Annotated in this window: 58 protein-coding genes and 1 pseudogene (1 of these 59 only partly in view); 31 read left to right on the forward strand and 28 right to left on the reverse strand. The window is 73.4% G+C overall.

Annotation, left to right across the window (positions count from 1 at the left end):
- Both ABD901_RS09340 and dut read right to left on the reverse strand, forming a co-directional pair.
- Positions 1 to 723, reverse strand: the 5' portion of a protein-coding gene (locus ABD901_RS09340) for a DUF3710 domain-containing protein (RefSeq protein WP_380136552.1). The gene continues 45 nt to the left of window position 1, outside the view; only the first 723 of its 768 coding nucleotides appear in the window; the start codon lies at positions 721 to 723; its stop codon lies off the left edge, out of view.
- Complete coding sequence (dut, locus tag ABD901_RS09345) at positions 720 to 1,217, reverse strand: dUTP diphosphatase (RefSeq protein WP_345123605.1); 498 nt, start codon at positions 1,215 to 1,217, stop codon at positions 720 to 722. The genes ABD901_RS09340 and dut overlap by 4 nt, the downstream gene beginning before the upstream one ends.
- Before the next feature lie 52 nt (positions 1,218 to 1,269).
- On the opposite strand from dut, the gene ABD901_RS09350 reads away from it, so the two are divergent.
- On the forward strand, positions 1,270 to 1,734 hold the full coding sequence (locus tag ABD901_RS09350; protein WP_345123363.1) for a DUF3093 domain-containing protein: 465 nt from the start codon (positions 1,270 to 1,272) through the stop codon (positions 1,732 to 1,734).
- Here the strand turns inward: ABD901_RS09350 and ABD901_RS09355 are convergent.
- Both ABD901_RS09355 and ABD901_RS09360 read right to left on the reverse strand, forming a co-directional pair.
- A complete protein-coding gene (locus tag ABD901_RS09355; protein ID WP_345123365.1) occupies positions 1,713 to 2,555 on the reverse strand; it encodes a hypothetical protein in 843 nt (280 codons plus the stop codon). The genes ABD901_RS09350 and ABD901_RS09355 overlap by 22 nt on opposite strands.
- 90 nt (positions 2,556 to 2,645) lie before the next feature.
- A complete protein-coding gene (locus ABD901_RS09360; protein WP_345123367.1) occupies positions 2,646 to 2,942 on the reverse strand; it encodes a DUF4193 domain-containing protein in 297 nt (98 codons plus the stop codon).
- A gap of 379 nt (positions 2,943 to 3,321) precedes the next feature.
- Between ABD901_RS09360 and ABD901_RS09365 the strand changes: the two genes are divergently transcribed.
- Positions 3,322 to 3,867 (forward strand): LytR C-terminal domain-containing protein, encoded by a 546-nt coding sequence (locus ABD901_RS09365; protein WP_345123370.1) that lies wholly within the window; start codon positions 3,322 to 3,324, stop codon positions 3,865 to 3,867.
- Positions 3,868 to 3,903: 36 nt separating this feature from the next.
- On the opposite strand, the gene ABD901_RS09370 is transcribed toward ABD901_RS09365, so the two are convergent.
- On the reverse strand, positions 3,904 to 4,698 hold the full coding sequence (locus tag ABD901_RS09370) for an inositol monophosphatase family protein (protein ID WP_345123373.1): 795 nt from the start codon (positions 4,696 to 4,698) through the stop codon (positions 3,904 to 3,906).
- Positions 4,699 to 4,959: 261 nt separating this feature from the next.
- Between ABD901_RS09370 and ABD901_RS09375 the strand changes: the two genes are divergently transcribed.
- Together ABD901_RS09375 and ABD901_RS09380 are read left to right on the forward strand one after the other, a co-directional pair.
- On the forward strand, positions 4,960 to 6,627 hold the full coding sequence (locus tag ABD901_RS09375; protein WP_345123375.1) for an RNA polymerase sigma factor: 1,668 nt from the start codon (positions 4,960 to 4,962) through the stop codon (positions 6,625 to 6,627).
- Between the two features lie 325 nt (positions 6,628 to 6,952).
- Positions 6,953 to 7,186, forward strand: coding sequence for a DUF7455 domain-containing protein (locus ABD901_RS09380; protein WP_345123378.1), 234 nt, complete (start codon positions 6,953 to 6,955; stop codon positions 7,184 to 7,186).
- Positions 7,187 to 7,252: 66 nt separating this feature from the next.
- Here ABD901_RS09380 and ABD901_RS09385 read toward each other — a convergent pair whose 3' ends face one another.
- Positions 7,253 to 8,971, reverse strand: a complete 1,719-nt coding sequence (locus ABD901_RS09385; protein WP_345123381.1) for a DEAD/DEAH box helicase — start codon at positions 8,969 to 8,971, stop codon at positions 7,253 to 7,255.
- A gap of 165 nt (positions 8,972 to 9,136) precedes the next feature.
- Positions 9,137 to 9,415, reverse strand: a complete 279-nt coding sequence (locus ABD901_RS09390; protein WP_345123383.1) for a DUF3039 domain-containing protein — start codon at positions 9,413 to 9,415, stop codon at positions 9,137 to 9,139.
- Positions 9,416 to 9,477: 62 nt separating this feature from the next.
- On the opposite strand from ABD901_RS09390, the gene ABD901_RS09395 reads away from it, so the two are divergent.
- Complete coding sequence (locus ABD901_RS09395) at positions 9,478 to 10,386, forward strand: pseudouridine-5'-phosphate glycosidase (RefSeq protein WP_345123386.1); 909 nt, start codon at positions 9,478 to 9,480, stop codon at positions 10,384 to 10,386.
- Positions 10,387 to 10,393: 7 nt separating this feature from the next.
- A complete protein-coding gene (locus ABD901_RS09400; RefSeq protein WP_345123388.1) occupies positions 10,394 to 11,281 on the forward strand; it encodes a carbohydrate kinase family protein in 888 nt (295 codons plus the stop codon).
- A 125-nt stretch (positions 11,282 to 11,406) separates the two neighbouring features.
- On the opposite strand, the gene ABD901_RS09405 is transcribed toward ABD901_RS09400, so the two are convergent.
- The gene (locus tag ABD901_RS09405; RefSeq protein ID WP_345123390.1) at positions 11,407 to 11,754 is read right to left on the reverse strand and encodes a DUF3099 domain-containing protein; all 348 of its coding nucleotides are present in this window, start codon (positions 11,752 to 11,754) and stop codon (positions 11,407 to 11,409) included.
- Positions 11,755 to 11,793: 39 nt separating this feature from the next.
- Positions 11,794 to 12,255 carry a large conductance mechanosensitive channel protein MscL gene (gene mscL / locus ABD901_RS09410; protein WP_345123393.1) on the reverse strand — a complete coding sequence of 154 codons (462 nt, stop codon included), beginning with the start codon at positions 12,253 to 12,255 and terminating at the stop codon, positions 11,794 to 11,796.
- A 76-nt stretch (positions 12,256 to 12,331) separates the two neighbouring features.
- Between mscL and ABD901_RS09415 the strand changes: the two genes are divergently transcribed.
- The gene (locus ABD901_RS09415; RefSeq protein ID WP_345123394.1) at positions 12,332 to 12,499 is read left to right on the forward strand and encodes a hypothetical protein; all 168 of its coding nucleotides are present in this window, start codon (positions 12,332 to 12,334) and stop codon (positions 12,497 to 12,499) included.
- Positions 12,500 to 12,507: 8 nt separating this feature from the next.
- Here ABD901_RS09415 and ABD901_RS09420 read toward each other — a convergent pair whose 3' ends face one another.
- Genes ABD901_RS09420 through ABD901_RS09440 form a run of 5 tightly spaced genes read right to left on the reverse strand, consistent with a single transcriptional unit; the run spans position 12,508 to position 16,616 of the window.
- A complete protein-coding gene (locus ABD901_RS09420; protein ID WP_345123396.1) occupies positions 12,508 to 13,200 on the reverse strand; it encodes a Type 1 glutamine amidotransferase-like domain-containing protein in 693 nt (230 codons plus the stop codon).
- Positions 13,197 to 13,772: an HhH-GPD-type base excision DNA repair protein gene (locus ABD901_RS09425; RefSeq protein WP_345123399.1), complete on the reverse strand. Its 576-nt coding sequence runs from the start codon at positions 13,770 to 13,772 to the stop codon at positions 13,197 to 13,199. Before ABD901_RS09425 ends, ABD901_RS09420 begins: the two co-directional genes overlap by 4 nt.
- Before the next feature lie 40 nt (positions 13,773 to 13,812).
- Positions 13,813 to 14,565 (reverse strand): ABC transporter permease, encoded by a 753-nt coding sequence (locus tag ABD901_RS09430; RefSeq protein WP_345123401.1) that lies wholly within the window; start codon positions 14,563 to 14,565, stop codon positions 13,813 to 13,815.
- Positions 14,562 to 15,512: an ATP-binding cassette domain-containing protein gene (locus ABD901_RS09435; RefSeq protein WP_345123403.1), complete on the reverse strand. Its 951-nt coding sequence runs from the start codon at positions 15,510 to 15,512 to the stop codon at positions 14,562 to 14,564. The genes ABD901_RS09430 and ABD901_RS09435 overlap by 4 nt, the downstream gene beginning before the upstream one ends.
- 51 nt (positions 15,513 to 15,563) lie before the next feature.
- Complete coding sequence (locus ABD901_RS09440; RefSeq protein ID WP_345123405.1) at positions 15,564 to 16,616, reverse strand: thiamine pyrophosphate-dependent dehydrogenase E1 component subunit alpha; 1,053 nt, start codon at positions 16,614 to 16,616, stop codon at positions 15,564 to 15,566.
- Between the two features lie 92 nt (positions 16,617 to 16,708).
- Here ABD901_RS09440 and ABD901_RS09445 point away from each other — a divergent pair, with 92 nt between their 5' ends.
- Both ABD901_RS09445 and ABD901_RS09450 read left to right on the forward strand, forming a co-directional pair.
- Entirely contained in the window at positions 16,709 to 17,194 is a 486-nt protein-coding gene (locus ABD901_RS09445) for a toxin-antitoxin system HicB family antitoxin (protein ID WP_345123407.1), read from the forward strand.
- Between the two features lie 53 nt (positions 17,195 to 17,247).
- A complete protein-coding gene (locus tag ABD901_RS09450; RefSeq protein WP_345123410.1) occupies positions 17,248 to 18,804 on the forward strand; it encodes a glycosyltransferase 87 family protein in 1,557 nt (518 codons plus the stop codon).
- On the opposite strand, the gene ABD901_RS09455 is transcribed toward ABD901_RS09450, so the two are convergent.
- Complete coding sequence (locus ABD901_RS09455) at positions 18,801 to 21,842, reverse strand: VWD domain-containing protein (protein WP_345123413.1); 3,042 nt, start codon at positions 21,840 to 21,842, stop codon at positions 18,801 to 18,803. The genes ABD901_RS09450 and ABD901_RS09455 overlap by 4 nt on opposite strands.
- Before the next feature lie 495 nt (positions 21,843 to 22,337).
- Complete coding sequence (locus tag ABD901_RS09460) at positions 22,338 to 22,766, reverse strand: SRPBCC domain-containing protein (protein ID WP_345123415.1); 429 nt, start codon at positions 22,764 to 22,766, stop codon at positions 22,338 to 22,340.
- A gap of 101 nt (positions 22,767 to 22,867) precedes the next feature.
- Between ABD901_RS09460 and ABD901_RS09465 the strand changes: the two genes are divergently transcribed.
- The 8 genes from ABD901_RS09465 to ABD901_RS09500 all read left to right on the forward strand — a co-directional run bounded on the left by ABD901_RS09465 (position 22,868) and on the right by ABD901_RS09500 (position 28,269).
- Positions 22,868 to 23,335, forward strand: a complete 468-nt coding sequence (locus ABD901_RS09465; RefSeq protein ID WP_345123417.1) for a heme-degrading domain-containing protein — start codon at positions 22,868 to 22,870, stop codon at positions 23,333 to 23,335.
- Positions 23,336 to 23,378: 43 nt separating this feature from the next.
- Complete coding sequence (locus ABD901_RS09470) at positions 23,379 to 23,843, forward strand: hypothetical protein (protein ID WP_345123419.1); 465 nt, start codon at positions 23,379 to 23,381, stop codon at positions 23,841 to 23,843.
- A 26-nt stretch (positions 23,844 to 23,869) separates the two neighbouring features.
- The gene (locus ABD901_RS09475; RefSeq protein ID WP_345123422.1) at positions 23,870 to 24,289 is read left to right on the forward strand and encodes a hypothetical protein; all 420 of its coding nucleotides are present in this window, start codon (positions 23,870 to 23,872) and stop codon (positions 24,287 to 24,289) included.
- 38 nt (positions 24,290 to 24,327) lie between these two features.
- The gene (locus ABD901_RS09480) at positions 24,328 to 24,669 is read left to right on the forward strand and encodes a hypothetical protein (protein ID WP_345123425.1); all 342 of its coding nucleotides are present in this window, start codon (positions 24,328 to 24,330) and stop codon (positions 24,667 to 24,669) included.
- Positions 24,670 to 24,678: 9 nt separating this feature from the next.
- The gene (locus ABD901_RS09485) at positions 24,679 to 26,154 is read left to right on the forward strand and encodes a DUF7782 domain-containing protein (RefSeq protein WP_425556670.1); all 1,476 of its coding nucleotides are present in this window, start codon (positions 24,679 to 24,681) and stop codon (positions 26,152 to 26,154) included.
- The gene (dtd, locus tag ABD901_RS09490; protein ID WP_345123430.1) at positions 26,154 to 26,576 is read left to right on the forward strand and encodes a D-aminoacyl-tRNA deacylase; all 423 of its coding nucleotides are present in this window, start codon (positions 26,154 to 26,156) and stop codon (positions 26,574 to 26,576) included. The genes ABD901_RS09485 and dtd overlap by 1 nt, the downstream gene beginning before the upstream one ends.
- 117 nt (positions 26,577 to 26,693) lie before the next feature.
- Positions 26,694 to 27,701: an RNA polymerase sigma factor SigB gene (gene sigB / locus ABD901_RS09495; RefSeq protein ID WP_345123431.1), complete on the forward strand. Its 1,008-nt coding sequence runs from the start codon at positions 26,694 to 26,696 to the stop codon at positions 27,699 to 27,701.
- A gap of 61 nt (positions 27,702 to 27,762) precedes the next feature.
- A complete protein-coding gene (locus ABD901_RS09500; RefSeq protein ID WP_345123433.1) occupies positions 27,763 to 28,269 on the forward strand; it encodes a DUF2004 domain-containing protein in 507 nt (168 codons plus the stop codon).
- A gap of 510 nt (positions 28,270 to 28,779) precedes the next feature.
- Here ABD901_RS09500 and ABD901_RS09505 read toward each other — a convergent pair.
- A complete protein-coding gene (locus ABD901_RS09505; RefSeq protein ID WP_345123435.1) occupies positions 28,780 to 30,096 on the reverse strand; it encodes a hypothetical protein in 1,317 nt (438 codons plus the stop codon).
- A 208-nt stretch (positions 30,097 to 30,304) separates the two neighbouring features.
- Positions 30,305 to 30,562 (reverse strand): annotated as a pseudogene (locus ABD901_RS58990) (RNA polymerase sigma factor); the annotation flags it as partial.
- Between the two features lie 31 nt (positions 30,563 to 30,593).
- Here ABD901_RS58990 and ABD901_RS09510 point away from each other — a divergent pair.
- Both ABD901_RS09510 and ABD901_RS09515 read left to right on the forward strand, forming a co-directional pair.
- Entirely contained in the window at positions 30,594 to 31,403 is an 810-nt protein-coding gene (locus tag ABD901_RS09510; RefSeq protein WP_345123437.1) for a sulfurtransferase, read from the forward strand.
- A gap of 41 nt (positions 31,404 to 31,444) precedes the next feature.
- Entirely contained in the window at positions 31,445 to 32,575 is a 1,131-nt protein-coding gene (locus tag ABD901_RS09515) for an acetoin utilization protein AcuC (protein WP_345123607.1), read from the forward strand.
- 7 nt (positions 32,576 to 32,582) lie between these two features.
- Here ABD901_RS09515 and ABD901_RS09520 read toward each other — a convergent pair whose 3' ends face one another.
- The gene (locus ABD901_RS09520) at positions 32,583 to 32,981 is read right to left on the reverse strand and encodes a hypothetical protein (RefSeq protein WP_345123439.1); all 399 of its coding nucleotides are present in this window, start codon (positions 32,979 to 32,981) and stop codon (positions 32,583 to 32,585) included.
- A gap of 83 nt (positions 32,982 to 33,064) precedes the next feature.
- On the opposite strand from ABD901_RS09520, the gene ABD901_RS09525 reads away from it, so the two are divergent.
- A complete protein-coding gene (locus tag ABD901_RS09525; protein WP_345123441.1) occupies positions 33,065 to 33,532 on the forward strand; it encodes a MarR family winged helix-turn-helix transcriptional regulator in 468 nt (155 codons plus the stop codon).
- A gap of 18 nt (positions 33,533 to 33,550) precedes the next feature.
- On the opposite strand, the gene ABD901_RS09530 is transcribed toward ABD901_RS09525, so the two are convergent.
- Positions 33,551 to 33,823: a DivIVA domain-containing protein gene (locus ABD901_RS09530; RefSeq protein WP_345123443.1), complete on the reverse strand. Its 273-nt coding sequence runs from the start codon at positions 33,821 to 33,823 to the stop codon at positions 33,551 to 33,553.
- A 39-nt stretch (positions 33,824 to 33,862) separates the two neighbouring features.
- Between ABD901_RS09530 and ABD901_RS09535 the strand changes: the two genes are divergently transcribed.
- Both ABD901_RS09535 and ABD901_RS09540 read left to right on the forward strand, forming a co-directional pair.
- Positions 33,863 to 36,472, forward strand: a complete 2,610-nt coding sequence (locus tag ABD901_RS09535) for a bifunctional acetate--CoA ligase family protein/GNAT family N-acetyltransferase (protein WP_345123445.1) — start codon at positions 33,863 to 33,865, stop codon at positions 36,470 to 36,472.
- Between the two features lie 69 nt (positions 36,473 to 36,541).
- Positions 36,542 to 37,108: a dihydrofolate reductase family protein gene (locus ABD901_RS09540; RefSeq protein WP_345123447.1), complete on the forward strand. Its 567-nt coding sequence runs from the start codon at positions 36,542 to 36,544 to the stop codon at positions 37,106 to 37,108.
- Here the strand turns inward: ABD901_RS09540 and ABD901_RS09545 are convergent.
- Positions 37,083 to 39,347, reverse strand: coding sequence for a translocation/assembly module TamB domain-containing protein (locus ABD901_RS09545; RefSeq protein WP_345123449.1), 2,265 nt, complete (start codon positions 39,345 to 39,347; stop codon positions 37,083 to 37,085). The genes ABD901_RS09540 and ABD901_RS09545 overlap by 26 nt on opposite strands.
- A 329-nt stretch (positions 39,348 to 39,676) precedes the next feature.
- On the opposite strand from ABD901_RS09545, the gene ABD901_RS09550 reads away from it, so the two are divergent.
- The 3 genes from ABD901_RS09550 to ABD901_RS09560 are packed head-to-tail and all read left to right on the forward strand — an operon-like array spanning position 39,677 to position 41,721.
- Complete coding sequence (locus tag ABD901_RS09550; RefSeq protein ID WP_345123609.1) at positions 39,677 to 40,354, forward strand: iron-dependent transcriptional repressor DtxR; 678 nt, start codon at positions 39,677 to 39,679, stop codon at positions 40,352 to 40,354.
- Positions 40,355 to 40,364: 10 nt separating this feature from the next.
- Positions 40,365 to 40,745 (forward strand): winged helix-turn-helix transcriptional regulator, encoded by a 381-nt coding sequence (locus tag ABD901_RS09555; protein WP_345123451.1) that lies wholly within the window; start codon positions 40,365 to 40,367, stop codon positions 40,743 to 40,745.
- Between the two features lie 19 nt (positions 40,746 to 40,764).
- Positions 40,765 to 41,721: a hypothetical protein gene (locus tag ABD901_RS09560; protein WP_345123454.1), complete on the forward strand. Its 957-nt coding sequence runs from the start codon at positions 40,765 to 40,767 to the stop codon at positions 41,719 to 41,721.
- Here the strand turns inward: ABD901_RS09560 and ABD901_RS09565 are convergent.
- Both ABD901_RS09565 and lhgO read right to left on the reverse strand, forming a co-directional pair.
- A complete protein-coding gene (locus ABD901_RS09565) occupies positions 41,708 to 42,244 on the reverse strand; it encodes a hypothetical protein (protein WP_345123456.1) in 537 nt (178 codons plus the stop codon). The two genes, ABD901_RS09560 and ABD901_RS09565, sit on opposite strands and share 14 nt — an antisense overlap.
- Before the next feature lie 10 nt (positions 42,245 to 42,254).
- Positions 42,255 to 43,436 carry an L-2-hydroxyglutarate oxidase gene (lhgO, locus tag ABD901_RS09570; protein WP_345123458.1) on the reverse strand — a complete coding sequence of 394 codons (1,182 nt, stop codon included), beginning with the start codon at positions 43,434 to 43,436 and terminating at the stop codon, positions 42,255 to 42,257.
- Between the two features lie 135 nt (positions 43,437 to 43,571).
- Here lhgO and ABD901_RS09575 point away from each other — a divergent pair, with 135 nt between their 5' ends.
- A complete protein-coding gene (locus ABD901_RS09575) occupies positions 43,572 to 44,636 on the forward strand; it encodes a lysylphosphatidylglycerol synthase transmembrane domain-containing protein (RefSeq protein ID WP_345123459.1) in 1,065 nt (354 codons plus the stop codon).
- 368 nt (positions 44,637 to 45,004) lie between these two features.
- Here the strand turns inward: ABD901_RS09575 and ABD901_RS09580 are convergent, their stop codons facing one another.
- Positions 45,005 to 45,742 (reverse strand): SDR family oxidoreductase, encoded by a 738-nt coding sequence (locus ABD901_RS09580; RefSeq protein ID WP_345123461.1) that lies wholly within the window; start codon positions 45,740 to 45,742, stop codon positions 45,005 to 45,007.
- Entirely contained in the window at positions 45,739 to 46,671 is a 933-nt protein-coding gene (locus ABD901_RS09585; protein ID WP_345123463.1) for a LysR family transcriptional regulator, read from the reverse strand. The genes ABD901_RS09580 and ABD901_RS09585 overlap by 4 nt, the downstream gene beginning before the upstream one ends.
- A gap of 72 nt (positions 46,672 to 46,743) precedes the next feature.
- Between ABD901_RS09585 and ABD901_RS09590 the strand changes: the two genes are divergently transcribed.
- The 4 genes from ABD901_RS09590 to ABD901_RS09605 are packed head-to-tail and all read left to right on the forward strand — an operon-like array spanning position 46,744 to position 48,832.
- Entirely contained in the window at positions 46,744 to 47,529 is a 786-nt protein-coding gene (locus ABD901_RS09590; RefSeq protein ID WP_345123465.1) for an NAD(P)-dependent oxidoreductase, read from the forward strand.
- The gene (locus tag ABD901_RS09595; protein WP_345123467.1) at positions 47,526 to 47,930 is read left to right on the forward strand and encodes a RidA family protein; all 405 of its coding nucleotides are present in this window, start codon (positions 47,526 to 47,528) and stop codon (positions 47,928 to 47,930) included. Before ABD901_RS09590 ends, ABD901_RS09595 begins: the two co-directional genes overlap by 4 nt.
- A 58-nt stretch (positions 47,931 to 47,988) precedes the next feature.
- On the forward strand, positions 47,989 to 48,228 hold the full coding sequence (locus tag ABD901_RS09600; RefSeq protein ID WP_345123469.1) for a hypothetical protein: 240 nt from the start codon (positions 47,989 to 47,991) through the stop codon (positions 48,226 to 48,228).
- A gap of 1 nt (position 48,229) precedes the next feature.
- Positions 48,230 to 48,832 carry a hypothetical protein gene (locus ABD901_RS09605; RefSeq protein ID WP_345123471.1) on the forward strand — a complete coding sequence of 201 codons (603 nt, stop codon included), beginning with the start codon at positions 48,230 to 48,232 and terminating at the stop codon, positions 48,830 to 48,832.
- 4 nt (positions 48,833 to 48,836) lie between these two features.
- Here ABD901_RS09605 and ABD901_RS09610 read toward each other — a convergent pair whose 3' ends face one another.
- Positions 48,837 to 49,835: an ADP-ribosylglycohydrolase family protein gene (locus ABD901_RS09610; protein ID WP_345123473.1), complete on the reverse strand. Its 999-nt coding sequence runs from the start codon at positions 49,833 to 49,835 to the stop codon at positions 48,837 to 48,839.
- A 96-nt stretch (positions 49,836 to 49,931) separates the two neighbouring features.
- On the opposite strand from ABD901_RS09610, the gene ABD901_RS09615 reads away from it, so the two are divergent.
- The gene (locus ABD901_RS09615; RefSeq protein WP_345123475.1) at positions 49,932 to 50,309 is read left to right on the forward strand and encodes a GNAT family N-acetyltransferase; all 378 of its coding nucleotides are present in this window, start codon (positions 49,932 to 49,934) and stop codon (positions 50,307 to 50,309) included.
- A 10-nt stretch (positions 50,310 to 50,319) separates the two neighbouring features.
- Here the strand turns inward: ABD901_RS09615 and ABD901_RS09620 are convergent, their stop codons facing one another.
- Both ABD901_RS09620 and ABD901_RS09625 read right to left on the reverse strand, forming a co-directional pair.
- A complete protein-coding gene (locus ABD901_RS09620) occupies positions 50,320 to 51,240 on the reverse strand; it encodes an ROK family protein (protein ID WP_345123477.1) in 921 nt (306 codons plus the stop codon).
- On the reverse strand, positions 51,237 to 53,633 hold the full coding sequence (locus ABD901_RS09625) for a glycoside hydrolase family 2 protein (protein WP_345123479.1): 2,397 nt from the start codon (positions 53,631 to 53,633) through the stop codon (positions 51,237 to 51,239). The genes ABD901_RS09620 and ABD901_RS09625 overlap by 4 nt, the downstream gene beginning before the upstream one ends.
- Between the last annotated feature and the right edge of the window lie 242 nt (positions 53,634 to 53,875).

Consider the following 53,875-nt stretch of genomic DNA (forward strand, 5'->3'; position numbering starts at 1 on the left):
GCCGCCGTCGGCGCCGTTCGCGCCGTTGGTGTCCTCGGCGTCCGCGGCCTGCTGCGCGCCGGCCTCGGCGACCTCCTTGGGCAGGTGCAGCGGCAGCGGCTCGCGCACCGGCATGGCCTCGTGGCCGCGCTCGACGACGAGGTTGCGCAGGCACTCCTGCAGCGGCGGGGCGGCCGCCGGGTCGATCGCGGCCGGGCCCTGGAACACGGCGCGGACCAGCCAGCGGGGCCCGTCGACGCCGACGAAGCGGATGTCGGTCAGCCCGTCGGGGGTCCGCACCCGGGCGCGCAGCTCGGTGCCCCAGTCGCCGTCGACCTCCTCGGCCGCGACGCCGTCGTTGAACAGCTGCTTGCGGATCTCGCCGCGGACCTCGTCCCAGATGCCCTCGCTGCGCGGGGCGGCGAACACGCCCAGCTGCAGCGCGCTCTCCTGGAACACCAGCACGACCTGCTGGATCTTGCCGTCGTTGTCGGCCTGGACCCGCACCTCGACGCCGTCGACCGCGGGCACCTTGAGCGCGCCGAGGTCGAGCTGGGCGATGCCGTCCGGGGCCTCGCTGATGTCGTAGGGACCGTCGGCCCGCGGCGACTTGCCGGCGCGCGGCTCGCCGTCCTCGTCGAGCGCCTCGGCGCCCGCCAGCTCCTCGTCGACGGAGTCCCGGCCGGCGGCGCGCGCGTCGGACTTGGCCTGCCGCCCGCTCCCGCGATTGCGCGAGAAGATCACTGCTCTGCCTCCAAGTTCGCTGCCGGTGCGAGCCCGGCATGCCCGCCGGTGGACCCATGGCCACCGGCTCCGCGCACAGTATCGGGAAGGTCCTCGACGACGTGGAAGTGTGCCCGCTCCACGCGCTGGATCACAAGCTGGGCGATTCGGTCACCACGGCATATTTTTGCCGATATCGCACCGTCGTGATTGATGAGGTTCACCAGGATTTCGCCCCGGTACCCCGCGTCGACGGTGCCCGGGGCATTGAGCACCGTCACACCCATCCGCGCCGCGAGGCCGCTGCGCGGGTGCACCAGGCCGACGTAGCCGTCCGGCAGTGCGATCGCCACGCCGGTGCGCACCAGCGCCCGCTCACCCGGCGCGATCTCCACGTCCTGCGCCGAGTACAGGTCGGCGCCGGCGTCGCCCGGGTGCGCATAGGCCGGAACCGGCAGGCCGGGGTCGAGCTGCCGTACGAGTACCTGCATCCCCGGTTGCCTCCATCCCGTCATGCCCTCCATCCTGCCGGGTCCGCCCGCCGCGCGAACACGTACCCTCGCCTACGTGGCACAGCCGAACCCCTACCGTGAGCGACTCAGCCTGTCGTGGTGGCTCTGGCTGCCCGCGGTGGCCGTCGCCGGGGCCCTGGCCGCCGAGGTCAAGCTCGGCGCACCCGGCGCCGCCACCTGGGTGGCCTACCTGGTGCTGCTCCCCCTGACCATCGTCGGCCTCTGGCGGCTCGGGCGCATCCGCATCGAGGTGTCCGACGGCGAGCTGCGGGTCGACGACGCGCACATCCCGCTGCGGTACATCGGCGAGGTGACCGCGCTCACGGCCGACGAGAAGCGCGACCTGCTCGGGCCCTACGCCGACCCGGAGGCGTTCGTGGTCCAGCGGCCCTGGATCGGGACCGCGGTGCGGGTGGAGGTCCGCGACGAGGCCGACCCGACGCCGTACTGGCTGATCAGCACCCGCCGCCCCGACGCGCTGGTGGCGGCGCTGCGCGATCAGGCCTCGATGACCCGCTGACCCTCTGGCGGGGCCGCCAGGTCCTTGCGGATGTCCTTGCCCAGGGCCAGGGTGGCGCGGCGGTTGAGGAAGCCGCCGACCGCGGCGCCGGTCAGGAAGGGCCCCAGGGTGCTCAGGTTGCGCCCGAAGCGCTGCAGCAGCCGGTCGCGCAGCTCCTTGCGCAGCGCGGTGCCCATCGCGGCGGCCACGCTGCCGCCGACCCGCAGCGGGTTGACGCCGCGGCGCTCGGCCCACGCCTGGATCAGCGCGAAGGCGCGCTGGGTGCCGCTGCCGGGGATCGGGCGGCCGTAGACGGCGTGCAGCTCGCCGATGAGCTTCATCTCCACCGCCACCACCGCCACCGTCTCGGCGGCCAGCAGCACCGGCGCCGACAGCAGGCTCGGCGTGGCGACCCACTCCACCGCGGCCACACCGCCGCCGGCCGCGCCGATGCCGGCGGTGACCCTGGCGGCGTTGCGGACCAGGCGCTCGGCGAGCTCGTCGCGGTCCAGGCCGGGAAAGTGCGCCTGCAGGGTCTCCAGGTCGCGCACCGGGATGTGCGGCGCGACCCGGGTCACCGAGTCCGTGACCCAGCCGATCGCCTTCTTCGGCCGGAACAGGTCCCGCACGCCGCGCTCGCCGATCTCGATGCGCACGAGCCGGCCCAGCAGCCGGCCGCGGTCCTTGGCGGTGACCTCGTCGTCGGTCAGCGCGACGACGGCCTGCGACAGCTCCGCCTCGTCAGCCGGGCCGGCCACGGCGTCGTCGCCGGGCCCGGCCTGCCCTTCCGGCTGCACGGGCGCGTTCTCGGCCGCCTCGTCGGCGGGCACCGGCTCGACCATCGAAACCTCCGGGGGTACGGAAAATCGGTCGCCGCTTCAAACTGAAGCACGCCGGCACCAGTTCCGCGTGATCAACTCACGCGGAACCCGTTACGCGCACTCGCGGCAGATCAGCTCCCCGTTGCGCTCGACCGCGAGCTGGCTGCGGTGGTGCACCAGGAAGCAGCGCGAGCAGCGGAACTCGTCGGCCTGCATCGGCAGCACCCTGACCGTCATGTCCTCGTCGGCAAGGTCGGCGCCCGGCAGCTCGAAGTTCTCGGCGAGCTCGGAGTCGTCGACGTCGACGGTCGCGGACTGCGCGTCGGTGCGGCGTGACTTGAGCTCCTCGAGGCTGTCCTCTCCGAGGTCAACCTCGTCGCGACGTGGCGCGTCGTAGTCGGTGGCCATCGGTGTTCACACTCCCATTTCGTGTCGCCGGGTAGGTTGGGCGCCCGAAGCATCGTCGTCTTGAACGTCCAAAGGCGGCGTACCTTACCGCCTCCGTGCGTTTGTTGTACGCCCACTCGCGGAAACTTGTTCCCACTGTGACCGAGGCGACACAACTCTCTTGCTCCAAAGGTCCGGAAGGACCCGCTCAGCGGCGATGCGACGATACCGCCCGGCCGCCGTTTCCGTGGGGAGTCGTCCTGCAACGGCGAGTAGGAACTTTGTGGTATGTCCGGTGGGGACTTCAGCGACACCTCAACTCAGGCGCTAACCTCTCCGGCAGCCAGAGCGTCTTCTCTGGTGACGGACCAACGTACAAGGCAGGCGCGGGGAGCGAGCCATGAGTTTTGCGCGGGTGAGAGCACTCGCGGTGGTCGGCATCCTCATTGTCGCCGCGGCGGTGTTCGTGATCGTCGCCGTCGTGAAGGACCGCCAGGGCGGCGGGTCACCGGAGGCGAAGAAGTGCGCCGAGGGATCGGTGATGGCCAACGCCAAGCTGCCCCGGCAGGAGGACGTCAAGGTCACCGTCTTCAACGCCACCAACCGCTCCGGCGTGGCCTCCGACGTCGCCAACGACTTCCTCAGCCGCCGGTTCAAGGAGGCCAAGGTCGTCACCGCCGCACCCAACCCGCCGGTGACCAAGCCGGGCGACGAGGTGGCAGTCATCCGCTACGGCCCGCAGACGGTCGGCGCGGCCTGGCTGGTGCGGGCCTACTTCCTCAACGAGGCCGACGCCCAGTTCGACAAGGCCCGGCAGGACGACAAGGTGGAGATCATCCTGGGCGGCCGGTTCCGCCAGCTGCCGACCACGACCGAGGTCAACCAGGCCATCGCGGCACTGGGCAACCCGGAGCTGCCCGCGGGCACCTGCGCCCAGGACGGCTGAGCCCGTCCGGGCCGGCCCCTCGGGGCCGGCCCGGTCTCACGGGCCGCCGGCGGCGCCCAGGGCGCTGAGGCGGTCGTGGAGCTGGGTGTGCAGCGCCGGCGGGGCGGCCACCACCATGTCCGGCCCGGGCGGCGCGCCGTCCAGGCCGGTCACCAGGGCGCCCGCCTCCGCCGCGACGAGGCCGCCGGCCGCGTGGTCCCAGGCGTTGAGGCCCTTCTCGTAGTACGCGTCGAGGCTCCCCTCGGCGACCAGGCACAGGTCGATCGAGGCCGCGCCGAAGCGGCGGATGTCGCGGATGTGCCCGATCAGCCCGGCCAGCACCCTGGCCTGGTGCAGCCGGCGCTCGGCGGCGTAGCCGAAGCCGGTGCCGACCAGCGCCTGGCCCAGGTCGGTCTCCCCGGACACCGCCAGGCGCCGCTGCCCGGCGAACGCCCCGCCGCCCCGCACCGCCGTCCACTCCCGGCCGGTGGCGGCGTTGCGGACCACCCCGGCGACCACCACGCCGCCCACCTCGGCGGCCAGGGACACCGCGTACTGCGGCAGGTCGTACAGGTAGTTCACGGTCCCGTCGATCGGGTCGAGGATCCAGCGCACCGGCGCATCGCGGTCCGCGCCGTACTCCTCGCCGAGCACCGCGTCGCCCGGCCTGGCTCGAGCAAGTTCCTCACGCACGTGGCGCTCCACCGCCCGGTCGGCGGCGGTGACCACATCGGTCGCCGTTGACTTGGTCGTCACACCCGACACACCCTCGGCCCGCATGCGGTTGGCCAGGTCGCTCGCGGAGCGGGCGACGGAGACGGCGAGGGCCAGCAGTTCCACCGGTTGGGCCATGGTCACTATCCTTACAAAGCCGCCTCCGGGCCCTCGCAGGCCATCCGTTCGGTCACAAGAGCGCGTCCAGCCCCCTCAAGAGGGGATGTTGGGGCGAGAGAGCGTTACAATTCACGCGCTGCCCGCTGTCGCTAGTGAATCCGCCCGGAGTCACGGCGCACGGAAGCCACCAAAAGCAACCCGGCCCACTCAGCACGGCCGCGCCGTGCGCGAACCCGGCCGCACCGGCCGTCGCTCGCTCATCGCACCGGAAGGTCGTTCGTGACAGCAGCTCACCAGCCCAGCGTTGACGTACGCTCCCTCGCCGACACGCTGATCGCGCGTGCCGCCGCCAACGGCGGCCATCTCACGTCGGCGGAGGTCGCTCAGGCGGTTGACACCGCAGACGTAACCCCCGCGCACGCCAAGAAGCTGCTGAGGAGCCTGGCGGAGGCGGGTGTGACCGTCGTCGTCGACGACTCCGCCCACAGCCGACGCCGGGTCGCCGCGGCCCGCTCGGCCACCCCCGCGTCCAAGGCGGCGACGGCCAAGGCCGCCCCCGCCCGCAAGGCACCCGCTGCCAAGCCGCTGACAGCCGTCGAGTCCGCATCGCCGGAGCCGGCGGCGGCGAAGAAGGTTCCTGTGAAGAAGGCCGCGCCAACGGCGCCCACCGCATCCGCCGCGGCTGCCGCCGCGCCCGCCGCCGCCCCGGCCGCGGCGCCGGCGAAGAAGGCCGCGCCCGTCAAGAAGGCGGCGAAGAAGGCCGCGCCCGTCGCCAAGAAGGCCACCCCGGGGGAGGCCGGTGAGCCCGCGGCCCCGACCGCCGGCGCCGGCGACGAGCCGGGGATCGAGGACCTCGACGACGCGGCCCTGGCCGCCGAGATCGAGGACGTCGTCGTCGACGAGCCGGTCGAGGCGACCAAGGCCGCCGAGGCCGACGCCGAGGCGACCGCGACCGACGACGACTTCGCGTGGGACGACGACGAGTCCGAGGCCCTCAAGCAGGCCCGGCGCGACGCCGAGCTCACCGCGTCGGCCGACTCGGTGCGCGCCTACCTCAAGCAGATCGGCAAGGTCCCGCTGCTCAACGCCGAGCAGGAGGTGGAGCTCGCCAAGCGCATCGAGGCCGGGCTCTACGCCTCCGAGCGGCTGCGGGCCGCCGAGGAGGCCGGCGAGCCGATGGTCATGCCGGCCAGCCGCGACTTCATGTGGATCTCGCGCGACGGCGAGCGGGCCAAGAACCACCTGCTCGAGGCGAACCTGCGCCTGGTCGTGTCGCTCGCCAAGCGGTACACCGGCCGCGGCATGGCCTTCCTGGACCTCATCCAGGAGGGCAACCTCGGCCTCATCCGCGCCGTCGAGAAGTTCGACTACACCAAGGGCTACAAGTTCTCCACCTACGCCACCTGGTGGATCCGCCAGGCCATCACCCGCGCCATGGCCGACCAGGCCCGCACCATCCGCATCCCGGTGCACATGGTCGAGGTCATCAATAAGCTCGGCCGCATCCAGCGCGAGCTGCTCCAGGACCTGGGCCGCGAGCCCACCCCGGAGGAGCTGGCCAAGGAGATGGACATCACGCCGGAGAAGGTGCTGGAGATCCAGCAGTACGCGCGCGAGCCGATCTCCCTGGACCAGACCATCGGCGACGAGGGCGACAGCCAGCTGGGCGACTTCATCGAGGACTCCGAGGCGGTCGTGGCCGTCGACGCGGTCTCCTTCTCGCTGCTGCAGGACCAGCTCCAGCAGGTGCTGCAGACCCTGTCGGAGCGCGAGGCCGGCGTCGTGCGGCTGCGGTTCGGGCTCACCGACGGCCAGCCGCGCACCCTGGACGAGATCGGCCAGGTGTACGGCGTGACCCGGGAGCGCATCCGCCAGATCGAGTCGAAGACGATGTCGAAGCTGCGCCACCCGTCGCGTTCCCAGGTGCTGCGCGACTACCTCGACTAGGCGTCGCCACCTGGCCGGCTGAACGACCGTTTTCGCTGTGCGCGAACCCGGGCCGTCCCTTTTGGGATGGCCCGGGTGTGTTTCCGGTCACCGAGGGCATTACAGAGCCGTGGCGGCGCGCCAACGCACTTGTGATCGCAAGCGCGGCGCGATAGGAAGCACGTAGCGGGTATTCAGTCCTCACCGGGACCGCCCCCGCGAGCACGACGGAAATGTGACATCGGTCCCGCACACCGGGTGGGAACGATGTCGGGCAACACGGTGTTGAACCATCTGTGAACGACGCAAGGAAGCGTTCGTCGGTGACGATCAGAGGAGGAAGGCGATGACCCCGACCCTCACGCCGCCGCCGGAGACGGCGGCGCCCCCCGCCGCCGAGGAACGGTGCGACCGCTGCAACGCGGCAGGGAAACTTCGAGTTCGGCTCGCCGAAGGCGGCGACCTGATCTTCTGTGGACATCACGCCAACAAGTACGCGGACCAGCTAGTGAAGATCGCTGTTGAGTACGCCGTGGCCCCGGACTTCTCGTGGCGCGGCTCGGAGCTTTCGACCAGCTGAGACCTATATCGGTTACCGCAGGGCGTCCGGTCGGGATGCCCTGCGGTCTTTTTCGTCCGCCGGCCTTCAGAGTGTCTGGATGGTGGCGATGCGCTCTTCGAGCTGCTCGATCGTCGCCTGAGCGCTCGGCGGGCCGCCGCACAGCCGGCGCAGCTCCGCGTGGATCTTGCCGTGCGGCAGGCCGGTGCGGTGGTGGTGGGCCGCCACCAGGGTGTTGAGCTGCCGGCGCAGCACGATGCGCCGCTCGCCGGCCGTGCGCGGCTGCGGCGGGATCTCCGGCGCGGCCTGCGCCGTCGCCGGGGCGCGCCGCTGCTGGGCCGCCGCCTGCTCCGCCTGCCGCTTCGTCAGCAGCACCGAGACCTGGTCCGGGGTCAGCAGGCCCGGCAGGCCGAGGTACTCCTCCTCCTCCGCCGTCCCCGTCTGCGCGGGCAGGCCGAAGGTGGCCCCGTCGAAGATGACCTGGTCGAGCTCGGCCGTGGCCGACAGGGCCTCGAAGCTCTTCTCCAGCTCGCCGGAGGCCTTCTCCTCCCGGTTGGCCCGCTCGACCTCGTCGTCGTCGAAGCCCTCCTTGGTCTTGCGCTCGCCGAGGACGTGGTTGCGCTGCGCCTCCAGCTCGCTGGCCAGCTCCAGCAGGTGCGGCACGCTCGGCACGAACACCGTCGCCGTCTCCCCCGGCTTGCGGGCCCGCACGAAGCGGCCGATCGCCTGCGCGAAGAACAGCGGGGTGGAGGCGCTGGTGGCGTACACGCCGACGGCCAGCCGCGGGATGTCCACGCCCTCCGACACCATGCGCACCGCGACCATCCAGCGCTCGCTCGACGCCGAGAACGCGGCGATGCGGCCGGAGGCACCCACGTCGTCGGAGAGGACCACGACGGGCTTCTCGCCGGTGAGCTCGCCCAGCACCTTCGCGTAGGCGCGGGCCGACTGCTGGTCGCTGGCGATGACCAGGCCGCCGGCGTCGGGCATGCCGTCGGCGCGCAGCTTCTGCAGCCGGGCGTCGGCGGCGCGCAGCACCTGCTGCATCCAGTCGCCGGTCGGGTCGAGGGCGGTGCGCCAGGCCTGCGCGATGAGGTCCTGGGTCATCGGCTCGCCCAGGCGGGCGGCCAGCTCGTCGCCGGCGGAGGTGCGCCAGCGGGTCTCGCCGGAGTACGCCAGGAAGATCACGGGGCGCACGACGCCGTCGCGCAGTGCCTCGGAGTAGCCGTACACGGTGTCGGAGCGCGACCGGGCGATGCCGTCGGACCCGCGCTCGTACTCCACGAACGGGATCGGGTTGTCGTCGGAGCGAAACGGGGTGCCCGTGAGCATCAGGCGCCGCACCGCCGGCTCGAACGCCGCCTTCACCCCGTCGCCCCAGGACTTCGAGTCCCCGGCGTGGTGGATCTCGTCCAGGACCACCAGGGTTCTTCTGGTGACGGTTCTGCGCTTGTGTACCGCGGGAGCTATCCCGACCTGCGCATAGGTCACGACGGTGCCGTGGAAGTCCGCGGCGGCGTGCACGTCGGAGTTGCGGAACCCGGCGTCGAGGTCGATGCCGACCCGGGCCGCGGCCTGCGCCCACTGGTTCTTGAGGTGCTCGGTCGGCGTCACGACGGTGAGGTTGTCGATGGTGCCGTCGCCGAACAGCTCCAATGCCACCCGCAGCGCGAACGTGGTCTTGCCGGCGCCGGGCGTCGCGACGGCCAGGAAGTCCTCGCGCTTGCCCCGCAGGTACTCCATCAGGGCCTTGCGCTGCCACACCCGGAGCGTCTGACCTTGCTGCACCACCGGACGCGGCGGCATGCGGCACCCCTCCCCGTCGATACGTCCACAAACGCGGCCCTGTGCGGTTACGGCCCGTTTCGCCCGGCCATGGGCACATGAAAACGCCCTCGCGTCAGCGCGACCGCGAAGGCGCTCAACAGCCTACCGGGCTCCGGCCCGGCGCGCGCCGAACCGAGCCGAACGTCACGAACTCGGGTCGTCGTTGTGGACCACGTTCTCGTACAGGTCCTTGCACACCGGGCACACCGGGAAACGGCTCGGGTCGCGGGAGGGCACCCAGAGCTTGCCGCACAGCGCACGCACCGGCGTTCCCTCGATCATGGCCTGCATGATCTTGTCCTTCGGCGCGTAGTGCGAGAACTTCTCGTGGTCACCGGCGTCGTATCGGTAGTCGGTGCTGGTCTGCTCGTCGACGCGCTCGTCGGTGAGAGTCCCGCCACCGTTCTCTGGAGTGGTCGTCACGGGTCCCAGTCTGCCAGGCTCGGCCAAAATTGGCCCGCACCGGCGGGGGCTATCGTGGGCTGGTGATCAACCACGTCATCCGCTTCGGCCCCGATGTCGAGGCCGCCCGGGCTGAGGGCGCGCCGATCGTCGCGCTGGAGAGCACCATCATCTCGCACGGCCTGCCCCGCCCGGCCAACCTCACCGTGGCCAAGGAGATCGAGGCGACCGTCCGCGCGGCCGGTGCCGTGCCGGCCACCATCGGCATGATCGGCGGCGAGATCGTGGTCGGCCTCCGTGACGACGAGATCGCCCACCTGGCGGCCAGCGACGACGTGGTCAAGCTCTCCGTGCGCGACCTCGCGCCGGCCGCCGCGGCCGGCGCCGACGGCGCCACCACCGTCGCGGCCACCTCGGCCATCGCCGCCCGCGCCGGCATCGCCGTCTTCGCCACCGGCGGCCTCGGCGGCGTGCACCGCGGCGCGTCGAGCACCTTCGACGAGTCCGCCGACCTCACGGCGCTGTCCCGGCTGCCGATCGCGATCGTGTGCGCCGGCGTGAAGTCGATCCTCGACGTCGGCGCGACCCTCGAGCGCCTCGAGACCCTCGGCGTGAGCGTCGTCGGCTACGGCACGCGCCGCTTCCCCGGCTTCTACCTCACCGACGCCGGCTTCGACCTGGACTGGTCGGCCGCCACCCCCGACGAGGTCGCCGCGATCGTCCGCGCCGCCCGCGCGCACGACGTGCACCAGGGCGCCCTCGTCGTGGCCAACCCGCTGCCGCCGGACGAGCAGCTCGACCCGGCGCTGCACGACCGGGTCCTCGCCGAGGGCCTCGCCAGCCTTTCGCGCGAGGGCATCACCGGCAAGGACGTCACGCCGTACCTGCTGTCGTACTTCCACCACGCCACCGAGGGCAAGAGCCTCGACGTGAACGTGCGGATCATCCTGCGCAACGCCGATCTGGCCGCGCGCATCGCCGCGGCGCTGTGACGCCCCGGTGAGCGTCGTCGTCATCGGGGACGTCGTCACCGACATCCTCACCGTCCACGAAGGCCCGCTCGCCATCGGCTCCGACACGATCGCGCGGGTGCGCATCAGTGGCGGCGGCTCGGCGGCCAACACCGCCGCCTGGCTCGCCACGACCGGCTGCCCGGTCCTCTTCGCCGGCGTCGCGGGCGACGACGGCCCCGGCGACGCCCGGCTCGCCGAGCTGCGCTCCGACGGCGTGCGCACCAGCGTCCGCCGCGTCCCCGGCGCCGCGACCGGCACGGTCGTCGTGCTCACCTCGGACGCCGAGCGCACGATGTTCACCGACCGGGGCGCGAACCGCCTCCTGGACCGCTCCGACGCCGACCGGGCCCTCGACGAGGGCGGGGCGGCGCATCTGCACCTGTCCGCGTACGTGCTCTTCGACCCCGACTGCGCCCCCGCGGGCCGGCACGCCCTGTCCGAGGCCCGCCGCCGCGGCCTCACCACGAGCCTGGACGCGGCGTCGGCCGCGCCGCTGTCGCACCGGGGCGGCGGGGCGTTCCTGTCATCGGTACCCCGCCCCGACATCCTCTTCGCCAACCTCGACGAGGCAAGGGTCCTGGCGCCGGGCGTCGACGCGCCGGCCGACCTGGCCCGCGCGCTGCTGCGGTATGCCCGTGCGGTCGTGGTCAAGTCCGGCGCCGGCGGCGCCACCTGGGCGGACTCGAACGGCGTCGTCCACGCGCCCGGGGTGGCCGTCGACGAGGTGGTGGACCCGACCGGCGCGGGCGACGCCTTCGCCGCCGGGTTCCTGTCCGCGTGGCTGTCCGGATCCGGCCCGCAAGAGGCATTGCGCCGGGGCAACGAGCTGGGCGCACGCGCGGTCTCCAGGCTCGGCGGACGTCCGGCCGACTAGGATCGCGCAAAAATACGAAATATCCGATAAGTCTGGCGCGCCAGCGCCGGACTTATCGGATCAGAAACACTGAACGGATCAGAAGCACTTATCGGATCAGAACCACCGGAACAGGCCGTCGGGGGCTATTCCGCGTCGATGACCTTGTGCTCGCGTTCGGCGACGGCGTGTGCCGGGTCGGGGTGGGACGTCTCGCGGCGGTGCAGGCGGTTGCGCAGGAGCTTCTCCGGGCGCGGCGGCGCGTCGTTGGCCAGCAGCACGGCGACCATCGGCAGGCCCACGCCGCCGATCAGGCAGAGCGTCAGCCACAGCCACAGCAGGGGCGGGCGGGTCGCGACCAGGATCGCCGCGACCACGACGCACGCGGCGCGCAGCAGCATCATGAAGACATACCGCAGCTCGCGGGCGCGGAGCTCCTGTTCGGGGCTGCGCGCCGCGTCGGTGATCAGCTGCGGTCGTACCCTGCGCGCCATAACTTTCGAGTCTAGTCCCGCCCCTCGGCGGATGGTGTCTCAGGTGTCGGTGGGCCTGACGGGCGGCTGCGGATCGGCGGCGTGCGCACCGGCCGCGGTGCCGCGCTCGCGGGCCGTGGTGCCGGTGGCCAGCAGGTCGCGGATCTCGGTGAGCAGGCGGATCTCGTCGCTCGGGGCCGTGGGTTCGGGCTCGATGCCCCGCCGGCGCCGCTCGGCGAGCTTGTTCATGGGGAGCACGACCAGGAAGTAGACGGTCGCGGCGGTCAGCAGGAACGTGATCACGGCGTTGACGAAGCCCGGCCAGTTCAGCACCTGGGAGCCGACCTTCAGGCCCTGGCGCGTGTCGCCGACGCCGATGCCGCCCGTCAGCTTGATCAGCGGCTGCAGGAACCCATCGGTGAACGAGGTGACGACGCCGTTGAAGGCGGCGCCGATGACGACGGCGACGGCAAGCTCGATGACGTTGCCGCGCGAAATGAAATCCCGGAAACCCTTCAGCACGTAGGAACCCTACGGCCGCATCCGGCGGCGCGCATCCGTTGTCGTCCTACAGCACCGCATCGGAAAGACTGGTGGCGTGGAGGGCATGGCGGAGGCGATCGCGGCGCGGCACGGGGTGCCCGCCGAGAAGATGCAGGCCGGCCCGGCGGGCGGGGTCGACCACGTGTTCCCTCGCCTGATCGGTGATGAAACCCCGACCGGCGCCGTGGCGAAACGAACATGCTCGCGGCGGGACCTCACCTGATCGGGTGACTACGGCAGCGGCCTCGCGGCGAGGGGCACCGTGGTGACCACGCCGCCGTCGCCGGCCGGCTCGACGCGGCGCAGCTGCGCGCCCGGCGCCCGGGACACCACCTCGGTGAGCTCGCCGCCGGTGAACAGCGCGGCGACGCCGTCGTCGATCCCCCACCCGCCCGGCAGCGCGCCGGAGCCGACCGCCGCCTCGTACGCGGGCCGCCGCAGCGCCTCGCCGTCGTAGTGCGGGCACGCGGAGCCGGCGAGCAGGCCGAGCCCATCGCGCAGCACGTCGGCGCCGCCGAACGAGTCGGTCAGTGCGGCCTCGAACCAGCAGATGGCGCCGGCGCTGATGCCGCACAGCAGTACCCCCGCGGCATATGCCTCGGCGAGCGCCTCGTCCACGCCGTGCAGCCGCCACAGCGCCAGGGCATTGGCCGTGTTGCCGCCGCCGGCGTAGATGACGTCCTGCGCGAGCAGCACCTCGCGCAGATCGCCGGGCTCGCGGCTGAACAGCGGCAGGTGCGTGGCTTCGGCCCGATCGCCGAACGCGGCGTGGAAGCGCTCGACGTAGGCGGCCGAGTCCCCCGACGCGGTCGGCAGGAAGCACACCCGGGCCCGGTCACGCCCGGCGAGCCCGAGCGCGTAGTCGTCCAGCAGCGCGTCCGGGTCGGTGGAGAACCCACCGCCCAGCAACACGATGCGCCTCACGCCTTGGCGGCCTTGGCCTCGGCCTTCATCTGCTTCTTGTACGTGCGCACCTTGACCAGCGAGTCCTCGTCGACGATGTCGGCGACCGAGCGGTGCGACCCTTCCTCGCCGTAGCCCCCGGCCGCCTCGCGCCACCCTTCGGGCCGCACCCCGAACTGCTTGCCCAGCAGCGCCACGAAGATCTGCGCCTTCTGCCGGCCGAAGCCCGGCAGCCCTTGCACCCGCCGCAGCAGCTCCTGCCCGTCGCTCACGCCGGCCCAGATCGCGGCCGGGTCGCCGTCGTACTGCGCGACGAGCACCCGGCACACCTCCTGCACCCGCGCGGCCATCGCCTTCGGAAACCGGTGCAGCGCCGGCGGCGTCGCGAAGATCTCGACGAGCGCCTCGGGATCGAACTCCGCAATCTCCTGCGCCGTCGGCTCGTGCCCCAGCCTCTGCCCGAGCACCCAGGGCGAGCTGAACGCCTTCTCGAGCGGAATCTGCTGGTCGAGCGTCATACCGACCAGCACCGCGAGCGGGCTGCGCGTGAGGTAGTCGTTCGCGGCATCGTCGATCGGCAACGTCATGGCCATGAGGGTCAGCCTACGCGGAGCGCCTGCGGTCGTTGCCCGATCAGCGCGGGGTCGGTGGGCGGGCGAAGCGGGAGCGCGACCACAGGTAGCCGGCCAGCGCGGCGGCCACGCACCAGGCCGCGGCGATCCAGGGTGTGTGGCCGGCCGGGGTGCCGGTCAGGGCCGCCCGGAGGGTTTCGATGATCGAGGTGTACGGCTGGTGCTCCGTGAAGGCCCGCACCGCGCCCGGCATCGTGGCCGTCGGGGAGAAGGCGCTGCTCACGATGGGCAGGAACGTGACCGGGAAGGCGGCGTAGCTCGCGGCCACCACCGTCCTGGACGACAGGCCCAGCGCGGTGGTCAGCCAGGCCGCGGCGAACGCGGTCAGGGCGACGAACGCGGCGGCGGTGAGCCAGCCGACGGCGGTGGCGTGCGGGCGGAAGCCCATGAGGACCGTCAGGGCGACGATGATCGCGACGCAGACGAGGGTGCGCAGGACCGTGCCGATGACGCGGCCCGTCAACACGGCCGCGCGGGAGATGCCCATCGTGCGGAAGCGGGTGATGACGCCCTCGGTCATGTCGACGGTGACCGCCAGGGCGGTCTGGCCGACGCTGTAGCCGATGCTCATCACCACGATGCCGGGGACCACGTACGTGAGGTACTGCTGGGTGCCCACGCCCGCGGAGCCGCCGAAGACGTACACGAACAGCAGCAGCATGATGATCGGGAAGATCAGGGCGCCGAACAGGGTCGACGGGTTGCGGCGGGTGTGCAGCAGGTCGCGGCGCAGCATCGTCAGGGCGTCTCTCATCGCGCGAGCTCCTTGTCGTCGGCGGTGACATGACCGGTCAGGGCGAAGAACACGTCGTCGAGGTCGGGGGTGTGCACGGTCACCGTCTCGGGCTCCACGCCCGCGGCGCTCAGGCGGTTGAGCAGGGCGCGCAGGTCGGCGGCGGTGCCGTCGCCCGGCACGCGCAGGGCGAGCGACTCCTCGTCGCGGGTGGCGGCCGGCAGGACGGTGGCCGCGGCGGACAGGGGTGCGGTGGCGGCGAACTGCAGGCGCACGTGGCCGCCGGGGATGCGGCGCTTGAGCTCGTCGGGGGTGCCCTCGGCGACGATGCGGCCGCGGTCGAGCACGGCGACGCGGCCGGCGAGCTGGTCGGCCTCGTCGAGGTACTGCGTGGTCAGGAAGATGGTGACGCCGTCGGCGGCGAGGCCGCGCACGATCTGCCAGACGCTGCGGCGGCTGCGCGGGTCGAGGCCGGTCGTGGGCTCGTCGAGGAAGATGACCCGCGGGTCGCCGACGAGGGTCATCGCGAGGTCGAGGCGGCGCTTCATGCCGCCGGAGTACGTGGCGGGGGTGCGCCGGGCGGCGCCGGTCAGCTCGAAGCGCTCCAGCAGCTGCGCGGCGCGGCGGCGGCCCTCGCGGCGGGACAGGTGGTGCAGGTCGGCCATGAGCAGCAGGTTCTCCTCGCCGGTGAGGAGGTTGTCGACGGCGGAGAACTGGCCGGTGACGCCGATCGCGGCGCGGACCGCGGCGGGGCGCTGGACCACGTCGTGGCCGGCGACCAGGGCGCGGCCGCCGTCGGGCGGCAGCAGGGTGGCGAGGATGTGCACCATCGTGGTCTTGCCGGCGCCGTTGGGGCCGAGCAGGGAGAAGATCGCGCCGGCCGGGACGTCGAGGTCGATGCCGTCGAGGACGACCTTGTCGCCGTAACGCTTGCGCAGCCCGAAGACGTGGATGCCCGCATCAGTCATGGCTCCACTATGGCGCAATGGATGGCGCCAAACAAGACCTCTATGGCGCCATCATTGCGCCGCGAACGACGAGTGGTACGCCTCCAGCCATTTCCGCTGCTCGCGCAGCAGGTCGGTCTCCTCGTGCAGGGCGTATTGGAAGATCGCCTCGGCCGGCGGGTCCGGCAGGGACGAGCAGGCCGCCCGCGTGTCCGCCGCCACGTCTTCGGCCTCGGCCTTCAGCGAGTCGAAGAAGGCAGCGTCGGCCCAGTCGCGCGCCCGCACGAGCCGCTCCAGCCGGGCGATCGGGTCGCGCTCGCGCCAGGCCTCGACCTCGTCGTCGGAGCGGTACCGGCGCGGGTCGTCGGAGGTGCTGTGCCCGGCCATGCGGTACGTCGTCGCCTCCACGAAGACCGGGGGCCCTCCCCGGCGTACCGAATCCGCGGCTTTTGCGGTTATCGCATGCACGGCGAGCACGTCGTTGCCGTCGACGAGGTGCGCCTGCAGGCCGAAGCCCTCGGCCCGCCGGTGCAGCGGCGCGGCCATCTGCCGGCTCGCGCCCGTCGAGATCGCCCACTGGTTGTTCTGGCAGAAGAAGATGACCGGCGCGCCGGCCACCGCGGCCCAGTTCAGGGCCTCGCTGACGTCGCCCTGGCTGCTGGCGCCGTCGCCGAAGTAGGCGAGCACGACCTCGTCGGCGCCGTCGAGCTTGACGCCGACCGCATACCCGGTCGCGTGCAGCGCCTGCGTGCCCAGGACCAGGCTGTAGATGTGGAAGCGGTACCGCGCCGGGTCCCATCCGCCGTGCATCACGCCCCGCCACTGCGCGAGCAGCTCCGCGGCCCCGACGCCCCGGCAGCGCGCGGCGGCGTGCTCGCGGTAGCTGGGGAAGACGTAGTCGCCCGGCGCCAGGGCGCGCACCGAGCCGACCTGCGCCGCCTCCTGCCCCAGCGACATCAGCCACAGGCCGAGCTCGCCCTGCCGCTGCAGCGCGAGGGCCTCCTCGTCGAAGCGCCGCGCGAGCACCATGTCGCGCAGCAGGTCGAGGCACAGCTTCGGCGTCACGTCGAGCGGCGCCCGCTCGTCCTCGCGCAGCGTGCCATCCGGCGCCACGAGCTGGATCATGAGCCCTCCCCGTCCGTCCTTCATCATCATCTTCCCGTGGCCGGAGCCATCGATGGCGCCGCTGGCGCCATCAATTTGCGATACTTGGTCACATGGACCTCACCCGGTACGTCGAGGGCCTGCGCGCGGAGCTGCTCGCCGCGGCCGGCCCCGACGAGGCGGCGCTGGCCGAGCGGCTCGCCGCCGCGGTGGCGTCGGCGACCCGCCTGGCGATGTTCGACGTGCTCTCCGACGCCGCCGACGAGATCACCCGCGACCTGGCCCCGGGCTCGGTCGAGGTCCGCGTCCGCGACCGCAACCCCTACTTCGTGGTCACCACCGCCGACGGCGACCTCGACGCGCCGGCCGAGCCGCAGCCCGAGCCCGGCGCGCCCGAGCCCGCCGCCGAGGGCCCGGTCGGGCGGATCAACTTCCGCCCGCCGGAGCAGCTCAAGCAGCGCATCGAAGAGGCCGCGGCCCGCGAGGGGCTGTCCGTCAACGCCTGGCTGACCCGCGCGCTCACCACCGTGCTGTCCGGCGGCGGCGGCGCCGCACCCCCGCCGAAGCGCACCGGCACGTTTGTCGGATGGGTGGGCTGACGGCTTTCCGGCCGATCTCTGGCGCGCTGCCGAGGGGCACCTACCCTGGGCCGATGTCGCAGCGCAGAGTGTACGCCGCATGGTCCGTGTTCGGGGTGGCCGCCGTCGTGTCGGCCGTCCTCGTCTGGCTGCGCCCGCCCGCCCAGCGCCTGTCCGACCTGCACATCTACTACGGCGCGGCGGAGGCGGTGAACGACGGCCGGCCGCTCTACGACTACGTGGCCGAGAACGGCGGCCCGTTCACCTACCCTCCGTTCGCGGTGCTGCTGTTCCGGCCGCTCGCCCTGCTGCCCGAGGGCGCGCTGCAGGTCGCGTGGCTCGCCCTGACCTGCGCCGCCGTCGTCGCGCTGGCCGTCGCCGTCGGGCGGGGCCTGTCCGCCTCCCGCCTGGCCGTGGCCGCCTTGGCGTGCGCGCTGCTGGTGTCGGCGCCCGTGCAGAGCAACCTTCGCTTCGGGCAGGTCAGCATCTTCATCGTCCTGCTCGCCCTGGTCGACGCCATGGGTCTGGTTCCGCAGCGGTACCGCGGGATCCTCGTCGGCATCGCCGCCGCCATCAAGCTGACCCCGCTGCTCTTCGTCGTCTACTTCCTCGTCGCCCGCCGCTACCGCGACGCCGCCCGGGCCGCCGCCGCCTTCGCCGCGTGCGCCGTCCTCGGCCTGGCGCTGCTGCCCGGCGACAGCGTGCGGTACTGGACCGGCACCATGCTGCAGACCTCGCGCATCGGCAACCTCGCGTCGCTGGGCAACCAGTCGGTGCAGGGCATGCTCATGCGCGCCGGCCTCTCCCCCGCCACGCTGCCGCTGGTGTGGGCCGCCCTCATCGCCGCGATCTGCGCCGCCGCCCTGTGGCGCGCCGCCTCGCTGGAACGCACCGGCCGCACCGCCGACCGCGTCCGCGCCGCCGTCCTCGTCGGCTGCGCCACCGTCGCCGCGTCGCCGGTGTCGTGGACCCACCACCAGGTGTGGACGGTCCTGGCCGCGATGCTGCTCGTGGCCACCGAGGGCGCCTGGCACCGGGTCGCCGGCGTCATCCTGCTGGTCGTCATGACGCTGTCGCTCGGGGTGGTGCTGCGAGGGCTGTCGACGTACCCCGGCTGGCAGTTCCTCCTCGAGAACGCCCGCTCGCTCGGTGCCGTCGCCGTCTGCGCGGCCGGCCTCGGCGGCGCGGTCGCCACCGCCCGCCGACACCGCGCGTGGCTGCGCCCGGTCGCCGTGGCCGCCGCGGCCCTGGCGGTGCTCGCCCTGACCCCGCTGCCGGCCGGCGCCGACCCGACGTTCAAGGCCTACACCGCCGCCGACCTGACCAACCCGCGCTACTTCTACTACGACACCGCCCGCCGCCCGGCGCCCGGCGAGCCAGTCGCGTTCGAGGTACGCCGGGAGAAGACGAAGGTCCGCGTCAACGGCGTCGTCGACCTCGGCGTCGCCCGGCTGTCTTACCAGTCGGCACCGGGCGGCGCCGCCCGGGAGATCCCGCTCATCGAGGCGAGCGAGGGCGGCGTGCGGACGTTCTCCTTCCGCAGCGCCACCCTCACCCACGGCCGCCTCGACGCATTGAGCCCGGACGGCACCGTCGTGGCCACGTTCACCGCCCTGGACGAGCTCGTCTAGCTCGTCTTGGGCGTCAGGGACCAGGTGCCGTTCTGAGGCGCGCCGAACGATGGGTGGGTCACGTACGAGCCGCTCATCGTCCCGTCCGCGGCGATGGTGCCGGTGAAGTCGATCCACGCACAGGCGCACGGGTTGCCGGGGTCGGCGTTGATCCGGAGCGTGACCGTCGTGGCGGTCACCTTGCCGGTGAACGGGCCGCTGCCGTACAGCGGCGGCACGATGACCGCCTGGCCGGAGATCGTGCCGTCGGCCGTCTCGGTGACCCCGGTCAGCTGCCACGTCGAGTTGATGTTGTACGTGGTGTTGTGCATCGGGCCGGTGTAGTCGGCCTTGACCTGCGCGGGGGCGCCGCCGCCACCGGTGAACGCCTGCGCGCCGGCCGCATCGGTGACCGTCTTGACGTCGCCGGTCAGGGAGACGTCGAGGATGCAGGCGTCCAGGAACGGCTGGGTCGAGGCGCCGGCCGCGATGCACAACGCGGCCGCCTGGTCGTGGGTCGTCGCCGGCAGGCTGCCGGCGCCGAGCACCGCGTACGGGAACTTGAGGTCGGTGAACGTGTTGGTGTCGGTGCCGGCGGCGTAGTCGAACAGCGACTCGGCCTGCGCGACCCGCCAGCTGCCGGCGAACGGGCCGTAGAGGTCGGCGGTCTTGGGCGGGTACGCGATCGCGGTCCCGTCCCGGGTGGCGAAGTCGTTGCCGGCCACGCCGTCGGCGTTGCCGAACAGCCCGTGCACGTGCCCGGCGCGGGCGGCGGCCAGGCCGACGGAGACGCGGAAGTAGCTGGATGCGTAGACGGTCACGAACGAGCCGTCCGGCCACTGCACGGTCACCGCGCCCTGCCCCGCGGTGATCGAGCCGCCGCCCGGCAGGGCGTAGGGCGACGCGCCCGGGGTGACCGCCGCGCCGTCGACGAGGATCTGCGGATCGCCCGCGGTCCGGTAGATGCCGACGCGGTGACCGGCGACCTTCATCGCGACCGCGGAGTTCTCCGCGACCGTGCGCGAGGTCTGGAACCACGGCCGCTGCCGCACCTGGACCTCCAGGTCGTCGGTGTCCGAGCGCAGCGCCACGAACTCGCCGACCTGCTGGAAGTCGTAGTACGCCCCGTCGGGCGTCACCAGGTGCGGGTCGCCGTAGGAGGTGCCGCAGTGCGCGGTGGCGATGCAGGCGACCGGCTGGCCCGGCGGCGCCGGTGCGGGCGTGGTCGGCACCGCCGGCAGGGCCGGCCCGACGACCAGGGGCAGGTCGACGATGGCGGTGGCGCCGTTGGCGTCGGCGACGCCCAGGGTCACCTTGTAGGTGCCCGCCGTGGTCGGCGTGCCGGAGATGAGGCCGTCGGCGGAGATGCCCAGCCCCGGTGGCAGGCCCGTGGCGGCCCACACGTAGTCGGGCTTGCCGCCGTGCGCCGCGGCCGCCAGCTCGTAGTGCAGCCCGACGGTGCCGTCGGGCAGGCCGGTGGTGTCGATGGCGATGTCGCTGCAGCCGGGCGCCTTCTTGGAGTCGAGCAGGCTCTTGAGCGAGATGTCGCCCTTGTACTCGAGCTTCTCGAAGATGTCGTCGATCGTGGGGAACGGCGAGGCGCCGCGGATGCCCGGCTCCACGATCACGTCCGCCTTCGCCGAGCCCGGGCACGGGTACTTGACCTCGTACTTCAGGCCGACGCCGACTGAGATCTCCGGGCCCAGGGCGAAGTCGATGAGCAGGGCGCCGCGCGGCACGATCGTCGCCGACACGCTCGCCGTGCCGTTGGTGACCACCTTGCCGAGCGGGGTCGCGCTGCCGCTGCCGCCGGAGGAGCTGGTGTTGTGCCAGCCGGTGTCGTCGTACTGGGCGGAGACGGTCGCGTTGATCGTGCCCTGGGCGTTGAACTCGGCCTCGATCTCGGTCTCGGCGCCGAACTCGGTGTCGAGCGACACGACCGGCGTCAGCACCACCGGGATCGGGGTGAGCAGCTCGAAGGGGCCCAGGATCCACGGGCCGAGGCCGAAGATGTTCTCCTTGGTGTAGGAGATGCTGCCCTTCCCGCCGAGCTTCGCCGAGCCGCTCGCGGACAGCGAACCGGTCAGCCCGACGTTGGCGCGCACGAGCGTGGGCACCGGCAGGATGCCGAACTTCCAGGTGGTCCGGATGTCGATGTCGACGATCGGGTACAGCAGCCCGGTGGCCGAGAGGCTCGCGTCCGCGGCGATGCTGCCCTTGACGTCGATCTTCTCGGTGATGTCGGCGGCGCCGCCGGAGCGCAGGTGGTACTCCACCGCGCACCCGACCGCGACCGCGAACGGCGCGCCCGCGACCGTCGCCGCGGCGCTCGCGCAGCCGCCCGCCCCGACCGAGGCGAACGCGCCGATGCCGGCGCCGGCGGCCAGGGCCTTGGGCGCCCCGGCGGCGGTGACCGTGCCGGCGCCCGGCTGGGCCGTCTTCGCCGAGGCCGGCACGGTGGGAGTCGGCAGCTTGATCGAGGCCTGCAGGAAGACGTCGGTGAGCGAGGCCTGCACGGTCTTGTAGCGGTTGCCGGACGCGGACACGATGCGCCGCATCAGGCCGTAGGGCGTCTTGGGGCTCACCCCGGCGACGAGGACCGTGCCCGGCTGCAGCCGCGAGTCGGGCTTGCTGGTGGTGATCGCATCCGCGGTCACGTCGGTGATCCGGCCCAGCAGCGTCTTGTCGGCGACGAGCACGTCCGGGTCGACGACGGTGGCGGTGGGCGCGGGCGCCTTCACGTTGATGCGCAGCGACGCCGCCGCCACCACGGTGCCGCGGGCGGTGCGCGCGCAGGCCACGAGGGTGTGCGCGCCGGCCGAGGACGACGTCGTGACGCCCCACTCGGCGTCGCGCCACCAGAAGTCGTCCTTCCACCACCGGTGCCGGTCGTGGCGCTGCGGGTCGGCGGAGCCGATGAGCCGGCCGTCGCCGTAGACGTCGACGGCGACCACGGAGCGGCGCTTGTCGCCGGACAGCCGGCCCTGGACGTCGAACTCCGGCGTCTTGGCCAGGTCGATGGTCCGCCGCTCGTCGGGGCTGGTGATGTCGAGCTTCACGCCTTCGTTGTGGCGTGGTTGGGAGCACGGCGCGGCCGATGCCGCCGCCGAGCTCGCGGTGCCGACCAATGCGGCTGCCGCCAGAACGAGCACTACCGGAATGCGCAACCAGCGGTTGACGCCACGCGTCTGGGCGATCACGGCGGCAAGCTATAACAGCGAATTGAACGCCTATCAATCCCGATCTCCACCTGGCCGAGGGCCATCCGGATATGCGCAGGCAGAGGCCGTCGCGGGTCGCTTTCCCCGCCTATCCCGCATCGCGCGCAGGACCGCCCGCACCGCCGCTGACCTGCCCAATCGCCGTGAAATCCGCCCAATGCGCGCCGATTGCCGAGAAATACCTCGCGGGATTGAAAAATCGCAGGCCGAACGGCCTTTTGCCGCGACAGCCAGCCGTCGCGGCAAACGGAACGCCGCATTCTGTCGGCCGTTTCCACCAACTCGCCGTATTGGCCGCGGCCGCCGTTCGGCCAGATTCGCACCGCCCGGCGGTCACATTCGGGCGGCGCCGGCCTCCACGACGGTTTTGAGGCCGCTGACGACCCGCGACCAGGCCTCGTCGCGCTCGGGGTCCGCCCGGCCGTCCAGGTCGTCGCAGCTGAGGCAGACCCGGGTGAGTGCGCCCTCGTCGACGGCGGTCAGGTCCCAGGTGAGCCAGCAGTGCGCCTCCTGCTCGGCGCCGACGCCGGTGAAGATGTTGTGTATCAGGCAGCTGCCGGGTATGGCGTGGATGATCTCGCCGTGGAGGGCGTCGGGCACCGGGCCCTGCGCGGTGCGGAACACGATCGGGGCGCCGGGGGTCCACGTCGAGTCGACGGCGAGGCCCAGGTAGTACCGCCGGGTCTCGGCGGGGTCGGTCAGCGCGCGCCACACGCGGTCGGGGGTGGCGGCGATGTAGAGCGTGAAGGTCCGGGTTCTCATGCTGCAGAATCCTCCGGGCCGGACTTGCCGAAGACTTGAGCGCGACTTGGTCCTGACGCGAATCCGGGAGAACACGTCGACCATCTGAGGGAGTCATCGTCATGCAGGAGCTGATCGCAGAGCTCGAGGCGCAGGAGCAGCGGCTGGTGCTCGACCGGTTCGACAACGACGACGCGTGGACGCTGGGCTGCCTGCTGGTCGAGGTGGCGCGGGAGCGCGGGCTGTCGATCACGGTGGACGTGCGCCGGGGCGGGCAGCAGCTGTTCCACGCGGCGCTGCCCGGCACCGCGCCGGACAACGACCGGTGGATCGAGCGCAAGATCCGCGTCGTGGAGCGGCTGCACGCCTCGTCGTACCTGGTGGGGCGGCGCCTGGCGGCCAAGGGCGCCACGTTCGACGCCGGCTACGGTGTCGACCCGGCCGACTACGCCACGCACGGCGGCGCGTTCCCCATCCGGGTCCGCAATGTGGGCGTCGTCGGTGTCGTAACCGTGTCAGGGCTGCCGCAGGCGGACGATCATGCGCTGGTGGTGGAGGTGCTCGGCCGCTTCCTCGAAGGCGTGTCGTGATACCGACAAGCGTGCCGATCGGCCAGGCCTCACGATGCCGCATGTGAATACACGCATCGCGTTACCGGTCGCCCTGCCGAGCCTGCTCCTGGCGACCCTTCTGGCCGGCTGCTCCGACGACGAGCCGGTCGACAGCGCCGCCCCGGCGGCGAGCGCGGCCCCCGCGTCGAGCGCACCGGCGGCCGCGCCCAGCAGCGCGGCGCCCTCGGCCAAGTCGTCGGCGGCCGGGGGCTGCCCGGCGACCGTGGCCACCCTGGAGAAGGCCTTCAAGGCCAACCCCAAGGTCGCCGCGGCGATCGTGCTGGGCAAGGGCCTCAAGGACGTCAGCTGCTACGAGGGCTGGGCCACCGCGGTCGCGCAGCCGACCAACCTCGAGCCGGCGACGGTGCTGTTCAAGTACGACAGCGCCAAGAAGGCATGGGCCGCGGTCTCCGGCGGCACCGACGGCGTCTGCCGGGACACCGTGCCCGAGGACGTCGCGACACACCTCAAGGGCTGCCAGAACTAGCCCATAGAGTGTCGTAGATTGCTGGGGTGAAATACACACTCCTCGCTGTCTTCGCCGGGGCGGCCGCCACCCTTGCGGCCTGCTCCGGCGGATCACCCCGGCCCGCCGCCCCGGTCGTGCCCACTCCCGACCAGACGTCCCTGCTGCCGCAGACCGGGCCGGCGCCGCTCAAGCCCGGCGCGTCCCCGCCCAGCGGGTGCCCGGTCGACGCGGCCGCCCTCGAGAAGGCCCTCACCGCGAACGGCGAGGCGGCGGCCGCCGTCCAGCTGGGCAAGGGGCTCACCGACGTCAGCTGCGCGCAGGGCTGGGCCACCGCGCGCACCGAGGGCGACCGGGCGGTGATCCTGTTCCAGTTCGTCACCGCGCAGCAGCGCTGGGCGTTCGTCGGCCTCAAGTGCGAGCAGGCGCCGGCGGAGGTCCGCAAGCAGCTGCAGAACTGCGGCTGAGCATTGGCAGAACGTCCTGCTTTATGGTCATATTGAGCATGGAGCGTGAAGCACTGCTCCGGCTCCTCGCCGAGGAGCCCGGAGCGGCCTTCGAGGCGTGCCGCGCGGCGATCCGCGCCGGCGCCGAATACGTGGTGTGGGACCACACGCTGCCCGCCGACCAGCTCGCCCGCAGCTACGCGCGCCGCGCGCAGCACATGGCGAAGATCGGCAACCCGATGCTCGGCAGTGCCGAGGCGATCGCCGAGCTCGAGACCTCCGGCGACCGGCCCCTGCGGGTCGGCGAGGCCAAGATCGAAAATCCGCCGACGCACTTCCAGCTCTTCCTGACCGAGGACGCGTCCCGGGTCGTGGCCTGCATAGGCATCGACCAACGCTGAAGTACCAGGATGTTCGGTGTGGACGCACTGCTGGACACCACCGCACTGGCCCGGCTCCGCGAGGCGCTCGCCTCGGCGGGGTACACCTCGGACGGCATCAAGAACCACCTCGGCGAGGACGCCGCGGCGGCGTGCGCGCGCAACGACTTCCGCGCCGCGCTGCGCGTCACCGAGGCGCAGGGCGGCCCCCTCGCGACCCTGATCCGGCTGTTCGTCTGCGGGCAGACCGAGCCGGTCGACCGGGTCGCCGCCGCGCTCGCCCCGCTGCCGCTGCAGGACGCCGCTGCGCTGCTGGAGGCCGACGGCGACGGGCTGCGGGCCGCAATCGAGCTGGAGCCGTACGGCGACTGGTGGGTCGTCGCCGACCTCTCCGCCGGCATGCGCCCCGGCCGCCCGCTGCCCGGCGACCACGTCCTGGGCATCGGCGGCGCCTCCACCACCCTCGCCGCCGCCACGCTGCGCCGCCCGGTCGGCACCGCGCTCGACCTCGGCACCGGCTGCGGCGTGCAGGCCCTGCACCTGTCCACCCACGCGCAGCGGGTGACCGCCACCGACGTGCTGCCGCGGGCCCTGCGCTTCGCGGCCACCACCGCCGCACTCAACGGCCTGGACTGGGAGCTGCTGCGCGGCGACCTCACCGAGCCCGTCGCCGGACGCCGCTTCGACCTGGTCGTGAGCAACCCGCCGTTCGTGGCCGGGCCCGGCACCACCGCGCACACCTATCGCGACTCGGGCCGCCCGGGCGATGCCGTCTGCGCCGAGCTCGTCGCCGCCGCGCCCGGGCTGCTCGCCGACGGCGGGCACATGCAGTTCCTGGCCAACTGGCTGCACGTGGGCGGCGAGGACTGGCGGGACCGCGTCAACGACTGGCTCGCCGGCACGGGCCTGGACGCCTGGGTGATCCAGCGCGAGGTGTCCGACCCCCTCGCGTACGTCAACCTGTGGCTCGCCGACGCCTCCGAGGACCCGGCGAGCCAGCCGGCCCTGGCCGCGGCATGGCTGGACTGGTTCGACGCGCAGAAGGTCGACGCGGTCGGCTTCGGCCTGATCACCCTGCGCGCCGCCGGGCACGAGGACCCCACCGTGCGCATCGAGGACCTGCGCCAGGGCGTCGACGGCGCGCTCGGCCCGCTCATCGGCGACTGGTTCGACCGGCAGGACTTCCTGCGCCGCGCCGACCTGCTGTCCAGTCGCCTGGCCGCCGCGCCCGGGCTGCGGCTGCGCCAGGAGGCCGGGCTCGGCGCGGAGGGCTGGGAGGTGGAGCGGCAGCTGCTGGTCCTGCCCGACGGGCTGCGGTGGATCGAGGAGGTCGACCCGGTCGCCCTGACGCTCATCGGCGCGTGCGACGGCTCGGTCACCCTGCAGGCACAGGTGGATCTTCTGGCGGCCGCGCATGGTGTACCCCCTGAGGTGCTCGCCGACGTCGCGGTCCCGCTGGTCTCGCACCTCGTCGAGCGCGGCATCCTGCTGCCGGCACCCGCCTGATGCGGGCGCTGGTGCAGACCGTCAGCCGCGCCAGCGTGACGGTCGACGGCGAGGTGGTCGGCGCGATCGAGGACGGCCTGCTGGTCCTCGTCGGCGTCACCCACTCGGACACTCCGGAAATTTCCGGAACACTGGCCCGGAAGGTGCACGAGCTGCGCATCCTCGACGACGAACAATCGGCCGCCGACACCGGCGCGCCACTGCTCGTTGTCTCGCAGTTCACCTTGTACGGCGACGCACGCAAGGGCCGGCGACCGACGTGGATCGCCGCGGCCCGTCCGGAGGCCGCCGAACCCCTCATCGAGGACTTCTGCACCGCCCTGCGAAGCCGGGGCGCAACGGTCGAAACCGGGCGATTTCGCACCCACATGCTCGTCGAGAGCGTGAACGTGGGACCGCGGACGGTGTTGCTGGAGATCTGAGACTCACGGTTTCGTGCCACGGCGACGTCGCCTCACCGCCACTTCACGCCCGCTCAGCGAAGCTACTTCTCGCAGGAATGATCGCGCCACTTGTCAAACCACGGGAGGCGAGCGAAAGTGGCCCAGCCGCTGAGCGACACCACGGAGTTCAACGCCGTCGACGTTGAGGCCGACGACCAGCACGAGCAGGAGCACGGCGCACTCGACAACACGGGCGTCTCAGCGGATCTGGTTCGCGCATACCTCAACACCATCGGCCGCACCAAGCTGCTGACCGCCGAGCAGGAGGTCGACCTCTCCAAGAAGATCGAGGCCGGCCTGTACGCCGAGGAGAAGCTCTCCACCGGCATGGTCCACCCGGCCTGGATGAACACGTACGAGATCGTGGTCCGCGAGGGGCGCGCCGCCAAGGCCCACCTGCTCGAGGCGAACCTTCGCCTGGTCGTGAGCATCGCCAAGCGGTACACCGGCCGCGGCATGGCCTTCCTGGACCTCATCCAGGAGGGCAACCTCGGCCTCATCCGCGCCGTCGAGAAGTTCGACTACACCAAGGGCTACAAGTTCTCCACCTACGCCACCTGGTGGATCCGCCAGGCCATCACCCGCGCCATGGCCGACCAGGCCCGCACCATCCGCATCCCGGTGCACATGGTCGAGCAGGTCAACCGCATGGTCCGCGTTCGCCGCGACCTCGCCGCCACCCTGGGCCGCGAGCCCGTCGTCGCCGAGATTGCCGCGGCACTGGGCATCGAGGAGTACCAGGTCATCGAGCTGATCTCCTACGACCGCGAGCCCGTCAGCCTCGACCAGGCCGTCGGCGAGGACGGCGAGAGCGCCCTCGGCGACTTCGTGGCCCGCATCGACCCGCGCGAGGAGCCGGGCGACAGCGTCTCCCAGGGCATGCTGCGCTCCGAGGTGGAGATCGTCCTGTCCACCCTCTCCCAGCGCGAGCAGGCCGTGATCCGCCTGCGCTTCGGCCTCGACGACGGCCGCCAGCGCACCCTCGACGAGGTCGGCCGCGAGTTCGGCCTGTCGCGCGAGCGCATCCGCCAGATCGAGAAGGTCACGCTGCTCAAGCTGCGCCACCCGTCGCGCGCCAAGCGCCTCGAGGCCTACGCCAGCTGAGCTCCTCATAGCGATACGGCCGCCCTCCGGGGCGGCCTTTCGCGTCTCTACGATCGTCCCCATGCCCCAGACGGTGACAAACGAGACGATCGGCACCATCACGTACGAGCCCGCCGACCCGGAGTGCTCCTGGGAGACCACGCTCCCCTTCGCCGCCCGCGAGGTCGTCCTCAACGTCTGGTTCGACGGCGCCACGATGACACCGACCCGCCTGGCTTCCGTCTCCCGCTTCCCCGCGCAGCTCCCGTTCTTCGACACCACGGCCCGCGCCGCGATGCACGACGACTGGCCGGCCTCGGACTCGACGGTCCGCGACTACCTGGCCCACCACGTGGACGACCTGGACGACGATGCCTGCTCCGCCGCCCTCGGCACCTCCGACCCGTCGTCACTGGACGCGGCGTCGTTCATCGCCCGCCTGCACCTGGTGCGCATCGGCCTGTACCCGGACGCCCCCGCCCACAACGCGGTCTTCGACTACACGACGGGCCGCGAGCTGACGGACAACCTGATCGCCGTCAAGTTCGACACCACCGGCACCCTGATGGAGATCGCCATGGAGAGCTGACCAGCTCGAACCCGTGCAGCCCGCCCGAGCCGCCGGCACAGGCAACGGCAACCCTCGTGCCGGAGCGCGGGTCCCAGACGCGCAAGGTTCCACCCTCATCGGTGCTGGCGAGCCAGGACCCGTCCGGCGCCGCGGCACCGCTCGGCCGCGCTGCTGCGGGTCGTCGAGGTCGAGGCCCGCCGGGCCCCCCACCGCGAGGCGCTCGGCGACCTGGGTGAGGGCCCAGGCGGCCGTGGCGCCATAGTCCTCGACCTGGGCGCCGGTGGTGTGCTCGCCGATCGTGCCCCACAGCAGGCCGCCCGGGAAGCGGGCGCGGACGCGCGGCTTTTGGCCGAGCCAGGCGGCCAGGCTCGACTTGCCGAAGCCGTTGGTGCCGTGCAAACCAGCGATCGCGACCGGGCCACCGCCGTCGGCGGCGCAGACCAGGTCCAGCAGCGCGGCGGCCGGCTCGGGCCCGGTCACGCCCCGGCGGCGGCGGGGCGCGGAACGCCGCCCGCCGAACCGGTGACGTCAGATGGCCAGGGCGCCCGGAGTGCTGGGCTCGGCGAGGCCGCAAGGGGTCAGCGCGAGCACGGCCCGGCCCGCGACGGTGGTGTGCGGGCCGAGCGCCGACGGGTCGACCGACAAGCGCGCCGCGAGCGTCGTGGCGTGGGCCTGGGCGGGCAGGGTGCGCTGAATCTCGCGGAACCGCTCCGCGATCCCCTCGCGCGGTACCCCCTCGAAGGCCTCCATCGGAAAGGCGCTGATGTGCGGCAGGCGCAGGCCCGCCTCGGCCGGGTGAGGTTCGCCGGTCTGGTCGCCGGGCTCGAAGGCGTCGTAGAACCGGATGACCTCGCCGTCCTCGGCGAGGCACCAGGCGGTCCAGCCGTCGCCGCAGCTGGCGCCGTAGCAGTGCGCCGCGCCGAAGCGGGCGCTCAGCGCGGCGCAGCGGGCGCGGACCTCGTCGCGCCAGACCGTCTCGCTGTCGGCCGGGGCGGCGTGCGCGACGGCGGGGATCTTGCCGAAGACCAGCGTCCAGCCGTCCAGGGCCGGCGTGACGTACGTGCGCCGGCACTCGGCGTGCGGGACGGACGACCAGCCGTGGTGGTCGCGGGTCCAGGCCGACCCGCCGAGGCGCATCGTCACCGCCCGCGGCTCGGCGAGCCCGAACGCGTCGAGCACGGCGGGCTGGTCGGCGGTCGGCACGGCGAACCAGGAGCCGCACAGGTGCATCGGCGCGGGCGCCTCGCGCGCGGCCTTGATCTCGATGAGCCGCGCGACTGCGCGCCGGTCGGCCTCGTCCAACGCGTCCCACCCGCCGACGTCGGCGAGGGTGGTGAGCGCCGCAGTCCGCCGCCGCCCCGTTCCCCGCCGGATTTCCCGCAGCATCGGTACCGCGAGCCACCCCGCCGCCTCGATCGCCAGCCGGGCCCGTCGCCGCACGGCCTCGTCCGGGTCGTCGAGAACCCCGGCGAGCGCCGGCAGGTACGGCTCGACGTCCGCCCGCAGATCCTGCAGCGCGGAGGCGGCGCTCTCGCGCACCCGCGGCGCGGGGTGGCTCAGCAGCGCCGCGAACCGCCCGCCGTCGGCGACCCGGAGCCCGCCGAGCGTCGACGAGCACCGCCGCGCCACCTCGGTCGTCGCGGCGGCGGCCAGCGCACCGACGAGGGGCTCGAGCGCCGGTTCACCGATGCGTTGCAGCACCAGCGCCGCCGTGCTCCACTCGACCGGGGAGCGCTCGTCGCACAGCACCGCGAGCACCGGGCCGACCGCCGCCTCCCCCATTGCGACGAGCCGGTCCGAGGCGCGCTGCCGGTCCTCGCCGGCGAGGTCCTCCACCAGCTCCATCCGTGTATCTCCTTACGCGGCCACGAACTCGTACGTGGTGAGTCGCTGCTCCTGGATGCGGCCCGCGCCACGGTAGTCCACCTGCAGCGAGCCGCCGGCCCATCACGGCCGCGTCGGCCCGGTCCACCGCCCATTCGGCGACATCGGCCACGAGCGGGTCCCGCCCGGTTCGCGCCAGGACGCGCAGCGCCCGCACGTCGGTGCGCCGGTGCCGGTGCAGCAGGTTGGTCGCGATGCCGTACAGCCAGGCCCGCACCGGCCCGTCGCCGAGCCGATCCCGCCGCTCGTACACGATGAGGAACGTCTCGGCGACGATGTCCTCCGCGAGGCTCACCCCGACGCGGCCCGCACAGTAGCGGCGCAGCTCGGCCCGTACCGGTCGAACAGGTCCCCGACGTCCGCGGGCCCCCGTCCGGATCGGCCATGATGTGCAACATACCGATGACTGCCCGCAGCCCCGCCTCATGTTCCGCCGGCGCGTGCGACAAGATTGGGGCGTGACAGGCAATCGGGCGATCCTGGGTGTCGCCGCGCTCGCTGAGCTGATCAAGGGTGATGAGCCGCCGACGCTGCTCGATGTCCGTTGGAGTCTCGCCAAGGACGGGCGGGTCGCATACGCGGCCGGGCATCTGCCCGGTGCGGTGTTCGCGGACCTCGATGAGGACCTCTGCGGTGCGCCGGGAGACGGTGGGCGGCATCCGCTGCCCGAGCCCGCGGCGCTCGAGGCGGCGCTGCGGCGGCTCGGGGTGAGCGGCGGGCGGCCGGTCGTGGTGTACGACGGCGGCGGGCCCAACCCCTCCGGCGCGGCCGCCCGGGCCTGGTGGACGCTGCGATGGGCCGGCGTCGAGGACGTCCGCGTGCTCGACGGCGGATTCGCCGCCTGGGTCGCCGCGGGCCTGGCCACGACCGCCGACGTTCCCGAGCCGGTGCCGGGGGACGTCGACGTGCGGCCCGGCGGGATGCCGGTGTGGACCGCGGACGAGGCCGCCGATCCGGGCAATGTGCTCCTCGATGCCAGGATTGCGCAGCGGTACCGCGGGGAGATCGAACCCGTCGATCCCGTCGCGGGGCATATCCCGGGTGCGCTGAACCTGCCCGCGGCCCAGACGGTCGACGAGCACGGGTTCCTGCGGGCCGTCGAGGTCGGAGGGGAGCGCATCGGGGCCTACTGCGGGTCCGGCGTCACCGCCGCTCAGCTGGTGCTCGCGCTCTACGAACAGGGCACACCGGCGGCGCTGTACGTGGGGTCCTGGAGCCACTGGATCACCGATCCCGGTCGTACCGTCGCGAAGGGCGACGGCTCGTGAGCACGCTGGTGGTGTGGGACGAACGGCTCCTGGGGTACGACATGGGGGATCATCCGCTCGATCCCGTGCGCGTGGAGCTGACCATGGCGCTCGCGCGGCAGCTGGGGGTGCTCGACCGGCCGGGCGTGGCGGTGGAGCGGGCCGAGGCGGCGACCGACGAGATGCTCGCCACCGTGCACGATCCGGACTACATCGCGGTGGTGAAGGCGGCCTCCACCGGGCGGCGCGTCGCGCTCATGGGGCTCGGGACGACCGACAATCCGACGTTCGCGGGGATGCACGAGGCGAGCGCGCTGATCGCGGGTGCGACGCGGCGGGCCGCCGAGGCGGTGTGGCGCGGCGAGGCCGGGCGGGCGGTCAGCATCTCCGGCGGGCTGCACCACGCCATGCCGGGGCGGGCGTCCGGGTTCTGCGTGTACAACGACCCCGCCGTGGCGATCAAGCGGGTGCTCGATCTCGGCGCGGAGCGGGTCGCCTACGTGGACATCGACGTGCACCACGGCGACGGGGTGCAGGAGATCTTCTACGACGACCCGCGGGTGCTCACGATCAGCCTGCACGAGTCGCCGCGCACGCTGTTCCCGGGGACCGGGTTTCCGGACGAGACCGGCGGGCCGGGCGCGCCCGGGTCGGCGGTCAACGTGGCGCTGCCGCCCGGGACGGACGACGCGCTGTGGCTTCGAGCCTTCCACGCCGTGGTACCAGGGGTGCTGCGGGCCTTTTCGCCCCAGCTGCTCTTCACGCAGTGCGGCGCCGACACGTACCGCCACGACCCCCTCGCCAACCTCTGGCTCACCGTCGACGGGCAGCGCGCGGCGTACCTCGCCCTGCGCGACCTCGCCGAGGAGGTCGCGGGCGGCCGGTGGGTGGCCAGCGGCGGGGGCGGGTACGCGCTGGTCGAGTGCGTGCCGCGGGCCTGGACCCACCTGCTGGCGGTGCTGACCGGCGAGCCGCTCGACCCGGCGCTGCCGATACCGCAGGACTGGCTGGACCTGGCCACGGCGCGCCGGCCGGACCATCCGCTGCCCGAGACCATGACCGACGGCGGCTCGACCGACTGGACGCCGTGGATACCGGGCGACACGCCCTCGCAGGTCGACCGGGCGATCATGGCGACCCGCAACGCCGTGTTCCCGTTCTTCGGCCTCGACCCGCACGACCCGCGCGACTGACCCGCGGCTACAGGCGGTCGGCCGCGGCGGTCAGGGCGGCGGCGTCGAAGCTGCCCGTCGGCAGGGTGGCGGCCAGCCGGTACCGCTCCTCGCCCTGCGCGTCGATGAGCACCGTCCCGCTGTGCTGGACAAGCAGCGTCCGGTCCAGCCCGGCGGAGCGGTGCGCGGCCGCGCCCGCCGACGACACGACCGGCAGCGCGCCCGCGACGCGCCGCACCCGCTCGGCCTCGGCCGGCCCGCCGGGGACCACCACGGCCACGGCCACGCCGCGGCCGGGCAGGTCCAGCCCGGCCAGCGCCCGCACGTGACGCAGGCAGATCGCGCAGTTGCCAGCGCGCATGAAGAACAGCGCCAGGCCCTTGGCGTCGCCGCGCAGCGCGGCCACGTCCACCCCCTGGATGTCCATGTGCACCCCCAAAACTAGGTAACTCGATTACGCAAATTAGATACGTAATCGAGTTACCTAGTCAAGGTCTGTAGGGTCATCGCATGAGTGCGCGGACCGAGGCCGATCTGGGGATGCTGCTCGCCGTGTGCTGCGAGCGCATGGTGCGCGAGGTCCTCGGTGAGCTCGCCGGCGCCGGGTACGGGCACCTCACCCCGTCGCAGTCGCTCGCAGTGCTGTTCATCGGCGACGGGCTGGACACCGTCACGCAGCTCGCCGACCGGCTGGGGATGACCACGCAGGCGATCAGCAAGATCTGCGCGACGCTGGTGGCGGAGGGGCTGCTCGAGCGGCAGCCGAACGAGGGCGACGCGCGCAGCCGGCGGCTCACCCTCACCGCCGAGGGGGTGCGCGCCGTCGAGGCCATGCGGGCGGCGGGGGCCGCGGCCGAGCGGCAGTGGCTGGACCTGGTCGGCGCCGAGACCCTGAGCGTCGTGCGCGGGGCCCTGACGGCCTTCGCGTTCGCGCCGCAGCCCGCCGCGACGAGCCCGGTCCGGATCAGGTTCTCGTGAGGAGCATGTCCGGAGGGCCTAGCCGCGGACGACGGCCGCTTCGAGGCGGGTCAGGCGCTGCTTGATGCGGTCCAGTTCCGCGAGCATCTCGGTCTCCGCCGCCTTGGACGTGCCGAAGGAGGCGGGCTGCAGCGCCGCGTCGCGCAGCGAGGCGATCTCGTCCTGCAGGGCGGCCAGTGTCCGGGCGACCACGTCGAGGAACTGGTCGACCTCGTCCTCGTCGTACCCGCGCTTGCCGAAGGGCGCCTTGGCAAACCGGAGGGCCTTGACATCCGCCGGGGTCAGCATCATGCGAGACACCGTAACGCAATCGAGTGGGAAACTATGCGGGTGAACGACGTTTCGGCCAGGGCGGCCGACGTGCTGCTGTCGGACGGGACCACCGTCCACTTGCGACCGATCCGGCCCGACGACGCGGAGCGCATCGTCGCGCTGCACTCCCGGTTCTCCGAGCGCACGCGCTACCTGCGCTACTTCGCGGCGTACCCGCGGATCCCGCAGCGCGACCTGGACCGTTTCGTCAACGTCGACCACCACGACCGCGAGGCGTTCGTGGTGGAGCACGCCGGCGAGCTGATCGCGGTCGGCCGCTACGAGCGGCTCGGCGCGGGCTCCCACCAGGCCGAGGTCGCGTTCGTCGTCGAGGACGCGCACCAGGGCCGGGGCATCGGCTCGGTGCTGATCGAGCACCTCGTCGCCGCGGCGGACGCCGAGGGCATCACCGAGTTCGAGGCCGACGTGCTGCCGGTGAACCAAGCGATGCTGCGCGTGTTCATGGCCGCCGGCTTCCACATCGAGCGCCAGTTCGCCGACGGCGTCGTGCACCTGTGGTTCCCGATCGCCGCCACCCCCGACTCGCTGCGCGTGCAGCAGGCCCGCGAGCAGCACGCCGAGGCCCGCTCGATCGCCCGGCTGCTCAACCCGCGCGGCGTGGCCGTCTACGGCGCCCGCTCGGGCGGCTCCGGCATCGGCGCCGCGCTCCTGGCGCACCTCAAGGCGGCCGGCTTCGCCGGCAACCTGGTCCCGGTCCACCCGTCCGCCCCGGTGGTCGGTGGCCTGCCCGCCGTCACGTCTCTGCGCGGTACCGCGGGAATCGACCTCGCCGTCGTCGCCGTGCCCGCCGACGCGGTGCCCGCCGTCGTCGCCGACTGCGCCGCGGCCGGCGTCCACGGCCTGGTGGTCGTCTCGGCCGGCTTCGCCGAGTCCGGGCCGGCCGGCGCCGAGGCGCAGGCGGCGCTGCTGCGGGCCGTGCGCGAGCACGGCATGCGCCTCGTCGGCCCCAACTGCCTCGGCGTCGCGAACACCGACCCGGGCGTGCGGCTCAACGCCACCCTCGCGCCGCTGCTGCCGCGCGCCGGGCGGGTCGGGTTCTTCAGCCAGTCCGCGGCCCTGGGCACCGCCCTGCTCGCCGAGGCCGACCGGCGCGGCCTCGGGCTGTCGACGTTCGTGTCCGCCGGCAACCGCGCCGACGTGTCCGGCAACGACGCGCTGCAGTACTGGCGCGAGGACCCGCAGACCGACGCCGTGCTGCTGTACCTGGAGACCTTCGGCAACCCGCGCAAGTTCGCCCGGATCGCCCGCGAGCTGGCCCGCCGCAAGCCGGTCGCCGCGGTGGCGAGCCCGGTGCGCCCGCCGGCCCTGGACGCCGTCACGGTCGGCCCCGACGCCCGCGGCGTGGCGGCGCTCTTCGCCAGCTCCGGCGTGATCCGGGTGGACACCGTCGGCGAGCTGTTCGACGTGGGCCTGCTCATCGCCGGCCGCCCCCTGCCCGCCGGTGACCGCGTCGCCGTGGTCACCAACGCCGCCGCCCTCGGCGTGCTCACCGTCGCCAAGGCGCCCGCCGCCGGGCTGCGCGTCGCGGACGGGTACCCCCTCGATCTCGGCCCCGCCGTGTCCGACGTCGACTTCGTCCGGGCCGTGCACGCCGCCCTCGACGACGAGCGGGCCGACGTCGTGCTCGCCGCGTACGCGCCCGCGCTCGCCGAGGACGACAAGCTCGGCGTCGCCGAGCTGCTGCGCGTGTCCACGGCTGGCGCGCCGCGCCCGATCGCCGTCGTCATGCCCGCCGACCCGTCGTTCACGGTCGCGCCCACCTACGGCGACGCCGACCCGCCCGCCCTGCCGCTGTTCCCGGCCATCGAGGAGGCGGTCCGCGCGCTCGGCCGCGTCGCCCGCTACGCCGCCTGGCGCCGCGAGCCCGTCGGCGCGCTGCCCGCCCTGACCGGCGTCGACACCGCCCGCGGGACCGAGATCGCCGCCCGGCTCGCCGAGGCCGGCGCCGGCGAGCACGGCGAGGCCGACGAGCTGCTCGCCGCCTACGGCATCCCGGTCGTGCCGTCGCGCTGGGCCGCCGGCGAGCGGGTCGCCGAGGTCGCCGCGCAGGTCGGCTACCCGGTCGCCCTCAAGGTCGCCACGAAGCCCTGGCGGCACCGCATCGACCTGGGCGCGGTCCGCCTCAGCCTCACCTCGGCGGCGGCGGTCGAGGAGGCGTACCGCGAGCTCGAGCGCCTGTTCGGCCTGGGTGTCGAGGTCGTCGTCCAGCCGATGGTCGCGCCCGGCGTCGCGTGCGTGGTCGAGGTCGTCGACGACCCCGCGTTCGGCCCGGTCGTCGGCTTCGGCCTCGGCGGCGAGGCGGCCGACCTGCTCGGCGACCGCGCCTGGCGCCCGGTCCCGCTCACCGACCGCGACGCCGCCTCGCTGGTCCGCGCGCCGCGCGCCGCGCCGCTGCTGACCGGCTACCGCGGCGCCGCCCCCGTCGACCTCGACGCCCTCGCCGACCTGCTGCTGCGCGTCGGCCGGCTGGTCGACGAGCAGCCGGCGCTGTCGGCGCTGACGCTCAACCCGGTGCTGGCCCGCCCGTCGGGCCTGGCGGTGCTGCACGCCAGCGCGGAGCTGGCACCGCACCAGCCACGCCCCGACAGCGGGCCGCGCCGCCTCTGACGGGCGGGCGCCCCCTTTGCCCGCCGGCCGGTGTCTGCACTGCGCAGAACCGACACGGAGGGGTACCGCATGCGAAAGCTCATCGTCTCGACCTACGCCACGCTCGACGGGCGCGTTGACGACCTGCAGGACTGGACCGTCCCGTACAACACCGAGGAGTCGGCGCAGTACCACGGCAAGCTGCTCGAGAACAGCGACGGCCTGGTGCTGGGCCGGCGCACCTACGAGGCGTTCGCCCACCTCTGGCCCGCGCGGGCCGGCGAGCTGCCCTACATCGACAAGATCAACGCCATGGCCAAGCACGTCGCGTCGACGACGCTCACCGACTTCGCCTGGGAGAACTCGCACCCGATCGCGGGCGACGCGGCCGAGGGCGTCGCCGCGCTCAAGCGGGCCGGGGGCCAGGACCTGGTCGTGTACGGCGGGCGTGACCTCATCGCGACGCTCGCCGGGCAGGGGCTCGTCGACGAGTGGCGCGTCCTGGTGCATCCGGTCCTGTTCGGCCGGGGCCGGGCGCTGCTGCCCGACGGCGGCGCGCGCACCGACGTCGAGCTGACCGGCTGCGAGCCGATGGCCTCGGGGGTCGTCGTGCTCACCTACCGCGCGGCGCCTACACGGACCGGGCGAATCTCGTGAACGACAACACGTACATCGTGCTCAGCACCCAGCCGGCGAGCGTGGCCAGGTTGAGCCACCACTCGGCGAGGCGGCCCAGGGGCGCGTGCGGGCTCGCGTACCAGGTGGAGCGCTGGCCCAGCGAGATCAGCGGCACGACGGTGTCGACGGCGTACAGGACCGGGTTGAAGCAGCGCACCTGACCGTCGCCGCACGCGTCGGCCCGCGGCGCCTGCGCGGACGGGGCGGCGTCGGCCCCCGCCGGGCCGGCGCCGGCCCCGTCTACGGTCACCACCCGCCCGTCGACGGCGTAGGCGTTGCCGCGCGGGTCGGTGGCCCGCAGCGTGTCCCGCACGCCCGGCACGTACAGCGACGCCGACACGGCGATGAGCAGCGCCAGCAGCAGCCACGCCGTGCGACCCGGCCGGTAGCCGTACCCGACGGCCCAGCCGTAGAGCGCGTCCAGCGCCGTGCGCGGGCGCAGCGGGTGGCGGCGGGCGGCGCGGCGCTCCCGGTGGCGGCGCTCGATCAGGATCGCCTCGGCGTCCGAGGTGTACCCGTGCTGGCGGAACACCCGCGCCAGCTGCTCGTAGGGCCCGGCGTCGTACTCCGCCTGCCGGGCCAGCCACCGCAGCCGGGCGGCCCGGTCCCAGCGCAGGTCCCCGAAGCGCTCGTACGTCATCCCGGACACGACGAACCGCTCCGGCCACTCGTCCGGCTCGTCGTCGAGCACGCTGACGGTCACGTTGCGGAAGTCCACGCTCGGCTCGATGCGCGCGCCGCGCAGATGCAGCCCGCCGCGCACGGTGACCCCGACGGCCTGCACGGCGTGCCCGCCGGGGTTCTCCGCCGACGGCCCCGGGCAGGCGAACCGCCCGCCCCGCAGGTTGAGCCGCCCTTCGACCACGCACCGGTTCAGCGCGATGAACCCGGTCGAGGAGAACCCGTCCACCAGCCGCACGGAGTTGCGCACGACGGCCTGCTGCAGGTTGATCGTGCGCTCGCCCGGGTTGTGCAGCGTCGCGCCGGTCGCGTCCAGGGTGCCGCCGATCGTCGCGCCCCGGAAGCTGAGGTACCCGCCCTCGGTCGTCAGGCGCCGCAGCTGTACCTCGCCCTCGATCGCCACCGCCCGCGCCGAGACCAGGCCCTGCTCCGGTACCGGCGACCGCAGCGTCACGCCCGACATGACCAGGTTGCCGTGGATGCGCGCGCCGGCCAGCCGCATCGAGCCTGCGACCGTCAGGCCGGGCTCCAGCGTCACGTGCGAGCGGACCTCGGCGCCGAGGAGCCCGAGCGCGAGCCGCCCGGGCGCGTCGATCGCGCAGTCGCCGCCGATCGTCACCGTGGTCAGGTCGCCGTACGACAGGTCGAGGCCGCCGTGCACCCGGCTCCCGCCCTCGACGCTCACAGCGCCGCTGACCGCCAGCCGCTGCGCGGACACGGCGGCCTGCCCGTCCGGCCCGCGCAGCACGGCGCCGCGGATCACGACCCGCCCGGCGACGCCGAGGTTGGCGGCCGCGACCTGCCCGTCGATGCGCGCGCGACCGGCGTCGCCGCGGTCGGCGTAGGAGGTCAGCAGCACGCTACCGCCGATCGACGCCTCCCCGAGGTCCAGCGCCACCTCGCCCGGGTCGTTCGGCCCGTCGTGGCGCGCGGCGGCGATGCGGGCCCCGGTCAGCTCCAGCGAGCCGCCGATGCCGGCACCCATCAGCCGGACGCATCCGGTCGCGACGAACCCGCCGGCGAGCCGGGCGTTGCCCGACACGCGGATCCGGTCGGCGACCAGCGCCCGGCCGCCGCCGGCGTCGATGGTCGTGGCGACGCAGAGCAGGCGGCGGCCCACCTCGGCGTCGCGCAGCCACACCGCCGCGGGCACCCGGCTGCCGCCGCCCGGGTGCGCGCCGGCGATCCGCGAGCCGGACAGGTCGAGGTCGCCGCGCACCCGCAGCCCGTCGGCGATCAGGCCCGGCAGCCGCGGCGAGCCGACGATCGCCAGGCCGCGCACGGAGGCGCCGGTCAGGTCGGGCGCCTCGTCGAACGAGCAGTCCGCGAAGGCGATCGGGAACTCGGCATCGAAGCCGGCGAGGTCCAGCCGCCCGCGCACGTGCACGCCGCGCAGCCGCAGGCCCCTCGGGTCGACGGTCCCGGCCGTGTCGAGGCAGCAGTCCCGCAGTACCGCCGCGTCGATGATCCCGCCGCGCAGCTCCCGCCCGTCGCGGCACGCGGCGAGCAGCGCCCGCCGCCGAGACCCGAACGCCACCGGCCCCCAATCCCCCGCATCGACCCGGCTCACATTCTAGGCGGCGCGCGCGATGAGGGCGGTCAGCGCCGAAGACGGGTCCGTGCTGAAGTGTGGCGATCGGCACAGCCCGGACCATTCCGGCTCGCGGCGGACTGACGGACATGTCGGTTTCGATGAGTCGTCGGATGACCGGGTAATCTCTATAGATGGCCAAGTCACCGACGCGCCTCGCGTTTGCGCTGGTCGGTTCGGCCCCGGACTAAACTGGCGCTACGCGGACGAGAGCGATATGGACATGGCGGCTGTGGCACCTGTGCGTAGTGCCCCGGACAAGGACGGTGGGACACATTAACGACCTGGTGGATACCACCGAGATGTACCTGAAGACGATCCTCGAGCTCGAGGAAGAGGGCGTCGTGCCCAAGCGCGCCCGCATCGCCGAGCGGCTGCACCAGAGCGGCCCGACCGTCAGCCAGACCGTCGCCCGCATGGAACGCGACGGGCTGCTCATCGTCGAGGGCGACCGCCACCTGGCCCTCACCGACCAGGGGCGCGAGCACGCGGTCGCGGTCATGCGCAAGCACCGCCTCGCCGAGCTGCTGCTCGTCAACGTCATCGGGCTGCCCTACGAGCAGGCCCACGAGGAGGCGTGCCGCTGGGAGCACGTCATGAGCGACGCCGTCGAGCACCGCGTCTACGAGCTGCTCGGGCGGCCCACGCGCTCGCCCTACGGCAACCCGATCCCCGGCCTGGAGGCACTGCCCGGCAGCGGCGCCTCCGAGGCGGCCGATCGGGAGCGCAACCTGGCGTTCCCGGGGCTGGCCGGCTCGGTCGTGGTGAGCCGGATCTGCGAGTCGGTGCAGACCGACGCCGACGTGCTGCGCCAGCTGCACACCGCCGGCATCGACCCGGGTGCGACCGTCACGGTGGCGCAGGAGCGCGACGGGGTCAGCATCGACCGCGAGGGCGAGCGGATCCGCCTGCCGCGGGAGGTCGCCTCGCGGGTCTTCGTCGCGGCGGCATAGCGCGAAGAGCATGTTTCCTCGCCGGCCGGACGACATGCCGGAGTGCGGGCCGCCGGCCTGCTCCGTCGAGGACGTCATCGACCGGGTCGGGTCCAAGTGGAGCGTGAGCATCCTGCTCGTCGCCTCCGATGGGCCCGTCCGGTTCTCCGGGCTCGAGCGGGCGATCCCCGGCATCAGCCGGCGGATGCTGACGCTCACGCTGCGCAACCTCGAGCGCGACGGGCTCGTCGTGCGGACCATCTTTCCGACCGTGCCGCCGCGGGTCGAGTACTCACTCACGCCGATGGCCGTCGAGCTGCAGGCCGCCCTCGTGGCGCTCGCCGGGTGGGCCCGCCTGCACCGGGGTGATATTGCGGATGCGCGCGCACGATACGACGAGCGGCCCGGTTGACCCTGCCTAGGTTGAGGCCGTGGGGATCGATCTTGCCTTCTGCGACGAGGACCTCGCCAAGGCGCTGACCGCGCTGGCCGACGACGGGGACGCGACCGCGGCGCTGGACCTGATCGCGGGCACTCCCGACGTACACCGGCGGGAGCAGGTCGTCAGCGTGCTCGGCGCCGGCGGGGTGCCGCGGCTGGAGCTGCTGCGGGAGCTGGCGCAGACACAGGCGTACCGGGGCGAGCGGTGGCTGCTGCTCGGCGCCACACTCTCCGCCGCGGCCTGGGGCGTGCGCGATGCGGCCGGCTCCAACAAACGCATCGACCGGCGCATCATCGCGCAGCAGGCGCTCGTCGCCGAGGCGCGCTCGGCGTTGCGGCAGGCGGCGCTGGTGGACCAGGACGACGCGGTGCCGTGGAGCGAGCTCGCCGGCGTCGTGATCGGGGCGCCGCTGCACGTCACCGAGCCCGCCGACGCGTTCAAGCGGGCCTGCGTCCTCGCGCCCGGCCTCTACCTCGCCCACGCCCGGCACCTCGTCGGGCACACGCGGCGGTGGTACGGCTCGCCCTACCGCGTGCTCGCCTTCGCCCGCGCCCGGGTGGCCGGCCGGCCGGACGGGCATCCGCTGCACGCCCTCGTCGCCCTCGCGCACATCGAGGGCTGCGTCGACGGTCTCCTGCGCGGCAACGTGCTCGGGCGAGCGTGGCGGGCATATCGGTACCTCGGCGACCCGGACGTCCTCCGTGAGACCGACGCCGCCGCGCGCCGGCTGCTCGCGGGCGGCGGCAGGTACGACGCGCACCCGTGGACGATGGCGGCGCACCAGGCCTTCGCCGCGCTCTACCACCAGGCCGGCGACGACGGGCGGGCCCGGCCGCACCTGCTGCGCGGCGGTGACCGCCCGACCGTGTGGCCGTGGCGCTACTTCGGCGACCCCGAGCGGCTGCTGTCCGCCGCCCGCCGCCGCGCGGGCCTCACAGGCTGCTGAGGTCGATCAGCTTCGCCAGCTCCACGACCTTCGGCACCGCCTCGGCGGCCTTGTCGTCGGCGGTGCCGGGCGCAAGGCGCAACGACAGCTCGATGATCCGCTTGTTGCCGGCCAGCCAGCCGACCTCCACGCCCGGGCCGGCCTTCTCGGTGGCCGGGGTCTGCATCTGGTACCCCGTGACGCCCAGACCCTCGACCGCGGTCGCGTCCTTCGGCTGGATCATCGAGCCGAACACGTCCTTGTCGATGGTCGTGGTGCTCACCGACAGCACCAGGTCGGGGTAACTGGCCCCGGCGGCCTGCAGCACGCAGCTGAACGTGTTGTCCTGCTGCGCCCCCGCGGCGACGCTGAGGTTCAGGCCCAGCTTCGCGTTGACCATGCCGAAGTCCAGCAGCCGGCAGGCGCCGCCGGCGTCGGCCGCCGGGGCGGTCGGGCCCTTGGCGGACGGGTTGGCGCCGGCGTCGTCGCAGCCCGCGACGAGCCCGGCGGTGAGGGCAAGGACGGCGAGCAGGACCCGGCGCACAGCGGGCACCCTATACCGGAAGGCGCGCGGTGATGTACTTGGCGATCTCCAGCGAGCTCGTCGCCGCCGGGGACGGCGCGTTGAGCACGTGCACCTGGCGCCCTTCGGCGACGATCAGGAAGTCGTCGACGAGGTCGCCGGACGGCGTGATCGCCTGCGCCCGCACGCCCGCCTCGGCCGGCACGAGGTCCTCGGCGGTCACCGCGGGCACCAGGCGGGCCAGGCTCTGCGCGAAGCGGCGCTTCGACAGCGAACGGCGGACCTCCGTGATGCCGTACCGCAGATGTTTGCGCGCCAGCTGCCACAGCCCGCCGTAGGTGGCGGCGTCGGCCACGTCGCGGGGCCGGATCTTCCCCCACGTGTAGCCCTCCCGGGCCATCGCCAGGACCGCGTTCGGCCCGGCGTGGACGCTCCCGTCGACCATTTTCGTCAGGTGTACACCCAGGAACGGAAACTGCGGGTCCGGCACCGGGTAGATGAGGCCGTTGACGAGGTGGCGGCGATCCGGGCGCAGCTCGTAGTACTCACCGCGGAACGGGATGATGCGCGCGGGCGGGCGGATCCCCGCCATCCGGGCCACCCGGTCGGCGTGCAACCCGGCGCAGTTCACCAGGACGTCGGCCACGATCTCACCCGTCGTCGTGCGCACCACCACCTCGCGTTCGGACGCGCGGATGCCCACGACGGCGGTGTTGAGCCGCAGCGTCGCGCCCGCCTTCTCGGCGATCTCGGCCAGCTTCACGCAGACGGCCTTGTAGTCGGCGATGCCGGTCGAGGCGACGTGGATGCCCTCCACACAGGCGACCTCCGGCTCGAGCTCGCGCGCCTCGGCCTGCCCCACCATCCGCACCGGCAGCCCGTTGGCCTGTGCCCGCTCGAACAGCGCGTGCAGCCGCGGCAGCTCGGCCGCGTCGGTGGCGACGATGAGCTTGCCGGTCACCTTGTGCGCGATACCGTGCTCGGCGCAGAACTCGACCATCGACGCGCTGCCGGCCTTGCACAGCGTGGCCTTGAGGCTGCCCGGCTTGTAGTACACGCCGGCGTGGATCACCCCGGAGTTGTGCCCGGTCTGGTGCGCACCCCAGACCGCCTCCTTCTCCACGACCGTCACCCGCGCGTCGGGCCGGTCGAGCACCAGCCGGTGCGCGGTCGCGAGCCCGACAATTCCCCCACCGATGATCACGTACCGCACGCTGACTCCTCTGACGTCGCGACCGCTCCGCATCCTATTGGTCGCAGATGGCCGCCAAGCCCGACCGATCGCCCGGCCCCGGGTGACCGGTCGCTCGCGTTTGGGGGCCCGGACGGCGTGCTAGCGTGACCGACCGTGAGTGGTGCGCCCGAGACGATCACCGGCACGGCGATGAGCGACAGTCAGGTCACACCCGTGGTGAAGAAGCCGTGGCGCGCCCGCGCGATCCAGGCGGTGCGCATCCTGGCGGCGCTCGGCATCGCGTACTTCATCGTGGCCACGACCGTCCAGCAGTGGTCCGACGTGTCCGCCACCTTCCGCAGCCTCTCCTGGCCGTCCCTCGGCGCCTCCCTGGCGGCCGCGGTGGCCTGCCTGTGGGCCACGATGATGGCCTGGCGCTCGATGGTCGGCAGCCTGGACCACCCCCTGCGCGTCCGCGACGCCGCCCCGATCCAGCTCGTCGGCGCCCTGGGCAAGTATCTCCCCGGCACCGTGTGGGCCTACGTCGTCCAGATGGAGCTGGGCCGCCGCGTCGGCGTGTCCCGCGCGAAGGTCTTCATCAGCTCCGCGGTCATCACCGGCCTGGGCGTGACGGTCGGCCTGATCCTGACCTCCCCCGGCTTCGGCGTGGCGTTCGACGGCGCCGACGCGACGTCGCACCAGACCTTCGCCGCGATCGCCGTCTGGTGCGCCGTGATCCTCCTCCCCTTCGGCCTCGCCTGCTGTTACCCGCCCCTGCTGACCTACCTGGTCAACCGTGCCATGCGCCTGCTGCGCCGCCCAGCGCTGGACCGCCCCATCACCTGGCGGGCCGTGCTGGTCTCGAGCATGTGGACCGTGATCGGCTACCTCGCGGCGGGCGTGCACATCTGGTTCCTGGTCCGCGCCCACCTGCCCGGCGTGCACGGCCTCGTCGGCAGCATCTTCGCCATGGCCCTGGCGATGAGCATCAGCACGTTCGTCATCGTGGCCCCGTCGGGCCTGGGCGCGCGGGAGTTCCTGATGGCGATCGCGCTGGCCGGCCTGGGCGTGCCGTGGCCGACGGCCTGGGCCCTGACCCTGGTCTCGCGCCTGCTCTTCACGATCGCGGACGTGGCGGCGGCGGGCGTCTCGGCCGCGGTGGGCCTGCGCCGCATCCGCCACACCGCCGCCCCGGCCCCCGAGCCCGCCGTGGCCCCCGAGCCGGCCCCGGAGCCCTAGCCCCTCCGCTGGCCCACGCCCAGGCACGGGGCACCTTCGCCACGCCCACCACGCCCAGGCCCCGCACCCTGCACCACCGCGCCTGGTCCCCAGCCCGCACGCCGCCGCGCCGCGCCGGCCAGCACCGCACGCTTCGCGAGCGCGCACACTGCGGCACCGCCTGTGCGCGGCACCTTCGCCCCGCCCCCGTGCGCCGCAGGTTCGCTCCGCACGCACATCTTGACCGGATTTATCGCCAGGCAGGCGACTATGGACGCTGTGCCGGATTTATCGCTCGTCGGGGTATAAATGCGACAAGTCGTGGCGCGGAGCGCCCGACTTGTCGGCAAACCGTCCCGCGCGGCCGGGAGCGGCGCCGCAAGAGGAGGTCAGGCGGTCGAAGGCGAGCGGTGGGACAGGTAGTCCTCCCAGGTCACGGTGCCGAGGGCGTGTTCGGGGGCCAGGTGGCCGCCGTCGCGGAAGGCGCGGAAGATGCGGCCCGGGACGCGCAGCGGCAGCAGGGCGCGGCGGCGGTGGGACGCGGCCACGTACGTGCGGATGAGGTCGTGCGACGAGCGGATCTCCGGGCCGCCGAAGTCCTCGAAGACCGGGGTGCTGCCGGGCGAGAGCGTGGCGGCGAGGTCAGCCAGGCGAACCGCGACCTCGCCGACCTCGACGGGCTGGATCGAGAACGACGGGTAGAAGCCGACGGGCAGCGCGGTCAGGGCCTTCGCCAGCGTGAAGACCAGGTCGTGGAACTGGGTCGCGCGCAGGATCGAGCCGCCCCGCGCGCGGACCAGGGACTCGATGGCGTGCTTCTGGCGGTAGTACGGCAGTGGGACACGGTCCACGCCGACGATCGAGACGTACAGGAGGTGCTGGTCGGGGCGCATGGCGCGAAGCAGGTGCTCGGCCGCGCGGACGTCCCGGCGGCCGTCCGTCGCGGCGTGGATCACCAGGTCGACGTCCGCCAACGCCGCCGGGAGGCCCTCGCCCGTCAGCAGGTCGGCGTGGGTGTAGCCGGGGGCGCGGCGGCTCAGGCCGCGGGCGTCGAGGTTGCGAGTGGCGAGCTCGCGCATCAGGGGGCGGCCCAGAGTTCCGGTGGCGCCGGTCACGAGGATGGTCATGGCAGGTTGGACGGGGCCGGCGGCGAAACGTGACGCAGTGTGGCCACCGTCTCATCGTGCAGGGTCGCCAGGAAGCGGGCCACCGTTGCGGGGACCGTGCGGCCGGCCAGCGTGGCCGCCTGGACCAGGCGCGGCGGGAACTCCGACGGGTCCAGCGGCAGCAGCGCCAGGCCGGGCGGGACCACGCCGGCGGCCAGGGCGGGGACCAGCGTGACGCCCAGGCCCGCGGCCACGAAGCCGAACTTGGCGGTCCACTCGCGGACCACGAAGTCGATCCGCGGCGCGAAGCCCAGCCGTGCGCTCGCGCCCAGCAGCGTCTCGTCGGGGCGCGACGAGCCGGCCACCCACGCCTCGCCCGGCAGGTCGGCCAGGCGCACCAGCGAGGCCCGCGCCAGGGGATGGTCGGACCGGACCGCCAGGAGGACCGGCTCGTCGGCCAGGTGGTGCAGGCGGAAGCGCTCGTCGGTGAAGGGGCGGTCGGCGCTCGTGTTGACCAGGACCACGTCGGCGTCGCCCGACAGCAGCGCACCCAGCAGGCGCGCGGTCAGGCCCTCGACCAGCGACACCTCGACGGCGGGGTGCTCGGCGCGGAAGCGGGCCATTGCCCGCGGTACCACTGCGGCGTCCGCGGTGGCGAAGGCGCCGACCCGCAGGCGGCCGGTCACGGCGTCACGCACGGCGTGGACCTCGCGGCGCGCGGCTGCCAGGCGGTCCAGCACGGCCTCGGCGTGCGCCAGGAGGCATCGGCCCTCCTCGGTGAGTGCGACGCCGCGCGGCAGGCGGTCGAAGAGGCGCGCGCCGAACTCGGACTCCAGGGCGGCCATCTGGCGGGAGACGGCCGACTGGGTGTAGCGCAGCGTCGCCGCGGCGCCGGTGATCGAGCGCTGGGTGGCGACCTCGCGGAAGACTTCGAGCATCTCCGTCTGCACATTCCGATTATGCATCGCATCCATGCGAGACATTCGTTGGCCGCATCGCACGCGCCGCCCTAGCGTCGGGGCATGAACGACATCGCTGTGCTCGGGCTCGGGCATATGGGGGCCGCGATCGCGGGGCGACTCGCCGCAGCCGGGCACCGGGTCGCCGGGTGGAACCGGACGGCCAAGGCGCCCATATCGGGGGTGCGGCTCGTCGACGACCTCGCCGAGGTCGACGCCGAGGTGGTGATCACGATGCTGACCGACGGGGACGCGGTGGAGGGCGTGCTGGCGAAGCTCGCGCCCCGGCGGGGCACCGTCGTGGTGGACATGTCGACGATCGGGCCGGATGCGGTACGCCGGATCGCCGCCGGACTGCCCGCCGGCGTCGGGCTGGTCGACGCGCCCGTCGGCGGGAGCGTCGGTGCGGCCGCGGGCGGGACGCTGCGGATCTTCGTGGGCGGGGCCGACGGCGACGTCGAGCGGGTCGAACCGATCCTGACCGCGCTCGGGCGCGTGCGGCGCTGCGGCGGGCCCGGTGCGGGGGCCGCGGTCAAGCTCGTGCTCAACACCGCGCTGGTGACGGCGGTCGCCGCGCTGGCCGACGCGCTCACCGTCGCCGAAGCGGTGGGACTGGACCGCGAGGATGCCGTTTCGGTACTGCGGGACAGCCCCCTCGCGGTCGCCGCCGAGCGCACCCTGGTCCCCGGCGGGCCGGCCGCGCACTTCAGCAACGCCCTCGCCGCCAAGGACGTGGACCTCGCCATCGCCGCCACCGGGGCCGGCCTGCCGATGGCGGCCGCGGCACGGGCGGTGCTGGCCCGGGCACTGCCGGATGAGGATCTCTCGACGCTGGTGAGGAACGCATGATCGTCTCCCTGGACAGCCCGGCGGGCGTGACGCCGCCCGCGGGCCCCTACTCGCACGTCGCGCGCGTCGACACCGGCGGCGGGTCGCTGCTGTTCCTTGCCGGGCAGATCGCGGTCGGCGACGACGGCGCGATCGTCGGCGAGGGCGACATGGCGGCGCAGGCGCGGCGCATCTTCGACGTGATCGGCGGCATCCTGGAGGCGCACGGCGCCGGATTCGCCGACGTGGTGCATATCCGCACATTCGTGACCGACCTGGAGATGCTGCCGGAGTACGGGCTGGTGCGCCGCGAGCTGTTCCCGGGCGTGCCGCCGGCGAGCACGACCGTCGAGGTGTCCCGTCTGTTCCGCCCGGGCGCGCTGCTGGAGGTCGAGGTGACGGCCGCGGTAGGGCGGGCCTGACGAAGTTCTTACATCGGGCCGCGGGTTGTGCTTACCCGCGGCCCGCAGCATGTTCGCCATGAGACGAACGCTCGCCATCGCGCTGGCGGCCGGGCTGCTGTTCCTCGGCGGCTGCGGCCGGGCGCGTGCGCACCAGCCCGCGGCGCCGGCGGCCCCGCCCGCGGCCACGACGACCACGACCGGCGGCGCAAACGCGGAATCTGACAAGAACGTGGACGACAAGAACGTGGACAACATGCTCGACCAGGTCGGGCAGCAGCTCAGCAACGACGCCCAGCCCGCCGAGGACGAGGACTGACATGAACCGGCTCGCACGCACCGCCACGACCCTGCTGGCCGCGCTGGCCGCCACACTCGTCGCCGCCGCTCCCGCGGGCGCGGCCCCTTCGCCGGGCGCCGGCCTGGACGCCGCCAAGACCGCGGTGGCGTCCCGCATCGACAAGCGCCTCGACGCGCTCAAGCGCTTCGAGACGACCGTGAACGGCGCCGGGCAGCTCAGCTCCGGGCACAAGGCGACGCTCACGAAGCTCATCGACGACCAGCAGGCCGGGCTGGCCGCGCTGAAGACCAAGGTCCAGGGCGAGACCACCGCGGCGGCGGTGAAGGCCGACGCGCAGAGCATGGTCTTCGACTACCGGGTCTTCATCCTGACCGGGCCGAAGGTGCGCCTGACGGCGGCGATCGACACCGAGCTGGCCGTCATCGCGAAGATGAAGGCCGAGCCGGGCACGGACGCGGCGAAGCTCGACGCGATCGCGCAGTCCCTGCAGGGCAAGGCCGACGCGCTGCTGTCGGTCAAGCCGGGGCCGGACGGCGACGCGATCCGCGCGCAGGTGAACCCGGTGCGCTCGGCCGCGAAGACGGCGCACGCGAACCTCAAGGCCCTGCGCAAGAAGCAGTAGCCGCTCAGGACCAGGCGGCCGAGTAGCGGTCGAGGTCGTAGCGGTACTCGATGCGCTCGAACCACTCCGACGGCCACGCGCCGGCGCCGTGCACGGCGCCGGCGAACCCGCCGGCCAGGGAGGCGATCGAGTCGGAGTCACCGGAGGACGCGGCGCCGCGCGCGATCGCGTCCACCGGGGAGTCCGGGTGGAGCAGCACGCAGTACACGGCGGTCGCGAGGGCCTCCTCGGCGACCCAGCCCGCGCCGCCGGCCGCGCACGGGTCGGCGTCGGGGCCGACGTAGCGCACGGCGTCCTCGAGGCCGGTGAGCACCTCCAGGCACTCGTCCCACCCGGTGCTGATGAACTGCGCCGGGGACTCGACCTTCGGGCGGCGCCAGAGCTCGTCGCCGAGCCAGTCCCCGCGGTACACCTCCCGCTGCGACTCGCAACGAGCGCGCAACGCCGCCGGCAGCTCCGCGACCGGCAGGCCGTCCAGGAGCCACCGCACCGCCAGGGCGCTCAGCTCGGAGGCCGCGAGGCCGGTCGGGTGCCCGTGCGTGAGGGCGGCCTGCAGCTGCGCGGCGCCGGCCCGCTCGTCGTCGGTCAGCCCGGGCGCGAGGCCCATCGGGGTGACCCGCATGTTGGCGCCGCAGCCCTTGGAGCCGGCGACCGTCGCCTCCCACCAGGGCCGGCCCTGCGCCATCGCCCGGCACGCCTGCAGGCACGTGTTGCCCGGCGCGCGGTTGTTCTCGGGGTCGACCAGCCACTGCAGGAAGCGCCCGCGCACCCGCGGCTCGAGCCGCGCGGCGGTCAGCGGCGGCTCCTCCAGGGCGCTGAGCAGCCCGTCGGCGACGGCGAGCGTCATCTGCGTGTCGTCCGTGACGCGCCCGTCGGCGGGCAGGTCGCGGGGGCCGCGGTCGCCGTAGCGGCGCACGATCGCCTCGTAGGTCATGAACTCCGTCGGCGCGCCGAGCGCGTCGCCGAACGCGAGCCCGAACAGCGCTCCCCTGACCTTGGACATGCAGCGCAAGCTATACCCGCACGACCTCCGCGAACGAGGCGGGGGTGACGCCCGCGGACCTCGGTCGCGCGGCGCCCGGCGCCTAACCTTGGCCCGGTGACGATCACCTACGCGTGGCGCGGCGCCTTCACCGACCCCGAACTGTCCGATGTGGATTCGTCGGCCCCCGGCTGGTGGGAGCGGGTGAACGCGCACAGCCTCGGCTGGGTGTGCGCCCGCGATGCCGGCGGCGCCCTCGCCGGCTTCGTCAACGTCGCCTGGGACGGCGGCCAGCACGCGTTCATCCTCGACACGTGGGTCGATCCGGCCCTGCGCCGGGCCGGTATCGGCACCCGGCTGGTCGAGGTGGCCGCGGAGGAGTCGCGCGCGGCCGGCTGCACCTGGCTGCACGTCGACTTCGAGCCGCACCTGACGACGTACTACCTCGAGTCCTGCGGCTTCCGGCCGACCGCGGCCGGCCTGATCGCGCTCTGACCCGCGCCGGTCACGCCGGCGCGGGCGCGGCGAGGGCGCCGAGGGCCAGTGCGGCGGCGCCGTAGAGGCCGCCGTCGCGGCCCAGGGTGCCGGCCCGCACCTCCAGGCGGCGCAGGAACGCCATGCCTTCGCGGGCAGCGAGGGCGCGGCGGATCGGGGCGAGCAACGTCTCCCCCGCCGCGGCCACCCCGCCGCCGACGATGACCCGGTCCAGGTCGACCAGCGCCGCCGTGGTGAGCAGGCCGGTGGCCAGAGCGTCGGCGGCGCGGTCGAACGCCGCCCCGGCCACCGGGTCGCCGGCTCGGGCCGAGGCGGCCAGGGCGCGGGCGTCGGCCGGGCCGCCCGGCGGCGGCGACCAGCCCTGCGCGACGGCCCAGCGGACCATGGCCGGCCCGCTGGCGTACGTCTCGACGCACCCGGTCGCCCCGCACGGGCAGCGCTCGCCGCGCGGGTCGACGGTGATGTGGCCGATGTGCCCGGCGTTGCCGGTCGGGCCGAGGTGCGGGCGGCCGTCGAGGACGAGCCCGCCGCCGATGCCGGTCGACACGACGATGCCCAGCAGCGAGCCGCCGGCGTCGGCGGCCGGGCCGCGCCACCACTCGCCGAGGGCCATGCACTGGGCGTCGCCGGCCATGGCGACCGGGACGCCGGGCAGCCAGCCGCCGACGGTGGCGGTCAACGGGAAGTCGCGCCAGGCGGGGATGTTGACCGGGCTGACGGTGCCGCGGGCGCGGTCCAGCGGCCCGGCCGTGCCGACGCCGACCGCCTCGACGCCCGCGGTGCCGGCCTCGGCGAGCACGCCGCGCAGCACCACGGTCGGGTGCTCGCCGGCGATCGGCCGCTCGACCCGGGTGTGTACGGCGCCGTCGCCGTCGAGGACCGCCGCCGCGAACTTGGTGGCGCCGACGTCGACGGCGAGGACGCGCGTCATGACCGGGCCTCGTTGAGGCACCGCAGCACCGGGAACGACGTCAGTTGCGCCGGATCCAGCGGTACCGCGGCCGAAACGACGAACGTCGCGGACTCTCCCGGCAGCAGCGTCACGAGCTGGTCGTCGACGGCGGCCGAGGGGTCCAGCCGGTCGGGGAAGATCGCCAGCTCCCGCACGATCGTGTGTGCGGTGATGCGGACCTCGTGCCCGCCCGGAACATCTGTTACGAGCGCGTCGAACTGGGCCGCCGGGTAGGGCACCTGCGGGTCCTCGGCGAAGAACCGCAGGTCGCGGCGGCCGTCGAAGGAGGCCTCGAGCAGCTCGGCCGCCGAGCCGTCGAAGCCGTCCGGGATCGGGACCAGCGCGACCGAGCGGGGTTCGGCGCTCACCGCGAACGTCGCCGAGCCCAGCACCGTGCCGTCCAGCGCGCGGCGGGTCAGCTCGAGCGTCCCCGCCCACGGCGACGCGTCGTCGTTGACGACGGCGACGCCGGACCCGTGGAAGGTGAGCAGGCGCGGCGCGTAGGCGCGGCGCAGCTCGTACCACAGCGGCTTGCGCCGCCGCCCGCCGTCGACCGCGGCCCAGGACGTGACCGGCCAGCAGTCGTTGAGCTGCCAGACGACCGTGCCCATGCAGTACGGCATCAGGGCCCGGAAGCGGCGGATCCCGAACGCCATCGCGCGGGCCTGGTTCAGCTGCGTCCAGTAGTGCCAGTCGTCGAACGTCTCGGGCACGGGCAGGTGCGCGCCGAGGCCGGACAGCAGCTTGGCGTTGCCGTCGATCGCCTTCTGGTGGTGCAGGACGCCGGGCGAGTCGGGCGCGAGGGGTTCGTCGCTGACCGACGCGCGCAGGGTCGCGTAGGTGGGCGGGCCCTGGAAGCCGAACTCGGCGACGAAGCGCGGCGTGTAGTCGGCGTAGTGCGTGTAGTCCTTGGAGCCCCACACGGTCCAGATGTGGATGGTGCCGGTCGACGGGTCGTGCACGTCGCGGTCGGGCGCGCCCGAGTAGGGGCTGCCCGGCCAGTACGGGCGGCCCGGGTCGAGCTCGGCGAGCAGCCGCGGCAGCAGGTCGAAGTAGTAGCCGGCGCCCCAGCTGCGGCCCTCGAGCTCGGCGGGCCAGCCCCAGTGCTGGTGACCCTCGATGTTCTCGTTGTTGCCGCACCACAGCACCAGGCTCGGGTGGCCCATGAGCCGGGCGACGTTGTCGCGCACCTCGGCCTCGACCTCGGCGGCGAACGGCTCCTCCTCGGGGTAGGCCGCGCAGGCGAACGGAAAGTCCTGCCAGATCAGCAGGCCGAGCTCGTCGGCGAGGGCGTAGAAGTCGTCGGACTCGTAGACGCCGCCGCCCCACACCCGCAGTGCGTTGGCGCCGGCGTCGATCGCCTGGCCGAAGCGCTCGCGCAGCTGCGCCGGGCCGGTGCGGGCCGGGAACGTGTCGTCGGGGATCCAGTTGAAGCCGCGCACGAAGACCGGCTCACCGTTGACGACGATGCGGAACGCGTCCGGGTCGAGCTCGACGCTGCGCAGCCCCACGCGCCCGGTCCAGGCGTCCTCGGCGGCGGTGACGACCAGGTCGTACAGGTGCTGCTCGCCGTGCCCGCGCGGCCACCACAGCCGGGCGTCGGGCACGTCGACGCGCAGCGTCAGCTCGCGCTGCCCGGGCGCCAGCTTGCCCTCGGCGCGCACGCCGCCGACGGTGGCCGAGACCTCGACGGCGCTCTCCACCGCCCGCTCGACGGCCACGGTGACGTCGACGCCGTCGGGGCGAGAGTGCGGGCGCACCTGCGCGATGCGCGCCCCCGACCAGGAGTGCAGGCCGATCGGGCGCCAGATGCCGGCGGTGACGAGCGTCGGGCCCCAGTCCCAGCCGAAGTTGCAGGCCATCTTGCGGATGAAGGCGTACGGCTCGTCGTAGGGGCCGGGGCGGGCGCCGAGCCGGGCGGCCTGCGCCTCGGCGTACTCGTACGGCGCGGTGAACTCGATCGTGAGCTCGTTGGCGCCCGGGCGCAGCAGTGCGGCGACGTCGAAGCGGTAGCGGCGGTGCATGTTGCGGGCCCGCCCGGCCGGCAGGCCGTTGACGGTCACGGACGCGATCGTGTCGAGGCCGTCGCAGACCAGGTCGACACGGTCGAAGCCCTCGGGCCGCCAGTCGAAGGTGGTGGTGTACCGCCAGTGCGTGCGCCCGATCCAGCCCAGCGCCCGCTCGTGGTCGTCGCGGTACGGGTCGTCGATCAGGCCGGCGGCGAGCAGGTCGGTGTGCACGCAGCCCGGCACGGCGGCGGGCACGCCCTCGAGTGCCCCGGCGGGCGGGCGGACCCAGGCGGGGTCGTCGGCCGTGGCGGCGGCGATACCGGCGGCGGACACGGTCCAGCCTTCGTGCAGCGAGCGGTACATGCGTGGGTCCCTTGACGTAGGCACTAAACCGAGAAAGCGCCATCAACGTAACGGCCGGTTTTTCGGTGTGTCAACCATCGGCTCGAACCGAGAAAGTTGGCCGCCATGGCGCCACTTCCGGCGCGACCGGCGGTCTATATGGCTTCTACCTGGGACTTAATGAGGAGACGCGTTACCGGTATGTAACGGTTCGGTAAAGACGGGGAGGCCGGGCTTTACCCGTCCGCAACGACGGTGCCATA

Source organism: Dactylosporangium darangshiense, assembly GCF_039537565.1.
Taxonomy (GTDB): Bacteria; Actinomycetota; Actinomycetes; order Mycobacteriales; family Micromonosporaceae; genus Dactylosporangium; species Dactylosporangium darangshiense.

What these genes read in the sequence shown, in the direction of transcription:
- dut (WP_345123605.1), bottom strand. Translation starts at nt 1,217, where the DNA reads ATGACGGGATGGAGGCAACCGGGGATGCAGGTACTCGTACGGCAGCTC.
- ABD901_RS09355 (WP_345123365.1), bottom strand. Translation starts at nt 2,555, where the DNA reads ATGGTCGAGCCGGTGCCCGCCGACGAGGCGGCCGAGAACGCGCCCGTG.
- ABD901_RS09360 (WP_345123367.1), bottom strand. Translation starts at nt 2,942, where the DNA reads ATGGCCACCGACTACGACGCGCCACGTCGCGACGAGGTTGACCTCGGA.
- ABD901_RS09365 (WP_345123370.1), top strand. Translation starts at nt 3,322, where the DNA reads ATGAGTTTTGCGCGGGTGAGAGCACTCGCGGTGGTCGGCATCCTCATT.
- ABD901_RS09370 (WP_345123373.1), bottom strand. Translation starts at nt 4,698, where the DNA reads ATGGCCCAACCGGTGGAACTGCTGGCCCTCGCCGTCTCCGTCGCCCGC.
- ABD901_RS09380 (WP_345123378.1), top strand. Translation starts at nt 6,953, where the DNA reads ATGACCCCGACCCTCACGCCGCCGCCGGAGACGGCGGCGCCCCCCGCC.
- ABD901_RS09385 (WP_345123381.1), bottom strand. Translation starts at nt 8,971, where the DNA reads ATGCCGCCGCGTCCGGTGGTGCAGCAAGGTCAGACGCTCCGGGTGTGG.
- ABD901_RS09405 (WP_345123390.1), bottom strand. Translation starts at nt 11,754, where the DNA reads ATGGCGCGCAGGGTACGACCGCAGCTGATCACCGACGCGGCGCGCAGC.
- ABD901_RS09425 (WP_345123399.1), bottom strand. Translation starts at nt 13,772, where the DNA reads ATGGCCATGACGTTGCCGATCGACGATGCCGCGAACGACTACCTCACG.
- ABD901_RS09430 (WP_345123401.1), bottom strand. Translation starts at nt 14,565, where the DNA reads ATGAGAGACGCCCTGACGATGCTGCGCCGCGACCTGCTGCACACCCGC.
- ABD901_RS09435 (WP_345123403.1), bottom strand. Translation starts at nt 15,512, where the DNA reads ATGACTGATGCGGGCATCCACGTCTTCGGGCTGCGCAAGCGTTACGGC.
- ABD901_RS09440 (WP_345123405.1), bottom strand. Translation starts at nt 16,616, where the DNA reads ATGATCCAGCTCGTGGCGCCGGATGGCACGCTGCGCGAGGACGAGCGG.
- ABD901_RS09445 (WP_345123407.1), top strand. Translation starts at nt 16,709, where the DNA reads ATGGACCTCACCCGGTACGTCGAGGGCCTGCGCGCGGAGCTGCTCGCC.
- ABD901_RS09450 (WP_345123410.1), top strand. Translation starts at nt 17,248, where the DNA reads ATGTCGCAGCGCAGAGTGTACGCCGCATGGTCCGTGTTCGGGGTGGCC.
- ABD901_RS09460 (WP_345123415.1), bottom strand. Translation starts at nt 22,766, where the DNA reads ATGAGAACCCGGACCTTCACGCTCTACATCGCCGCCACCCCCGACCGC.
- ABD901_RS09465 (WP_345123417.1), top strand. Translation starts at nt 22,868, where the DNA reads ATGCAGGAGCTGATCGCAGAGCTCGAGGCGCAGGAGCAGCGGCTGGTG.
- ABD901_RS09480 (WP_345123425.1), top strand. Translation starts at nt 24,328, where the DNA reads ATGGAGCGTGAAGCACTGCTCCGGCTCCTCGCCGAGGAGCCCGGAGCG.
- ABD901_RS09485 (WP_425556670.1), top strand. Translation starts at nt 24,679, where the DNA reads ATGTTCGGTGTGGACGCACTGCTGGACACCACCGCACTGGCCCGGCTC.
- dtd (WP_345123430.1), top strand. Translation starts at nt 26,154, where the DNA reads ATGCGGGCGCTGGTGCAGACCGTCAGCCGCGCCAGCGTGACGGTCGAC.
- ABD901_RS09500 (WP_345123433.1), top strand. Translation starts at nt 27,763, where the DNA reads ATGCCCCAGACGGTGACAAACGAGACGATCGGCACCATCACGTACGAG.
- ABD901_RS09505 (WP_345123435.1), bottom strand. Translation starts at nt 30,096, where the DNA reads ATGGAGCTGGTGGAGGACCTCGCCGGCGAGGACCGGCAGCGCGCCTCG.
- ABD901_RS09515 (WP_345123607.1), top strand. Translation starts at nt 31,445, where the DNA reads ATGGGGGATCATCCGCTCGATCCCGTGCGCGTGGAGCTGACCATGGCG.
- ABD901_RS09520 (WP_345123439.1), bottom strand. Translation starts at nt 32,981, where the DNA reads ATGGACATCCAGGGGGTGGACGTGGCCGCGCTGCGCGGCGACGCCAAG.
- ABD901_RS09525 (WP_345123441.1), top strand. Translation starts at nt 33,065, where the DNA reads ATGAGTGCGCGGACCGAGGCCGATCTGGGGATGCTGCTCGCCGTGTGC.
- ABD901_RS09530 (WP_345123443.1), bottom strand. Translation starts at nt 33,823, where the DNA reads ATGATGCTGACCCCGGCGGATGTCAAGGCCCTCCGGTTTGCCAAGGCG.
- ABD901_RS09540 (WP_345123447.1), top strand. Translation starts at nt 36,542, where the DNA reads ATGCGAAAGCTCATCGTCTCGACCTACGCCACGCTCGACGGGCGCGTT.
- ABD901_RS09555 (WP_345123451.1), top strand. Translation starts at nt 40,365, where the DNA reads ATGTTTCCTCGCCGGCCGGACGACATGCCGGAGTGCGGGCCGCCGGCC.
- ABD901_RS09580 (WP_345123461.1), bottom strand. Translation starts at nt 45,742, where the DNA reads ATGACCATCCTCGTGACCGGCGCCACCGGAACTCTGGGCCGCCCCCTG.
- ABD901_RS09590 (WP_345123465.1), top strand. Translation starts at nt 46,744, where the DNA reads ATGAACGACATCGCTGTGCTCGGGCTCGGGCATATGGGGGCCGCGATC.
- ABD901_RS09595 (WP_345123467.1), top strand. Translation starts at nt 47,526, where the DNA reads ATGATCGTCTCCCTGGACAGCCCGGCGGGCGTGACGCCGCCCGCGGGC.
- ABD901_RS09600 (WP_345123469.1), top strand. Translation starts at nt 47,989, where the DNA reads ATGAGACGAACGCTCGCCATCGCGCTGGCGGCCGGGCTGCTGTTCCTC.
- ABD901_RS09605 (WP_345123471.1), top strand. Translation starts at nt 48,230, where the DNA reads ATGAACCGGCTCGCACGCACCGCCACGACCCTGCTGGCCGCGCTGGCC.
- ABD901_RS09610 (WP_345123473.1), bottom strand. Translation starts at nt 49,835, where the DNA reads ATGTCCAAGGTCAGGGGAGCGCTGTTCGGGCTCGCGTTCGGCGACGCG.
- ABD901_RS09620 (WP_345123477.1), bottom strand. Translation starts at nt 51,240, where the DNA reads ATGACGCGCGTCCTCGCCGTCGACGTCGGCGCCACCAAGTTCGCGGCG.
- ABD901_RS09625 (WP_345123479.1), bottom strand. Translation starts at nt 53,633, where the DNA reads ATGTACCGCTCGCTGCACGAAGGCTGGACCGTGTCCGCCGCCGGTATC.